The organism is Leptospira wolffii serovar Khorat str. Khorat-H2, assembly GCF_000306115.2.
Lineage (GTDB): Bacteria > Spirochaetota > Leptospiria > Leptospirales > Leptospiraceae > Leptospira_B > Leptospira_B wolffii.
The window spans coordinates 346,029-403,699 of sequence record NZ_AKWX02000007.1; the positions used below are offsets into that span (position 1 = coordinate 346,029).

The 57,671-nt window shown below is 45.5% G+C and carries 51 protein-coding genes and 1 pseudogene (2 of these 52 cut by a window edge); 35 read left to right on the forward strand and 17 right to left on the reverse strand.

Translation table 11 applies throughout. The features are described 5' to 3' along the window. Together LEP1GSC061_RS05885 and LEP1GSC061_RS05890 are read right to left on the reverse strand one after the other, a co-directional pair. A protein-coding gene (locus tag LEP1GSC061_RS05885; RefSeq protein ID WP_016544306.1) for an adenylate/guanylate cyclase domain-containing protein crosses the window boundary here: on the reverse strand, positions 1 to 939 show its 5' portion. It extends 366 nt beyond the left edge of the window; the window shows 939 of its 1,305 coding nt (coding positions 1-939); it begins with the start codon at positions 937 to 939; its stop codon lies beyond the left edge, outside the window. 95 nt (positions 940 to 1,034) lie between these two features. Next, a complete protein-coding gene (locus LEP1GSC061_RS05890) occupies positions 1,035 to 2,447 on the reverse strand; it encodes a hypothetical protein (protein ID WP_084680467.1) in 1,413 nt (470 codons plus the stop codon). Positions 2,448 to 2,525: 78 nt separating this feature from the next. Here LEP1GSC061_RS05890 and LEP1GSC061_RS05895 point away from each other — a divergent pair, with 78 nt between their 5' ends. From LEP1GSC061_RS05895 to LEP1GSC061_RS05910, 4 genes are all read left to right on the forward strand, one after another. Then, positions 2,526 to 3,011 (forward strand): DUF4395 domain-containing protein, encoded by a 486-nt coding sequence (locus LEP1GSC061_RS05895; RefSeq protein WP_016544603.1) that lies wholly within the window; start codon positions 2,526 to 2,528, stop codon positions 3,009 to 3,011. Positions 3,012 to 3,151: 140 nt separating this feature from the next. Then, positions 3,152 to 3,493, forward strand: a complete 342-nt coding sequence (locus LEP1GSC061_RS05900; protein ID WP_040508094.1) for an arsenosugar biosynthesis-associated peroxidase-like protein — start codon at positions 3,152 to 3,154, stop codon at positions 3,491 to 3,493. Between the two features lie 25 nt (positions 3,494 to 3,518). Then, positions 3,519 to 4,565 carry an arsenosugar biosynthesis radical SAM (seleno)protein ArsS gene (arsS, locus tag LEP1GSC061_RS05905; RefSeq protein WP_016544707.1) on the forward strand — a complete coding sequence of 349 codons (1,047 nt, stop codon included), beginning with the start codon at positions 3,519 to 3,521 and terminating at the stop codon, positions 4,563 to 4,565. 139 nt (positions 4,566 to 4,704) lie between these two features. Beyond that, on the forward strand, positions 4,705 to 5,241 hold the full coding sequence (locus LEP1GSC061_RS05910; RefSeq protein WP_016544804.1) for an LIC20153 family lipoprotein: 537 nt from the start codon (positions 4,705 to 4,707) through the stop codon (positions 5,239 to 5,241). A 43-nt stretch (positions 5,242 to 5,284) separates the two neighbouring features. On the opposite strand, the gene LEP1GSC061_RS05915 is transcribed toward LEP1GSC061_RS05910, so the two are convergent. Then, the gene (locus LEP1GSC061_RS05915; protein ID WP_016545075.1) at positions 5,285 to 5,878 is read right to left on the reverse strand and encodes a TetR/AcrR family transcriptional regulator; all 594 of its coding nucleotides are present in this window, start codon (positions 5,876 to 5,878) and stop codon (positions 5,285 to 5,287) included. Between the two features lie 107 nt (positions 5,879 to 5,985). Between LEP1GSC061_RS05915 and LEP1GSC061_RS05920 the strand changes: the two genes are divergently transcribed. From LEP1GSC061_RS05920 to LEP1GSC061_RS05945, 7 genes are all read left to right on the forward strand, one after another. Then, a complete protein-coding gene (locus LEP1GSC061_RS05920) occupies positions 5,986 to 6,699 on the forward strand; it encodes a nitroreductase (protein ID WP_016545080.1) in 714 nt (237 codons plus the stop codon). A gap of 216 nt (positions 6,700 to 6,915) precedes the next feature. Then, positions 6,916 to 6,975: a potassium-transporting ATPase subunit F gene (locus LEP1GSC061_RS22095; protein ID WP_415751827.1), complete on the forward strand. Its 60-nt coding sequence runs from the start codon at positions 6,916 to 6,918 to the stop codon at positions 6,973 to 6,975. A gap of 9 nt (positions 6,976 to 6,984) precedes the next feature. After that, entirely contained in the window at positions 6,985 to 8,664 is a 1,680-nt protein-coding gene (gene kdpA / locus LEP1GSC061_RS05925) for a potassium-transporting ATPase subunit KdpA (RefSeq protein ID WP_016544780.1), read from the forward strand. A 12-nt stretch (positions 8,665 to 8,676) separates the two neighbouring features. After that, positions 8,677 to 10,770: a potassium-transporting ATPase subunit KdpB gene (kdpB, locus tag LEP1GSC061_RS05930; RefSeq protein WP_016544918.1), complete on the forward strand. Its 2,094-nt coding sequence runs from the start codon at positions 8,677 to 8,679 to the stop codon at positions 10,768 to 10,770. Continuing rightward, positions 10,767 to 11,318, forward strand: coding sequence for a potassium-transporting ATPase subunit KdpC (kdpC, locus tag LEP1GSC061_RS05935; protein WP_016544628.1), 552 nt, complete (start codon positions 10,767 to 10,769; stop codon positions 11,316 to 11,318). Before kdpB ends, kdpC begins: the two co-directional genes overlap by 4 nt. A 53-nt stretch (positions 11,319 to 11,371) precedes the next feature. After that, the gene (locus tag LEP1GSC061_RS05940) at positions 11,372 to 14,011 is read left to right on the forward strand and encodes a sensor histidine kinase (RefSeq protein ID WP_232218370.1); all 2,640 of its coding nucleotides are present in this window, start codon (positions 11,372 to 11,374) and stop codon (positions 14,009 to 14,011) included. Then, entirely contained in the window at positions 14,004 to 14,690 is a 687-nt protein-coding gene (locus tag LEP1GSC061_RS05945) for a response regulator (RefSeq protein WP_016544423.1), read from the forward strand. The genes LEP1GSC061_RS05940 and LEP1GSC061_RS05945 overlap by 8 nt, the downstream gene beginning before the upstream one ends. Positions 14,691 to 14,699: 9 nt before the next feature. Here the strand turns inward: LEP1GSC061_RS05945 and LEP1GSC061_RS05950 are convergent, their stop codons facing one another. The 3 genes from LEP1GSC061_RS05950 to LEP1GSC061_RS05960 all read right to left on the reverse strand — a co-directional run bounded on the left by LEP1GSC061_RS05950 (position 14,700) and on the right by LEP1GSC061_RS05960 (position 18,299). Next, entirely contained in the window at positions 14,700 to 16,874 is a 2,175-nt protein-coding gene (locus tag LEP1GSC061_RS05950) for a cation:proton antiporter domain-containing protein (RefSeq protein ID WP_016544550.1), read from the reverse strand. Positions 16,875 to 16,936: 62 nt separating this feature from the next. After that, a complete protein-coding gene (locus LEP1GSC061_RS05955) occupies positions 16,937 to 17,770 on the reverse strand; it encodes a penicillin-binding transpeptidase domain-containing protein (protein ID WP_232218371.1) in 834 nt (277 codons plus the stop codon). A 16-nt stretch (positions 17,771 to 17,786) separates the two neighbouring features. Beyond that, the gene (locus tag LEP1GSC061_RS05960; protein ID WP_016544685.1) at positions 17,787 to 18,299 is read right to left on the reverse strand and encodes a hypothetical protein; all 513 of its coding nucleotides are present in this window, start codon (positions 18,297 to 18,299) and stop codon (positions 17,787 to 17,789) included. Positions 18,300 to 18,499: 200 nt separating this feature from the next. Between LEP1GSC061_RS05960 and LEP1GSC061_RS05965 the strand changes: the two genes are divergently transcribed. Then, entirely contained in the window at positions 18,500 to 19,651 is a 1,152-nt protein-coding gene (locus LEP1GSC061_RS05965; RefSeq protein WP_016544830.1) for a DNA methyltransferase, read from the forward strand. Between the two features lie 51 nt (positions 19,652 to 19,702). Here the strand turns inward: LEP1GSC061_RS05965 and LEP1GSC061_RS05970 are convergent, their stop codons facing one another. After that, positions 19,703 to 20,296, reverse strand: a complete 594-nt coding sequence (locus tag LEP1GSC061_RS05970) for a TetR/AcrR family transcriptional regulator (RefSeq protein ID WP_016544921.1) — start codon at positions 20,294 to 20,296, stop codon at positions 19,703 to 19,705. A 128-nt stretch (positions 20,297 to 20,424) separates the two neighbouring features. Here LEP1GSC061_RS05970 and LEP1GSC061_RS05975 point away from each other — a divergent pair, with 128 nt between their 5' ends. The 11 genes from LEP1GSC061_RS05975 to LEP1GSC061_RS06025 all read left to right on the forward strand — a co-directional run bounded on the left by LEP1GSC061_RS05975 (position 20,425) and on the right by LEP1GSC061_RS06025 (position 28,489). Next, complete coding sequence (locus LEP1GSC061_RS05975) at positions 20,425 to 21,213, forward strand: crotonase/enoyl-CoA hydratase family protein (RefSeq protein WP_016544935.1); 789 nt, start codon at positions 20,425 to 20,427, stop codon at positions 21,211 to 21,213. 9 nt (positions 21,214 to 21,222) lie between these two features. After that, a complete protein-coding gene (locus LEP1GSC061_RS05980; RefSeq protein WP_016544409.1) occupies positions 21,223 to 21,600 on the forward strand; it encodes a cupin domain-containing protein in 378 nt (125 codons plus the stop codon). After that, positions 21,597 to 22,109, forward strand: a complete 513-nt coding sequence (locus LEP1GSC061_RS05985; RefSeq protein ID WP_016544614.1) for a DUF4442 domain-containing protein — start codon at positions 21,597 to 21,599, stop codon at positions 22,107 to 22,109. Before LEP1GSC061_RS05980 ends, LEP1GSC061_RS05985 begins: the two co-directional genes overlap by 4 nt. After that, positions 22,096 to 23,097 carry an alcohol dehydrogenase catalytic domain-containing protein gene (locus tag LEP1GSC061_RS05990; RefSeq protein ID WP_016544241.1) on the forward strand — a complete coding sequence of 334 codons (1,002 nt, stop codon included), beginning with the start codon at positions 22,096 to 22,098 and terminating at the stop codon, positions 23,095 to 23,097. Before LEP1GSC061_RS05985 ends, LEP1GSC061_RS05990 begins: the two co-directional genes overlap by 14 nt. A gap of 142 nt (positions 23,098 to 23,239) precedes the next feature. Next, positions 23,240 to 24,037: a flagellar basal-body rod protein FlgG gene (gene flgG, locus LEP1GSC061_RS05995; RefSeq protein ID WP_016544677.1), complete on the forward strand. Its 798-nt coding sequence runs from the start codon at positions 23,240 to 23,242 to the stop codon at positions 24,035 to 24,037. A gap of 5 nt (positions 24,038 to 24,042) precedes the next feature. Then, on the forward strand, positions 24,043 to 24,951 hold the full coding sequence (gene flgA / locus LEP1GSC061_RS06000) for a flagellar basal body P-ring formation chaperone FlgA (RefSeq protein ID WP_016544499.1): 909 nt from the start codon (positions 24,043 to 24,045) through the stop codon (positions 24,949 to 24,951). 1 nt (position 24,952) lies between these two features. Further along, positions 24,953 to 25,618 carry a flagellar basal body L-ring protein FlgH gene (locus tag LEP1GSC061_RS06005; RefSeq protein ID WP_016545085.1) on the forward strand — a complete coding sequence of 222 codons (666 nt, stop codon included), beginning with the start codon at positions 24,953 to 24,955 and terminating at the stop codon, positions 25,616 to 25,618. Beyond that, entirely contained in the window at positions 25,615 to 26,682 is a 1,068-nt protein-coding gene (locus LEP1GSC061_RS06010; protein WP_016545087.1) for a flagellar basal body P-ring protein FlgI, read from the forward strand. Before LEP1GSC061_RS06005 ends, LEP1GSC061_RS06010 begins: the two co-directional genes overlap by 4 nt. Further along, positions 26,682 to 27,152, forward strand: a complete 471-nt coding sequence (locus tag LEP1GSC061_RS06015) for a rod-binding protein (RefSeq protein WP_016544978.1) — start codon at positions 26,682 to 26,684, stop codon at positions 27,150 to 27,152. Before LEP1GSC061_RS06010 ends, LEP1GSC061_RS06015 begins: the two co-directional genes overlap by 1 nt. Positions 27,153 to 27,282: 130 nt before the next feature. Next, the gene (locus LEP1GSC061_RS06020) at positions 27,283 to 27,552 is read left to right on the forward strand and encodes a hypothetical protein (protein WP_040508097.1); all 270 of its coding nucleotides are present in this window, start codon (positions 27,283 to 27,285) and stop codon (positions 27,550 to 27,552) included. A 1-nt stretch (position 27,553) separates the two neighbouring features. Further along, on the forward strand, positions 27,554 to 28,489 hold the full coding sequence (locus LEP1GSC061_RS06025; RefSeq protein WP_016544597.1) for a sensor histidine kinase: 936 nt from the start codon (positions 27,554 to 27,556) through the stop codon (positions 28,487 to 28,489). Between the two features lie 7 nt (positions 28,490 to 28,496). Here the strand turns inward: LEP1GSC061_RS06025 and LEP1GSC061_RS06030 are convergent, their stop codons facing one another. From LEP1GSC061_RS06030 to LEP1GSC061_RS06055, 6 genes are all read right to left on the reverse strand, one after another. Next, a complete protein-coding gene (locus LEP1GSC061_RS06030) occupies positions 28,497 to 30,749 on the reverse strand; it encodes a YhjD/YihY/BrkB family envelope integrity protein (RefSeq protein WP_016545032.1) in 2,253 nt (750 codons plus the stop codon). After that, complete coding sequence (locus LEP1GSC061_RS06035; protein WP_016544412.1) at positions 30,746 to 31,633, reverse strand: class I SAM-dependent methyltransferase; 888 nt, start codon at positions 31,631 to 31,633, stop codon at positions 30,746 to 30,748. The genes LEP1GSC061_RS06030 and LEP1GSC061_RS06035 overlap by 4 nt, the downstream gene beginning before the upstream one ends. Then, positions 31,609 to 32,241 carry a class I SAM-dependent methyltransferase gene (locus LEP1GSC061_RS06040; RefSeq protein WP_016544547.1) on the reverse strand — a complete coding sequence of 211 codons (633 nt, stop codon included), beginning with the start codon at positions 32,239 to 32,241 and terminating at the stop codon, positions 31,609 to 31,611. The genes LEP1GSC061_RS06035 and LEP1GSC061_RS06040 overlap by 25 nt, the downstream gene beginning before the upstream one ends. Next, positions 32,231 to 33,487 carry an ATP-grasp domain-containing protein gene (locus tag LEP1GSC061_RS06045; protein ID WP_016544668.1) on the reverse strand — a complete coding sequence of 419 codons (1,257 nt, stop codon included), beginning with the start codon at positions 33,485 to 33,487 and terminating at the stop codon, positions 32,231 to 32,233. Before LEP1GSC061_RS06045 ends, LEP1GSC061_RS06040 begins: the two co-directional genes overlap by 11 nt. Before the next feature lie 165 nt (positions 33,488 to 33,652). Beyond that, a complete protein-coding gene (locus tag LEP1GSC061_RS06050; protein ID WP_016544749.1) occupies positions 33,653 to 35,107 on the reverse strand; it encodes a catalase in 1,455 nt (484 codons plus the stop codon). Next, complete coding sequence (locus LEP1GSC061_RS06055) at positions 35,104 to 35,634, reverse strand: ankyrin repeat domain-containing protein (protein WP_016544586.1); 531 nt, start codon at positions 35,632 to 35,634, stop codon at positions 35,104 to 35,106. Before LEP1GSC061_RS06055 ends, LEP1GSC061_RS06050 begins: the two co-directional genes overlap by 4 nt. Positions 35,635 to 35,790: 156 nt before the next feature. Here LEP1GSC061_RS06055 and perRA point away from each other — a divergent pair, with 156 nt between their 5' ends. Both perRA and LEP1GSC061_RS06065 read left to right on the forward strand, forming a co-directional pair. Further along, positions 35,791 to 36,225 carry a peroxide-responsive transcriptional repressor PerRA gene (perRA, locus tag LEP1GSC061_RS06060; RefSeq protein ID WP_016544480.1) on the forward strand — a complete coding sequence of 145 codons (435 nt, stop codon included), beginning with the start codon at positions 35,791 to 35,793 and terminating at the stop codon, positions 36,223 to 36,225. A gap of 217 nt (positions 36,226 to 36,442) precedes the next feature. Next, positions 36,443 to 37,306 (forward strand): flagellar hook-basal body protein, encoded by an 864-nt coding sequence (locus tag LEP1GSC061_RS06065; RefSeq protein WP_040508098.1) that lies wholly within the window; start codon positions 36,443 to 36,445, stop codon positions 37,304 to 37,306. Here LEP1GSC061_RS06065 and LEP1GSC061_RS06070 read toward each other — a convergent pair. After that, on the reverse strand, positions 37,274 to 38,398 hold the full coding sequence (locus LEP1GSC061_RS06070; RefSeq protein ID WP_016544555.1) for a transposase: 1,125 nt from the start codon (positions 38,396 to 38,398) through the stop codon (positions 37,274 to 37,276). The genes LEP1GSC061_RS06065 and LEP1GSC061_RS06070 overlap by 33 nt on opposite strands. 39 nt (positions 38,399 to 38,437) lie before the next feature. Next, on the reverse strand, positions 38,438 to 39,547 hold the full coding sequence (locus LEP1GSC061_RS06075; RefSeq protein ID WP_198014250.1) for a transposase: 1,110 nt from the start codon (positions 39,545 to 39,547) through the stop codon (positions 38,438 to 38,440). 121 nt (positions 39,548 to 39,668) lie between these two features. Between LEP1GSC061_RS06075 and LEP1GSC061_RS06085 the strand changes: the two genes are divergently transcribed. The 6 genes from LEP1GSC061_RS06085 to LEP1GSC061_RS06110 all read left to right on the forward strand — a co-directional run bounded on the left by LEP1GSC061_RS06085 (position 39,669) and on the right by LEP1GSC061_RS06110 (position 49,288). After that, a protein-coding gene (locus LEP1GSC061_RS06085) for an IS3 family transposase (protein ID WP_156844504.1) occupies positions 39,669 to 40,816 on the forward strand; the annotation gives its coding sequence in 2 pieces (ribosomal slippage) (positions 39,669 to 39,933 and positions 39,933 to 40,816; 1,149 coding nt in all). Between the two features lie 392 nt (positions 40,817 to 41,208). Next, entirely contained in the window at positions 41,209 to 43,605 is a 2,397-nt protein-coding gene (locus LEP1GSC061_RS06090; protein WP_016544303.1) for a type I restriction-modification system subunit M, read from the forward strand. Further along, complete coding sequence (locus LEP1GSC061_RS20795; protein WP_016545095.1) at positions 43,596 to 44,849, forward strand: restriction endonuclease subunit S; 1,254 nt, start codon at positions 43,596 to 43,598, stop codon at positions 44,847 to 44,849. Before LEP1GSC061_RS06090 ends, LEP1GSC061_RS20795 begins: the two co-directional genes overlap by 10 nt. 10 nt (positions 44,850 to 44,859) lie before the next feature. Next, positions 44,860 to 47,910: a type I restriction endonuclease subunit R gene (locus tag LEP1GSC061_RS06100; RefSeq protein WP_016544562.1), complete on the forward strand. Its 3,051-nt coding sequence runs from the start codon at positions 44,860 to 44,862 to the stop codon at positions 47,908 to 47,910. Next, complete coding sequence (locus LEP1GSC061_RS06105; protein WP_016544620.1) at positions 47,910 to 48,626, forward strand: M48 family metallopeptidase; 717 nt, start codon at positions 47,910 to 47,912, stop codon at positions 48,624 to 48,626. The genes LEP1GSC061_RS06100 and LEP1GSC061_RS06105 overlap by 1 nt, the downstream gene beginning before the upstream one ends. A 146-nt stretch (positions 48,627 to 48,772) precedes the next feature. Then, entirely contained in the window at positions 48,773 to 49,288 is a 516-nt protein-coding gene (locus LEP1GSC061_RS06110) for a hypothetical protein (RefSeq protein WP_156844505.1), read from the forward strand. Between the two features lie 455 nt (positions 49,289 to 49,743). Here LEP1GSC061_RS06110 and LEP1GSC061_RS22100 read toward each other — a convergent pair. Then, positions 49,744 to 50,052, reverse strand: a pseudogene (locus LEP1GSC061_RS22100) (helix-turn-helix domain-containing protein); the annotation flags it as partial. A 599-nt stretch (positions 50,053 to 50,651) separates the two neighbouring features. Between LEP1GSC061_RS22100 and LEP1GSC061_RS06125 the strand changes: the two are divergent. Together LEP1GSC061_RS06125 and LEP1GSC061_RS06130 are read left to right on the forward strand one after the other, a co-directional pair. Further along, complete coding sequence (locus LEP1GSC061_RS06125; protein ID WP_016544401.1) at positions 50,652 to 51,557, forward strand: NmrA family NAD(P)-binding protein; 906 nt, start codon at positions 50,652 to 50,654, stop codon at positions 51,555 to 51,557. A 12-nt stretch (positions 51,558 to 51,569) separates the two neighbouring features. Beyond that, positions 51,570 to 52,487, forward strand: a complete 918-nt coding sequence (locus tag LEP1GSC061_RS06130; protein WP_040508103.1) for a helix-turn-helix domain-containing protein — start codon at positions 51,570 to 51,572, stop codon at positions 52,485 to 52,487. A 194-nt stretch (positions 52,488 to 52,681) separates the two neighbouring features. Here the strand turns inward: LEP1GSC061_RS06130 and LEP1GSC061_RS06135 are convergent, their stop codons facing one another. Beyond that, positions 52,682 to 55,390: a glycoside hydrolase family 5 protein gene (locus tag LEP1GSC061_RS06135; protein WP_016544954.1), complete on the reverse strand. Its 2,709-nt coding sequence runs from the start codon at positions 55,388 to 55,390 to the stop codon at positions 52,682 to 52,684. A 538-nt stretch (positions 55,391 to 55,928) separates the two neighbouring features. Here LEP1GSC061_RS06135 and LEP1GSC061_RS06145 point away from each other — a divergent pair. Together LEP1GSC061_RS06145 and LEP1GSC061_RS06150 are read left to right on the forward strand one after the other, a co-directional pair. Next, a complete protein-coding gene (locus LEP1GSC061_RS06145; RefSeq protein WP_016544754.1) occupies positions 55,929 to 57,191 on the forward strand; it encodes an MFS transporter in 1,263 nt (420 codons plus the stop codon). Positions 57,192 to 57,272: 81 nt separating this feature from the next. Continuing rightward, positions 57,273 to 57,671, forward strand: partial view of an MBL fold metallo-hydrolase gene (locus LEP1GSC061_RS06150; RefSeq protein WP_040508104.1) — the 5' end (the start) only. It continues 705 nt past the right edge of the window; only the first 399 of its 1,104 coding nucleotides appear in the window; its start codon is at positions 57,273 to 57,275; its stop codon lies beyond the right edge, outside the window.

The window sequence follows — 57,671 nt, forward strand, 5'->3', positions numbered from 1 at the left end:
TCCGAAGACGGCCATGAATCCGTCACCTAAAAACTTATTTATGATTCCGTTATTTTGGTTCACGATCTCTATCATGTCTTCGAAGAGGGTGTTCAGGTATTCTATGACTTCCGTAGGGCTCTTGGACTCGGAGAATTTTGTGAAATTCCGGATGTCCAGGAACATGACGCATACGTTTTTACTTTCGGAGACTGTCTCTGACTTCTGACTCATCAGTTTGTCCACCACCGAAGGGGAAACATATTGGCCGAACATACCCACCACTTCGTTTCTCTCCTCCAGATTTCGGATGGAATTTTTGAGAACCGTCTTCATGCGCATGGACACGAGTCCTGCGACGATTCCGGAGCTGAAGAATAGTGCCGCTCGTATCCACATTTGCAATTTGGCAAAGAAGAACGTGTAGGCCTCGTCGGATCCTTGCGGGATTTCCGGCATGAATTTAAATCCGATCAGAATGAATTCTGTTCCGGCTACGACTCCTGTGAAAACCGAAAGTCCGAATTCCATTCTTAAAACCGATAATATTATGAAAATGAGAAATAGATTGCTTACCGGGGAATTGATGGGGATGACAGGATGAGGATGAAGTTGTACTAAGATCAGTAAAACGATTCCCGGCAAAGAGGTCTCTATGAGCGTGTTTCCGTATCTCGGCAATAAAGGGAGTTTTGCTCCTTTTTTTTGCAGTCGGATGAGAAGTAGTAGAAATAAAGCCTCGTAGAACGCTCCTGCAAATACGGTGGCGATGAGAATTTCGAAAGGAAAATCCATGCCGGTACTCAGGTCGAATTCCTTTTCGGCCAAGAAAAAAAGTCCCGTCCAAAGAACGCCCGCGAAGGCGAAAATCCCCAGAAGAATCTTACTGCGGATCGTTTCGCTTTGTAGGATCTCCTTCTCCAGAGTATTGGCCAGGGTATCAAAGCTTCGAAGTTTCATGTTTTTTGCGCCTTCTTATGAACGGGATGCTTCGGAAATTTCTTCGAAATCTTTGGTTTTAAGGGTCGCCTGGCAAGAGAAAAATTTCCCGATTCTTAACTAGGTTCTATCACTGAGTTTGCAATATCCTCTTTTTTTATACGGGAGTTTCCGGACTTTTTTGCGAAGGTTTCGTAGAGGAAGATTACTAACACGATTAAGTGTTCCGTCCAAAGAGCCCAATTCTTATCGGAGTAGGGAAGTTCCAGATAAGTAGAATAGGATAGGATCCAAACGGAGGATGCGGCTAAAGGCCAAATATGTTTGGAATAAACCGAAGCGGCGAGGATAGGAAGAAAATACCAAGGATGTACCGTACTAGACAACGCGTAGTAGATCCCGGAGACCCCCACCCATAGACCTGCGAGAGAAATCAAATCGTTCGATTCTTTCCGGATAGATTTTAGGTAGGAGTAGAATACGATGAATACGGAAGCCAAAAAGGAAAGCAATAATGCGGCAGAATAAGGATACCAGGTATACTTCATAGGAATCTTTGTCAGATAGTAGATTCCTCCATGATATTCGAAGAGATGGAAATAGACTCCTAAACCCTCCTTCCATTGTTTTTGTAGGATTTCCGTATCGGGATATAGGGACAGAATCCATACGGATAATGAAATGAATATTACGCTACCGGATAGGATGATAAGGATCCGGGTCCGGATCGATCTTTTTCCGATCCATCTAAAAAATAGATAAGGCAATAGCAGCAGAGGAACCAATTTTAAGAAAATCGCGGATAGGAATGAAATCCAAGCGGTTAGAATTCTCCCCTTTTGCCAAAGAAGAGCGGAGTAAAAAAGAAAGAAAACCAAAATCGGTTCCGGATGTCCGTTACCCGTTCCTTCCCATAATACGAGAGGATGTAGCCAATATTTTAAAAAAGAGTAATTTTTATTTTTTTTACGTAAGGATAGGTAAGCGAACCCTAACTCGAATAGAAATACGGTGAGTTTCCAGAAACCGATTCCGATTTTTACGGAAGAGAAAAGCTCCATAAGTGCGGACGGAATTAAGAAAAGGATTTGGAGGATCGGAGGATATACGGAGTAATAGGCACCCGAGTTCATCTTCTCGAGTAATTCTTCTCTCCAGGGGGCTTGGGATTCGAATGCAATTTCTCCCGGCAAAACGGAATAAGGAGAGCTTCCTCTTAAAACCATGCTTCCGTCCCAAAGGAATCGATATACGTCTTCGGAGAGAAATACGGGTGAGAATAGCAAAAGGACTCGGACTAGAATTCCCGCGCCTAATCCAAAACGGAATTCCGAGTCCGAATTCTGGGTCTTTAGAAATAGAAAATAGGAGCTTAGGCTTGCAAAAAAACAAAAGGCCAGAATTCCGAAATCGGCCCTACGGAATAGAAAAGGGAAGAGAATCAGCGGAATCGCCCAGAGCAACAAGAGGGTAGAAGGTACTACAAGTCCTCTGTGTTTAAGATTTTGCCCATTTGTTAAATTATACATATTGTTCAATATAGCGAAAATTTTCTTGCGAAATATGAGACTCTGTCTAAGTTAGAGAAAAGCAATTTTTGAGGAATCATGATTCGTATAGGAAATTTCCCCGACACAGTCAACGAATACGCGGCCAGAAGCGTTGCCGGCCTCGTAGTTCTCTTAAGCCTAAGCGCCTTACTCACCCAATCCGTTTGGTTAACAGCCGCACTTTTATACGGGTTTTTGGCAAGAGTGCTGTATGGTCCGAAATTCTCTCTGTTTGCCAGGCTGGCAATACATGTGATCGTCCCCGGATTGAAATTAGGATCGAGAACGGTTCCGGGGCCCCCTAAGAGATTCGCTCAGCTAGTGGGTCTCGTTTTTAGTTCCTCCGCGTTAGTCCTTCTTCTTTTCGGACAAATATTCTATTTCCAAATCGTTTTGGGCGTATTAGTATTCTTTGCGACCTTAGAGAGCGCCCTGGGCTTTTGTGCGGGATGCTTCGTTTTCGGTTATTTGATGAAATGGGGAATCATCCCGGAAGAAGTCTGCGAAAAATGTAACAATCTGACATTCGCACCGAAAAGTTGAAAGCGGGGCAATGCAAAGCAGGATAATTCGATCGCTACAAGCAATTAATTATTCTAATATTCCAAACTTTTGGTAAAATGGAGAGGGTTCTCCCTTTTGATGCGAAAACGAATCATAAAAACAATCATAGGGAGAAACCGATGTCTCAAAACAACACTTACTATCATCCGGAAGATCTGAAGAAATTCGGAAATATCGGAGAATTCGGACCGGATCTGGCCAAGAAATTTTTCGATTATTACGGATCCGTCTTTGCGGACGGAGCTCTGAGCGCAAAAGAAAAGTCTCTAATCGCTTTAGCCGTCGCACATGTGGTGCAATGTCCTTATTGCATAGACGCATATACCACGGATACTTTGGAAAAAGGCGCCACCGAAGAGCAACTCTGGGAAGCCATTCATGTAGGAGCTGCGATTCGCGGAGGAGCTAGCCTCGTTCATAGCGTCCAAGCCTTGAACAAGGTAAAAGAATTAGGGATCTAAGGATCCAATTTCGGAGTCGAAAAATATGAAGTCCCTTCTTGCACGCGGAAGTGAACTCGCTTCTTCCCCGGAGCAGTTTAGAATTCTTGCGGAATCTTCCGAAAGAAAATCTCTTCCTAGCTTCGGAGAAAAGCTCTCCGAGATCGGTTTGCTTCCTCTGAAACCTACCGGCATAGATATCCTACAAGTAAATGTGGGTAAACTCTGCAATCAAACATGCAAACATTGTCATGTGGATGCCGGGCCGGACCGTAGAGAATCCATGAGCAAGGAAATTATGCAGGAATGTCTAACCGCTCTTGCGACTCCGGGAGTGAATACCTTGGACATCACCGGGGGAGCCCCGGAGATGAACCCTAATTTTAGATGGTTCGTAGAAGAAGCTTCCAAACTCGGCAAAAAGATCATGGTCCGCTGCAATCTGACCATAGTGATGGCGGGAGAAAAATACAGGGACCTTCCCGAGTTTTTCGCGGAGCATAAGGTGGAAGTGGTATCCAGTCTTCCTTATTTCCAGAAGAGAAGGACGGATGCGCAAAGAGGGGACGGGGTATTCGATAAATCCGTTGAAGCATTAAAGAAATTGAATGCGATCGGTTATGGAATTCCCGGCTCCGGATTGGTGCTGAATTTGGTATACAATCCGGGGGGAGCCTTTCTTCCGGGAGGGCAATCCACCTTGGAGGGGGACTTCAAGAGGGAACTTCTGCAGAATTTCGGAGTGCAATTCAACTCTCTTTTTACGATCACGAATATGCCGATCAGTCGCTTTTTGGAGTTCCTACTGGAAAGCGGCAATTTGGACTCTTATCTGGAAAAGCTTGTGACTTCCTTTAATCCTGCGGCAGCTCTGGGAGTGATGTGCCGTAATACCCTAAGCGTGGGTTGGGACGGCAGTCTCTATGATTGCGATTTCAATCAGATGCTGGATATGCAGGTTGCCGGAAACGTAACTAGGATTTCCGATTTCAATAAGGCAAAACTCGAAGAGAGATCCATCCGCTTGGACCAGCATTGCTACGGTTGTACAGCTGGGGCAGGTTCCTCTTGCGGCGGGGCCATAGCGGAATAAAGGCCCATTCTATTCTTCTAAACCGTAAAAACCGGGTATTTTCTTGCCAGAATGTCCCATGGATTCCTTAATGAGATTGAAACTCAGACCTAGTCTTAAAAATAGGCCCTACAGGACCTTGGTTCTTAGGAGAAATCTCATGAAACAAAAAACGCCTTGGTTCTTATCTGTGCTATTGATCTCTGCCCTGTTACTTCCGGGCTGTGAGAAAAAAGAGGATGATAAGACCACGACCACATTAGCCTTATTCGGCATTCTTTTGGGAGGAGGGGGCGACTGCTCCGTAGCTTTTCCTGGAAAGTCCCCCGTATCCATAAACCGTACTAAGACGACTAAGGGAAGCACATCTAACGTTGTATGGGGGAGAATTCCGTTCGTAAATCACCCGATCGCCATCGTGGAAGTCTTGAACGCGACTGCGGGAAATACGGTGACTTTTACGGGAGTGGATTCCATAGATAATCCGAACGAAAGCGGGGATCAAGCTACTATCTACGAGAATACGGATTGTCCTTTGGCGACAAGTGATCTTACGAATTCCAGCCAGTTCAGTACGACCACGAGAGGAAGCGCGGGGCCTTTCGTTTATACGAATGTGACCGGAGGTTCCTATTACTTCCTGCTCTATCTTATAGGAGGAAATCCTCCGGCAGCGACGGTGCAATATTCGCCGTAAAACTAGGTTTCAAATCTCCCTTTCCTTGAAAGAAAGGGGGACGCTAGTTCTTTCCTTTTCCTTGTAGAATAGAGTCCGCCATTCCGGGTAAATCGTCCAAAGCGGAGACTTTTCCGGTGAGCTTCCAGATCTGCAAAACTCCTTCGTAACAGGCGAACACTCTTCTTGCCATAGTTTGGGGATCCGTATCTTTTTTTAGTTTTCCCTTTTGTTGGAGTTCCTTCAGGTAGCTCGTTAAAAAATCAATGGTCTTTAACGCCAATTTCCGTACTTCTTCCGAAATCGGAGCGGAGGTGGAGGCAATTTGTGCGGCAGTATTGGCCATAGGACATCCTGCGAACCCGCTATTCCTTGTCTGCCTCCTTAAGATTTGGGTCCATGCTAGAACGAAATCCTTGGGAGAATCGGAGCGCTTTTTCAATAGTTCCAAAAGCTTTAGCTGTTCTTTTCCGTAAAATTCTATATAAGCCTTTCCTAAATCGTCTTTGGATGGAAAATAATCGTAAAAACTGGCCTTGGCGGTTTTGGATTCCTGGATAATCTGATTGATTCCGGTATTTCCGTATCCTTGGGTCTGGAAGAGACGAACCGCAGTCTCTAAAATCCTGTCCTTTGGACCTTTTTCCGGGCTTGACATTTTGTTCCTTTTAGGATCGAATAGCAGACAGACTTGTCTGTTCGTATCCTATGCGTTTAGGAAATACGAAACGGAATTAAAAGCAAGCCCTATTTACGGAGGTGGGTATGTCGTCCTTATCCTCGGAGACTGAATTCGTCGATATTTCGGGAGTCGCTAAGACTGTGGAGGAGGCCGTGAGAACCAGGCATAGCGTTCGGGATTATCTTTCCAAACCGATCGAGCCGGGTGTTTTGCAGGAACTCTTTTCTAATGCGCTTCGTTCCCCTAGTTGGAAGAATAGCCAACCTTGGAAGGTGCATGTTCTTTCGGGAGAAAAAAAGGATCGTATGGCGAGGCTACTCGTGGAAAGGGCCAAGCAATCCGAGGCTCCGGTGCCGGATACGATTTGGCCGAGCGGTTTTCCTTCCGAAGCCAAAAAGAGAATGTTCGATCTAGGGATGAAAATCTACGGAGTTGCGGGGATAGAAAGGAAGGATAAGGAAGCGAGGGACGCCTTTATGCTCCGCAATTTCGAATTTTTCGGAGCTCCCACGGCGGTCTTTATCACTACGGAATTCGATCTGAATTTCTATATCGCCTTGGATATAGGCTGTTTTTTGAACACCGTCATGCTTCTCGCCAGAGGATACGGATTGGGTTCCGTACCTCAGGCCGCCTTGTCCGCCTTTCCTGATATCGTTCGAGGAGAATTGGGGCTGCCCGAATCGGAAAAAGTGGTCTGCGGTTTGAGTCTGGGTTATCCGAAACGGGACTCCGATCTGAATTCCTTTCATACTCCCAGGGAAAAGGCCTCCGATCTGATTAAATTCTACGAATAAATCCTGTTACCCTGAGAGAAGGATTAGGTTTTTATAAATCTCTTTCTCTTCCAGGGGACGGTTCGAATCTTAACGCCTTTTTAACGCTTTAGACCCGGTTCTTAATTCTCCTAACGATTGACGAATCCCGGAAAACGGGTTAGGTTTTTCCTATTCGATCGGATCTCGAAAGAGATCCGTCGAGGAGGAAACTTGCCTTTTTCATTCTTAGCCTGCTTGGTTTTCGCGATTTGCGGTTATCTTACCTTTGCCATTCTTCGGCCGGAGAAATTTTAGGAATTCTGCATGAACGGAAACGACGCCATTTTTTACTTCCTATTCTTCGCGGCTTTATTTCTCGTTTCCCCTTGGTTGGGTATCTATTTGGCGAGAGTCATGGAAGGGGATATCCCTCGATTTATTCGGCCTATGCGCAGGTTGGAAAATCTGGTCCATAGAATTGCCGGAACGGACGAAAGAAAGGATTCCGATCTTAAGGAATATATAATAGATGTTCTAATCTTCAATCTTCTCTGTCTCGCGATCGTGACCCTCGGCCTACGATTCCAGGGACTCCTTCCCGGAAATCCAGAAGGAAAAGCGGATCTTCCCTGGGATCTGGCATGGAATACCGCAGTCAGCTTCGTAACCAATACGAATTGGCAGGCCTATTCGGGGGAGGTCTCCTTATCCTATACAAGTCAGATGCTTTTATTGGGCGTTCAAAATTTCGTAAGTGCGGGAGTAGGGATCGCGGTTCTCGTCGCGATGGTCCGAGGAATCGCGTCTAGGCCGGGAGAGAATCGCGGCTTAGGAAATTTTTATACCGATCTGACTCGGTCGATTCTTTATATTCTAATACCGCTTTCCGTGATAGCGGCCTTGGTACTTGTGTCCCAAGGAGTGGTCATGGATTTTTCTCCCTATGTAAATTCCGTCGGACTGGATGGAGTTCCTACTAAGATTCCTTTGGGACCTGCCGCTTCGCAAGTAGCGATCAAACAATTAGGAACGAACGGAGGAGGGTTCTTCGGGACCAATTCCGCTCATCCTTTCGAAAATCCGACCTCGTTTTCCAACTGGGTGGAATGTCTGCTGATTCTTCTTTTACCCGCCTCTATGCCTTTCGCCTACGGTAGATGGGTGAGGTCCTGGAAGTCCGGTCTTTCCATCTTTTTGGGAATGACGATACTATTCTTCATAGGCCTGTCATTGGCTTTATATTTTGAAGGCAATTTCTCCGGGCATTGGGAAGGGAAGGAACTTCGATTCGGAACTGCGCAAAGTATCTTATGGGGAATGGCGACGACGGCGGCGTCTAACGGATCGGTGAACGCCATGCATGATAGTTTGTCTCCTCTTGCTGGAGGAGCCGCGCTTTGGAATATACTCTTGGGCGAGGTGGTTTTCGGAGGAGTTGGAGTGGGACTCATCGGAATGTTATTCTATGTGCTTCTCACCGTATTTATTGCAGGACTCATGGTGGGAAGGACCCCCGAATATTTCGGTAAAAAAATAGAGGCAAGGGAGGTTAAGTTTGCCCTTTTGGGAATCCTCGCTCCCGGTCTGAGTATCTTGGTTTTTACCGCGATCGCGCTCGGCTACCAGGAGGCTCTCGCTTCCCGCTCGAATCTGGGCCCTCACGGACTTACGGAAATTTTATACGCGTTCGCTTCCGGTGCGGGAAACAACGGGTCCGCGTTCGGAGGCCTGAACGTGAATACCGTATTTTATAATATTTCGATTTCCGCATGTATGTTAGTCGGAAGATTTGCCGTGATTCTCCCCGCGTTGGGGCTCGGAGCTTCTCTTTCGGGCAAGAAGGTCGCTCCCAAGGGAGAAGGTACATTCTCCACGGAAAGCCCCATGTTCGTGTTTCTACTTCTTTCCATTTTGGTGTTGGTCGGAGCCTTGACTTTTCTCCCCTTTCTATTATTGGGGCCCGGAACGGAGCATATCCTCTTGGAACAAGGAATTCGATTTTAAGGAACTCATTTTATGAAGAAAAATAAGAACGCTTCTTTTTTCCAGGATCCTAAGTTCGTAGGTAAGGCGATTTTGGATTCTATTCGCAAGTTGGATCCACGTTCGCAATGGAAGAATCCTGTAATGTTCATCGTCTACCTGGGCGGGATAGTGAGTATATTCGATTTATTTTATGAATCTAAATTCGACGCTTTTTCTTTACAGATTTGTTTTTGGCTTTGGGTGACCGTTCTTTTCGCGAATTTTGCGGAAGCATTAGCGGAGGGCAGAGGCAAGGCCAGGGCGGAGTCCTTACGTAAGACTAGAAGGGAAGCCCAGGCGAATAAGATGGTCGGAAATTCCATCGTAATAATTCCTTCCGCCGATCTAAGAGCCGGAGACAAAGTAGTTTGCCAGGCGGGAGAATTGATACCAGGGGACGGAGAGGTGATAGAAGGGATAGCGTCCGTGGACGAATCCGCAATTACGGGAGAATCCGCGCCGGTGATCCGGGAGTCGGGAGGGGACCGTTCCGCTGTGACCGGAGGAACGAAGGTCTTGAGCGACCGAATCGTAATTCAGATTACCACGGATCCTGGAAAAACCTTCTTAGATAAAATGATCTCTCTAGTGGAAGGAGCCTCGAGACAAAAAACGCCGAATGAGATCGCTTTGTCCATTTTACTGTCGGCACTTTCTTTGGTTTTTATCGTTGCCGTCGCTTCTTTGGTCCCCGCAGTTCTATATAGCCGTAACGAGGGAGGCGGGAGCCTCGGGCTGGCCGGGTCCTTCTCCGCGTTAGTCGGTCTTTTGGTTTGTCTGATCCCTACAACGATCGGAGGTTTATTGTCCGCGATCGGGATCAGCGGTATGGATAGATTGATGAGAAGGAACGTGATCGCAAAGTCGGGGAGAGCCATCGAGGCGGCGGGAGATATAGACGTTCTTCTTTTGGATAAGACCGGGACCATCACCCTCGGAAACAGGATGGCGACCCGTTTTATTCCCGTATCCGGAGTGACGGAGCAAAAGCTTGCGGATGCGGCTCAGCTTGCCTCTCTCTCCGACGAAACTCCGGAAGGAAGATCGATCGTAGTATTGGCCAAGGAAAGATTCGGTCTGAGAGGTAGGAGCTTATCGGATCTGGGCGGAAAATTCGTACCTTTCACCGCAAAGACTAAAATGAGCGGGGTGGACTTCGAGACCAATAAAGAAGGAGTAGTGCGACTCCCGATCCGAAAAGGAGCCATGGAATCGATTCGGAATTATATCCAAGGTCTAGGTGGGGAATTTCCGGATGAGGTATTGGGAGTCGTAGAAGAAATCGGAAGGGAAGGGGGGACTCCGTTAGTCGTAACTGAAGGACGTGAAATTCTGGGAGTGGTTCATCTAAAGGATATAGTAAAAGGCGGAATCCGTGAGAGATTTGCGAGACTGAGGCAGATGGGAATCCGAACGGTAATGATCACGGGCGATAATCCTTTAACCGCCGCTGCCATCGCTGCCGAAGCGGGAGTGGATGATTTCATCGCGGAGGCCACTCCGGAAACCAAATTGAAACGTATCCGGGAGGAACAGTCGGGAGGAAAGCTCGTCGCGATGATAGGAGACGGAACGAACGATGCTCCCGCACTGGCTCAGGCAGACGTGGGAGTAGCCATGAATACCGGGACGCAAACCGCGAGAGAAGCGGGAAATATGATCGATTTGGATAGTAATCCGACTAAGCTCATCGAGATCGTGGAGATAGGAAAACAACTTCTAATGACCCGAGGGTCTCTCACCACATTCAGTATCGCGAACGACGTCTCCAAATATTTCGTGATTCTTCCCGCTATGTTCGCGGGATTGTATCCTATCTTCGGAAAAGGGGCATTATCGATTTTGAATATACTCGGATTCGGAAGTCCCGAATCCGCCATCTTGAGTGCGGTGATTTTTAACGCGCTCATTTTGGTTCTTCTCGTTCCATTGGCTTTGAAAGGCGTGGAATACAGGCCTATGGGGGCGGATTCAGTTTTGGCGAGAAACGTCTTCATCTACGGTTTCGGAGGACTTATTCTTCCCTTTTTCGGAATCAAGCTGATAGACATTCTATTGAATTTGGCAAAAGGAGTTTTGGTATGATTCGGGGATTACGACATTTGATTCTATGGACTTTTCTTTGCGGGATTTTATATCCGATTTTGGTATTCGGAACCGCGAGGATCGCTTTTGCGAAAGAGAGCTCCGGTTCTCTCCTGCGAAAAGGAGATTCGGTTTTAGGATCCGAGTTGCTCGCCCAGAAATTCGATTCTTCTAAATATTTTCGCTCTCGTCCTTCCGCCTCCGAATACAGGAGTGATTCCGGCTCCGGATCGAATCTGGGACCCTCCAATAAAAGTCTGGAAAAAACCGTCCAGGAAAGAAGGTCGGAGTGGCTCTCAAGAGGCGGAGGGGAAAATGTTCCTACGGAACTTCTCCACTCTTCCGGGAGCGGATTGGATCCTCATCTAAGTCCGGAAGCCGTCCGTTATCAGATACCTATCGTGGCAAAAGCGAGAGAGATAGGGATAGATGAATTGGAAAGAACGGTCCAAGAATCGATAGAAGGGCCGCAGTGGGGAATTTTCGGTCCTAGAAAAATAAACGTTCTCAAGTTGAATCTTAAGCTGGATTTTCGCGGGAGTATTTGAAGAATAGGAAGGGCCGGGTCGTTTAAGCTGTGGGAAGTTCGGAAGAGGATCGTTTGGATCCCGATAAGCTGCTCTCTAGGATCGAAAACGGGAGAAAAAGCAAAGGAAGACTGAAGATCTTTTTCGGGATGGCCGCAGGCGTAGGCAAGACCTTCGAAATGCTCCGAGACGCCCAAAAGGCAAAGACGGACGGAAGAGACGTCGTTATAGGTTATTTAGAAACTCATAATAGAAAAGAAACCGAAGCGCAAGCGGAAGGGATTCCCGCGATTCCTCGTAGGAAGATCCGATACAAGGATCTGGAATTCGAGGAGATGGATTTGGACGCGGTTCTGGAGAGAAGGCCCGATCTGGTTCTTGTGGACGAACTCGCTCATACCAATATTCCCGGTTCCCGCCATCCTAAGCGTTACCAGGACGTACTGGAGATTTTAGAGAACGGGATTCATGTTTATTCCACCTTGAACGTACAGCATTTGGAAAGTCGTGCCGGGATCGTGGAGGAAATCTCCAAGGCGCCGGTACTAGAGAGGGTTCCTGATTCGATATTGGAACTCGCCGACGAAGTGGAACTGGTGGATCTGGTTCCCGACGATCTAGTAAAGAGATTGAAGGAGGGAAAAATCTATCCGGAAGACAAGGTTCCCCAAGCCTTGCACTCTTTCTTTAAGATTTCGAATCTAACCGCTCTTCGCGAGCTTTCCTTAAGTTATACCTCCAAATTAGTGGACCGAGAACTGGACCGTTTGGAACCTACCAAGGATTCCAAACTTGCCGAAAAGATTTTAGTCGCCGTAACCGCCTCTAAAAACGGGGCTGATCTTATACGTTATGCGAAGCGGATCGCCTTCGGATGGAAGACTCCCTGGGTAGTGGTCTATGTGGACGAGGGAAAACAATTATCCGAAGATGAGAGAAAAATCCTGGGAGAGAATCTTCAGTTGGCCCGGGAACTCGGAGGAGAAATCGTAAATATAGTGGAGAGGGATTCCGTCAGAGGAATCCTGAGGGCGGCGGATAGAACCAAGGCGACGCACGTGGTCGTTGGAAAAAGCCGAAGAACTCGATGGAGTTGGTTCCTTCGGGGCGGTTCTATCGTGGATAAGCTCAGTCGGGAATCCGGAGATTTTCAGATCATCCTTGCGCCGGGTATTATCCAAGAAGAGGCTAAGAAAGGAAGGAATCGATTTTGGAACGGACCGCGCTCCGGACCGACACAGTACTTTTTCTCTTTCCTCTCGCTTTTAGCTCTTACTTCCTTTAATCTTTTTCTGGATATTTTTACCGGATACTGGTCCATAGGATTAGTATATTTATTTTTTATCATGTTCTTGTCCTTGTTCGTGGGTAGGGGACCGGTATTGGTCACTTCCTCGTTGAGCGCAATTTTCTGGAATTTTTTGTTCATTCCTCCTAGGTTCACTTTTTATATCGAGAAGTTGGAAGATTGGATGATGTTCGGAACCTATTTCCTTCTCGCGGTCGTATTAGGAGCCTTGACCACTAAACTCAGAGATAGGGAAAGTGCGCTTAGAAAAGGGGAGGAAGCCTTATCCTCCTTATACGGACTTTCCGTCGCACTTTCGAACGCCGGAACATTGGACGAAATTGCTTCCATAGCGATCGACAAGATCGGTCCCGTCTTCGGATCCAAGGTGCTTTTGGTTCTCGTCGACGAAGAGGGATTCTTAGGAAGGAGTCCCCACGCTAAAAGCGAATTCCTTCCGGATCAGAGAGAAATGGCTCTGGCTGGATGGACATTCCAGAATCGTAAACCTTCCGGAAAGTTTACGGATACGGTTCCTCTATCCCAAGGGATTTATCTGCCCCTGATAGCTTCGGGAAGTTGTTTCGGAGTATTCGGCTTGGATCGGGATGGAAAGGAAGCATTCGATTTAGAGGAGGATGCCTTACTCCATTCTATGCTGAATCAAGTCTCCTTGTCTTTGGAAAGAGTGCAGCTCCTGGGGGTTCGGGAATCCGCTCGCATGGCGGAAGAATCGGAAAGATTCTATTCTGCATTATTTAATTCCGTGAGTCATGATTTCAGAACTCCTTTGACGGTGATCCGAGGCTCCCTGGATCTTCTGGAATTTTCTAAAGACGAAGAGAAGAAGGTGACGCTATTCTCCGAGATCAGAACCGCATATAGAAAATTGGATCGATTGGTATCCGATCTACTCGATATGTCCAGACTGGAATCTGGGAGATTGAAATTGGATCTGCAGTGGGAGGATCCGACCGATCTGATAGAGGATGCGATCCGAGAGACGGAAGAGGAGAAAGGAGATCATATTCTTTCTAGGCAAACGGATGAGAATATGCCCTTAGTAAGAATGGATCGAAGGCTTATGACCCAGGTACTTATTCATCTCATCCAAAATTCTTTCCAACATGCGGGCTCGAAAGCGGAAGTTAGAGTGAGGGCCACCGTTCCCAAAGATCATCTCCTACTGGTGGTGGAGGATAACGGTGTGGGAATTCCAAAAGGCCAGGAATCGAAGATCTTCGAGAAGTTCACAAAAGGGGACGCGACCGCTTCCGGGACGGGGCTCGGGCTTTCCATCTGCAAGGGACTCGTGGAATCCCAGGGCGGAAAGATCTGGGCGGAGAATCTGCCGGAAGGAGGAGTGCGTTTTTCCATTCGACTTCCGGTTTTGACCTTCCCTCCTCTGGAGCAGGAAATTGTCTAATCCAGTATTACTGATCATAGACGACGAGGTCCAAATCCGACGCCTTTTGCGCATGGCGTGCGAAGAAGAAGGTTATAAGGTCGAGGAGGCCATATCGGCCGAGGACGCATTAGAAAAAATTTATGTTGTTCGTCCGGACGCGGTTTTATTGGATTTGGGACTACCCGGAAAGGGCGGAGAGGAATTTCTCTCACAGCTCAGGGAATCAGGTTCCAAGATACCGATTCTCGTACTCAGCGTGAAGAATTCGGAAAAGGATAAGATCCGACTTTTGGACGCCGGCGCGGACGATTATCTTTCCAAGCCTTTCGGAGTGGGGGAGTTGCTGGCTAGGATTCGGGTGATGTTACGCCATTCTACTCCGGAAAAGACGGACGTAAGAGTAAGGCTTGGTCCTCTGGAAATGGATTTCTCCACTCGCAAAGTAATTAAGAACGGAGAGGAAATCCGTCTGACTCCTACGGAATATTCTTTTCTGAAATTGTTAGCATCTTATCCCGGAAAGATCGTGACTCAGGCACAGATCCTGAAGGAACTCTGGGGGCCGGATCAGTTCAGTGATCCAGGATATCTAAGAGTATACGTGAATCAGATACGTAAGAAAATAGAAACGAATCCCGCAAAGCCGGAGATTCTGATCACGGAACCGGGTGTGGGTTATTTTTTAAAAGAGGACTAAAGTTCGAATTCACAATCCTTTGGATTCGTCGAAGCGGATGAGAAAAAGTCCGGAACCTTCCGAGAGTTCCCAATTTCTGAGATCCGGTTCCTCTTCCCAGGTTTCCAGATCGCAAAGGATGAGATCCGCCTCCGAGAGTATATGGGGATCCTGGCCTCTTAGAATCGGTATTTTCTCTTTTTTTAATATATTTCTCTCTTTTGAGGAAAGATGCGGCACTCTTCCTCTCGGATCCCATACGGAAATTTTGGCGCCTAGATTTTTAGCCAGGGATTGCGAAAGAGATAATAGTTTTGCGTCCTTGTCGGAATACATTGCGAGGATTATCCGGTCCAATTCTCCCAATTTCTCCGAGACCAGAATTCCTGCGTTGCCGGTGGATTCGGATAATAACGTGCGGATCTTACCTCCCAAGACGTCGTCACTAAAAAGGGATCTCGCGCCGCCCGTCAGAAACATATTATAATTTCCTGACTGGATGGTTTTTAAGATGTCCCGGGTAACGTTATCCGAAGGTTTATATAAAGTTTTCAACTTCAGCCCCAGTTCCCTGGAAAGTTTGAACAAGGGCTCGAAGCTCGTCTTTTCGTATTTCTGTGCGGTCTTTCCGGAAATCCATGAGTCGGGTGTGAGGTGCAAAGCAGTCACGGATTTTTTCTTGGTTCCGTTATGAAAGAGTCCCGATGCCAAACGAAGAAGGTCTATCCCTCTGGAATGAAGTGCAAACGCCAAAAGTATACCTTCTTCCTTTTGGGAATCGTCCGATGCAAAGATCCGATCGATCAGATTGAGAGTGGGGCCGGTCATATAAGTGGTGACGAGCGCCATAAGCACCATCATGGAAAAAACTTGGGAGGAAAGGATTCCTATATCGTAGCCTATATTTAGGACGATCAATTCCATGAGGCCTCTCGTATTCATGAGGGCTCCTAAGGAAAGGGAATCCTTCCAAGACTTGCCGGAGATTTTGGCGGCGAATGCGCTTCCCGCGAATTTACCTATGATGGCGACGGAAAGAACAAAGGCGAATTCGGACCATAGATTTCCTTCGTTTAGGAGTCCGATTTGGGTTCTGATTCCGGTTAACGCGAAGAATAGAGGAAGAAAAATCGCAGTACTCAAATCCTCCACTTTCTCCGCGAGTAATGTCCTGAGTTTGGGTTTATCAGGCATCACCACTCCGGCCAGGAAGGCTCCGAATAAAGCGTGGATTCCTATGGATTCGGTAATCCATGCGGAAGCGACCGGAAAGAGTAGGAAGAATGCCACCGCGGTCTTAGTGAACGCCTCCCTGTTCGTGAAGATTCTTCCCGCCCTATGCATGGCTGGTTGGACCAATTTCCACATTATAAGAACATAAACTAATGCGAGAAGAATGGTGAGTAGTCCAGGAAGAAGTCCTCCGGCATGCACGAGCGCGATCACCACCGCTAAAAGACACCACGCGGTTAGATCGTCAGAAGCGGCGCAGGTAAGGGCGAGGCCTCCTAATTTCGTCTTGGTTAGACCTCGTTCCTGAACGATTCTCGCAAGAACCGGAAATGCGGTGATGCTCATTCCGATACCCATAAACAGGGAAAAGGCGAGAAAGCTGACTCCGGAAGGCGCTAAATTAGGATAGAGTGAAATTGCCAGAACTCCTCCTAATAGAAAAGGAGCTAGGATGCTCGCATGAGAGATCAGAATTGCGGAATCCGCTTGGTTTCTAAGAACCTTTAGATCCAATTCCATTCCCACTACGAACATGAAGAAGACTAGGCCGATCTGGCTCAATAATTGTAAAGAGGAGAGGGAGGCCTTGGGAAATAGGAATTGGTAGGTCTCCGGAAACAAAGTGCCGATTAGGGAGGGCCCGAGCAGAATGCCCGCAAGAATTTCTCCCACAACGAAGGGTTGGCGGATTGTGACCGCAAGTTTTCCGAAGATTCGAGTCGCGACGATCACAATTCCGATCTGTAGAAGCAGCAATGGAAGAGGCTCATGAAATCCGGCCAGTAATTTCTTACCCGCATTTTTCCAAGTTTCCCATCCGTCCCAAGAGGAATCGGAACCGGGAAGAATGGAATCGGAGATTCTAACACCCGGCTTTGCGTTTTCGAGAATTTGGCCTTGTTTGACTACGAGAAAAAAACAGGCGAAGAAGACTAGGATAAGAAGAAGGTAGAAGACAGCGTTTCGTTTCATTCTACTGTTCGAATTCCATAATGTAAAAGATAGACTAAGGAGAAAAGAAGAATCTTCGAAAATTAATCGGAGAAATATTTTTCCCAGAGTCCGTTTTCTCTCAGATAATTCGTTCCGAACTCCGCAGCCTCCAAAGGAGGGAGAGTCTCGGATGCGCTCTCAACCTTAGATAGAAATAGGAAGGTCTTTCTTTCCTTTTTCCAAAGAAACCAATACCAAGAAACGCTTCTTCCCGCTCCGTAACCGGTTCCCGAATCGGAATAGAATTCCTTTGCGTTTCCCCAGGGGCCGCGGATGAAATGGATCCCGCTGGGATTTCGAATTTCTCCCGGATTTCGAGATAAACCTTCCAGTACGGCGCTTCTATTCTTGGGTCGTATCTCCAGATCCTTTGAGAAGAATTTCCATAAGAAGGAGAAGAATTCCTCAGGCGTCCAAACATATCCCCCGTCCATCCAGAAGGCCCGATTCGGATCGGAGGGGAGGTCCGTAGGAAGTCCTACTTTGGAAAGCCAGGTTTTGAGCTTCAAAGCTCCCGTATCGTTCCAGATTTTCTGAAAATACCAAACTACGGAATGATCCAGAGAAGACTTAAGATTTTGGTCCTTCTGCCATCGGATATAAGGATACTTGGTTTTGTCCCAAGGATAGGATCCTTGGGGGTCTTTCCAGGTTCCTGTCTCCAACGCCGCCAAGGCCAAAACAGGCTGGAAAGCATACATTACCGGAGAAGTTTCCCTGCAAGAATTCGAGCCTGCCTTGAAGAGGATTCCCTCTTCCAGATCGGCGAGTAGGATGCAGACTTTTTTGTCGCTTCCGGATATTTCGGAGGTCCGCATACCCGGAGATTCGATTCCCGCTCCGGAAGAACAGGAGATCAGGAAGAGAATATGCAAAAAAATGAAAGTGTTCCTAAGCATACCATGCTGCGATCGTGAGATAGATCAGGAATAGGGAAATAGGAACGTAAAAATACAGATAATAGATCCCCGCCTTTCTCCAATCTATTTTGGTGTGCTCCCGTATAAATTCGGTGAGTGCGGATCTGTCCATGGAGAAAAGCCCGCTTGCGTCGTTCCATCCGAAGATATTTCTCGCGAGTCTTCCTACGATTTCTTCCTTATGATTCTGGATGGTTTCCCAAGAAGAGATCGCAGTCTTTTCGTCTGAGGAAAGCAGACCCAAGAAAATCTTCGGAACCAAAAAGAATCTACCTATGAGAAGACTGGAAGAGCGAGTGAGTAAGCCGTAGAAGAATAGTGCGGAGAGTTGAGGATTCTCCCTTTTAAGGGCGAACACGATATATAAGATAATTGCGTATGCTCCGTATCCTAGGATATAGCCGGCAAGTTCCCATCTTCGATTGGATTTTTTTTCCTTCAAAAATTCTCGGTACAAATCGGTCTCTTGGATCGTCGGATTCATTTTCCTAAGCTTCTCTCTTTTTAGGATCGGAGGATTTACTTCCCGATTCTTTAGCTAAGATTTTCTCCTCTCCTCTCCGGACAAGTCTTTCTGGCCTACTTCCCAGTTCCTCATTTTATGTCCCGCCGCGATTCGGAAATCCTCCAAGGGAAAAAGAGGCAACCAACCGAAAATAAAGAAAAAGCAAACAGGCGGGAAGGATGAGCGGCGCAGTTCGTAAAAAAGAAAGAAAGATACTCACCGGGGAATTTTGGACCTCCAAACAAAGACAGTCTCATCCGTTGCATTATGTGGTAAGTTATCGCGCTTCCTTTAAACCGGAACTTCCTTCCTTTTTCATAGGAAAATATCTGGAAAAGAGAAAGGGAGTAGTGTTCGATCCTTTCGGTGGAAGGGGTACCACAGCGGTCCAGGCCAACCTGGAAGGTTATGCCGCAATCCATAACGATATCAGTCCCATGTCTCTGTATCTGGCAAAGTCCAGACAAACGGTTCCTAGTTTGGAGAAATTGGAAAAATGCCTATCTTCTCTGGACGTCTCCCGGAAAGTCCCGGAGGAAAAGTCCGATGAGGACCTATTGCATTTCTTTCATAAGGATACTCTCAAGGAACTTAAGAACCTGAGAAGAATATTGGCGGAAGAGGATTCTCCGGAGCTTCGCTATATCGGTCTCACAGCATTGTCCAGATTGCACGGGCATAGCAACGGATTCTTTTCCGTGTATAGTTTTCCTCAGATTTCCATTCCTCCCCTAGCTCAGAAGAAGAATAACGAGAGAAAGGGAATCGTTCCGGATTACCGCGAGACCCGTCCCCGCATTTTACAGAAGATGAGAAGGGACTTGAAGGAGGTACTACCTCCATTTTACCACGAATTCTCTTCTCGAAACGTATACACCAATCATTCCTCTATGGATTTATTCGGTTTAGAGGACGACTCGGTGGACCTGGTGGTCACCAGTCCTCCCTTCCTGGACAAGGTCAATTATGAGGAAGACAATTGGCTCCGCTATTGGTTCTTGGATATCCAATTGGAGAAAGATCAGAAGCCCAGCATATTTGCGACCATCGCGGGATGGTGCGAATTCATCCAATCCACTTTGAACGAATTGTCCCGAGTCGTTCGTCCCGGAGGAGTGGTGGTCATGGAAGTCGGAGAGGTTCGCAAGGGAAAGACGGTCTTCAATCTGGACGAATACGTGATTCGATGCGCGGAGAATAGCGGTCTGGTTTGGGAAAACACCTATATCAACGACCAGAAATTCACTAAGCTCGCTAATTGTTGGAATGTTTCCAATAATGAAAAAGGCACGAATTCCAATCGTTGCGTGGTTTTCCGGAATTTGAAATAGGCCGAGAGACCGAAATCGTTCCACCGAAAGCTAAGAAGAAATTACGGAAATCTAATAGTATTCCTCCAGTAATCTTTCGAGATCTTTTTCCATTCGGGACAGATATTTAGGTTCTCTCATGGTGATATAGAGTTGGACCAAGCCTTCGTAGCATGTCAAAAATCGGATCGCAAGATCCTGGGAGTCTCCGGATTTCCAGGATCTTCCTCGGAAGGTCGCCTTAGAAAAATAGTCCGCTAATTCGTTTTTCCAACGATTCATGATCTCGTTCAGACTTTTTCCGAAATGATCCGTTTGGTCCAAGGTTTGGCTCGCGAAATTCGAAAAAGGACATCCTATAAAATTCCTTGCTCTGGAACTTCTGAGTAACATACCGCACCAAGCCTGCGTAAAATCGGAGGCATCGGGGTGCTTTCCCAACATGCTACGCATGTATCCGATATAGGATTTGTCCTGAGCCCGAAGATACTCCATTCCGAGCTCTTCCTTTCCGGAAAAGTGAGTGTAAAAACTCTTTCTGAATACTCCCGCTTCTTCCAGCAACTGGTTGATTCCCGTATTCGAATAGCCCTGGATATAAAATAAACGCAAGGCTTCCTGCACGATCCGTTCCTTGGTTTCCTCGGGAGATGTCCATTTCTTCACGGGTAATAGACTGTAAAGATTAGTTCAAATGTCAAAGTATTAACTTTTCACGGGAAATAAAGTGGACAGATCATTCTACTTTTAAAACTTAAGGTGGAACGATCGTTCTACTTGTGTCGGAGGCGAAGATGAGCGGATTTATAGAAAGGGAATATAGGGGAGGGGTTTTAGTCATTCGGATCAATCGCCCCGAGAGGAACGTATTCAACTGGGAGATGTTGGAGGACCTCTCCGCCGCGTATACGGAGTTGGAAGATTCGGAAGAGGCGAGAGTCGGGCTTTTGGTGGCATCCGGAAAGCATTTCACTCTGGGGTTGGAATTGGATTCCATCGCCGAGAAAGTGAAGGAAAGGGGAGAATGGCCTCTTCCGAAAAACGGAGTGGATCCTTTCGGCATCAATATGAGGGCGAGACCCAGGAAGAAACCGATCGTTGCCGCGGCCCAAGGGTTTTGTTTTACTTTAGGAATCGAGCTTTTGCTCGCGGCGGATATTCGTCTCGCTTCCAACAAGACCATGTTCTCTCAGTTCGAAGTGCGCAGAGGTATTATGCCCTTGGGCGGGGCCTCGATTCGAATGGTGGAAATCGCGGGTTGGGGAAACGCGATGCGCTATCTTCTCACGGGAGAAGAGTTCGGTTCCGATCAGGCGCTTCGGATGGGACTCGTCCAGGAAGTCGTTGAAAAGGATAAATTGTTCGATCGCGCCCATTCCATCGCCCGACTGATCGCGGAACAATGCGCGCCTTTGGCCATCCAGGAAACTTTGGCTTCGGCCAGACTTTCCATCCAAGACAATCGGAGGGCGGCATTCGACTCTCTTATGGAAAACGGTCTGAAATTATTCCATACGGAAGATTCTCAGGAAGGCGTAAGATCCTTCCTCGAAAAGCGTGCTGCGGTCTTTCAAGGGAAGTAGTGGTTCGAAATGAAGGATAAAAATGAGAAAGAATACCCTATCGTCTACGCCGACGCGAATGATCAGACCGGTTGGAGGGATTATCCCATTGATCGAGTCATCTCCGGAGAGCCGAAGTCCAAGGTTAAAATCCTACGATTAGAAGGAGCGCGAACGAAAGTGATGAGATTGGCTTTGGTCTCTTCGGAGCCGTCCAAGTTCTATTATAAATTCGTTTATGATGAATCCTTTCAGTTATGCTCCGGACATATCGTTCTTTCCTTCGATTCGGGCGAAGTTGTGGAAATGTTCCCGGGAGACGTTTTGTCCGTGCCTGCAGGGAGAGAATCCGTATTCGAAATCAAAAAATCCAGCATGAAGTTCGTGGTAGTGACAGGTTATCCATGAACGGAATTCGATACGATATCAATCCTCTCTGGAAATTTCTTTTGGATAGATTCGGGCTCGGGGATGCCTTTAATTTTTTTAGTCCGTTTGCGGGAGCAGGTATAAAAGTAAAAGTGAAGGACCGGCATACAATCGAAAGCTCCATGGACCTTTCTCTTACGAACACCAATTACGTGGAAGGGGCTCATTTTGGCGGCTCTTTGTATTCCATGTGCGATCCGTTCTACATGTTTCTGTTAATGGATCATCTCGGACCGGATTATATAGTATGGGACAAGAGTGCTCAAATAGAATTCCTGAGACCCGGAAGGGGAACCGTCCGGGCCGTTTTCCATATTCCTTCTGAGGAGTTAGATCGCATCAGGAAGACGGTCGCCGATACCCGCAAGATGAATTGGACGGCTTCTTGCGAAATATTGGACGAGGACGGAAAGCAAGTTGCGAGAATACAAAAGATACTATACGTGAGATCGAAAATCAGGACGAAGCACACAGATGAAGCAGCTTAATTTCATAAGAAGAGGAAAACTCAGTTGGTTCGATGTACCCGAACCCGAATTGAAGAGCGGGATCGAGGCGATCGTGAAGCCGATGTATGTAAGCAGATGCGATTTGGATTTCGGGATCATCTACGGAGCGACTCCGCTTCCAGGACCGATCGCTTTGGGACATGAGATGGTGGGGGAAGTGATGGAACTGGGGGAGGACGTGAAAAATTTCCGGGTAGGAGACATCGTCATGGTTCCTTGGCATGTCAATTGCGGTTCCTGCTCTCATTGCAATAAGGGTCTACTAGCCTTTTGCTCCTCCACGGAAGATCGTCCCGGCTACGGATTCGGATACGAATGGGGAGGCGCTCTCCAGGAGCTGGTAAGAGTTCCATACGCGGACAGTATGCTGAAAAGGATTCCGAAAGGAGTCTTGCCGGAGCAAGCCGTTTCGGCGGCGGACAATCTTGCGGACGGTTATAGATGCGTAGCTCCTTATCTGAAGGAAAATCCCTTCCGGTCCGTTCTGGTTTTGGGCGGAGTGGGAAGTTGCGGCCTCTATGCGGTCGAGACCGCCGTCGCGTTGGGAGCCAAACCTGTGTTCACCGATACGGATCTCTCGCGCTTGGAACTCGCAAAACGATTGGGGGCGGAAGCGATAGAAGCTCCTCATTCGGAAAGTCCTGGTTCCTTCGATCTGGTTGTGGATAGTACGAATACTCGAGCCGGATTGGTCACCGCTTTGGAAAGCCTGGAGCCGGGAGGTACATGTGCCTGCGTTAGCGTTCATTTTAAGAACGATATAACGGTTCCTTATTGGAAGATGTACAATACCGGAATCACTTTGAAGGTAGGAAGAGCGAATGTAGGAGCATATACGGAGGAAATTTTCGGTCTGATTTCGGAAGGGAAATTGCATCCCGAAAAAATCACCACTCATACGATCGATTGGGCGGACGCGGCAGAAGCTTACGGGCAGAGAGCTACCAAGCTTCTTGTGAAATTCTAGCCCGGAATTCTCATAGCGGTCCTACCTCTCGCTCGACGGGGGCTTCTTCTTAAAAACCGGTATTTTGTCTCCAAAAAGGCCTAAAACCCCTCCGGAAATTTTAGAAACTACCGATAGGTAAATAGATCGAGGTACAACTCCAATGATGCGTTCTCTCTGGACCGCGGCGACAGGAATGATCGCCCAGCAATTTCATATCGATACTATTTCCAACAACTTGGCCAACGTAAACACCACCGGCTTTAAAAAGAACCGTGCCGATTTCGAGGATTTGGTGTACCAACATATGGTTCTGGCGGGAACTCCCGCCACCTCGGTGAGCGAGATTCCTACGGGAGTCAATGTGGGTCATGGTGTGAGAGCCGCCGCCTCCCAGAAACTTTTCGAGATCGGTTCCTTCCAGGCCACCGGAAATAAACTGGATCTGGCTATCACGAGCGAAATGGGATTCTTCAAGATCCAAATGCCGGACGGTAGTTTCGCTTTTACAAGAGACGGTTCCTACAAAATCGACTCCAACCAACAAGTGGTTACCTCTAACGGTTATCTTTTGGAACCTCCTATCATTCTTCCGGAGGGCGCAATTCTGAATACTCTTATGATCTCCGAACAAGGAGAAGTGACCGTGAAGATCGGAGCGGATATCCGTCCTACAGTCATCGGCCAAGTGGAGTTATACAGATTTGTAAACCCCGCCGGTTTGCAAGCCATCGGTAAAAACTTATTCCAAGAGACGGTCGCTTCCGGTCCGGAAATTCCAGGAACTCCCGGCATGGAAGGATTCGGAAACGTCCTCCAAGGCTTCCTTGAAATGTCTAACGTTAAAATCGTGGAAGAGATGGTGAATATGATCGTGGCTCAAAGAGCTTACGAATCCAATTCCAAGGCCATCCAGACTTCCGATAACATGCTTTCCACAGCGATCGGGTTGAAACGTTAATTAGAATGATACTTCGCTTCCTAACCGTAGCTTCAATATGCGCCGCCTCCTTCGGAGTGCAGCTCGGCGATCTACGCGCTATGGAAGCCGCCTATCTAAGAGGTAAGCTTCTTACCCAAAAGAAGGAAGTACTACTTTCCGAAATCGCGAAACTTCCGGACGGGATAGAGGACAGAGTTATTCTTCGCAATCTGAACGAACCCGTTCTCTTAAGACCCGAAGATCTGAAGGACATTCTTCCCGAGATTTCCGTTTCGGGTAAGGAGACCTTGATTCTTCCCATGAACGGGGAACTGGATCCGGAGGATTTGCAGGAAAGTTTCTCCCAAGAAATCGCCAAGCTTCCCCAGGACAAGGAAGGGGATTTTAGAGTGAAGTATTTGGGAGGAGACAGATCCGTTCCGAATACCGGCGTGGAATTGAAATGGGCAGGACTCCCCCAAGTGTTGCACGCGGGACAGATCGTAGCTTCATTAGATTTTTATTATCAATCTAGAAAGGTCCATACCCAAAGGATCAAATTCAAGGTGGAAAGAAGGACCCAAGCCTTCTTCGCGAAGAAAGAGATCCGAAAGGGGCAGAAACTCCAATACGGAGACATGGAAGAAAGAACCGTATACATGGAAGAATCCTTCACTGACGGTATCGGTAACGAAAGCGTAGGATCCACGGCGCTTAAGGACGTGCAACCGGGAGAACTTCTGAGAAAGAAACAATTCCGTTTTCTATTCGATGTGCAAAGGGGAGGGGACGTGCAAGTCGTCTATACCAAAGGAAATCTCGTGGTAAAAGCCAAGACAAAGGCGCTAAGTTCCGGTAATATCGGAGACTCCATAGAGGTGGCCTCCCACTCCAAGGACGGAAAATTAATCGCAAGAGTTGTGGAGAAGGGGACCGTCCTCTTAGAGAATTAATATGTTACGCAAGGCCTTATTCGTATTCTTTACGACTCTTTCCTTAAGCATGCTAGGGCTTATCGCTCAGGAGCAGTCCCAATGGCAGGATAAGAATCCTTATTCTCGCATGCAGAATCTGAAAGTAGGAACTTCCGTATTCGTTCGTGTTCGAGAAGGATTCACTGCGGAGTTTGAGATAGAGTCCACGGCCGACGAGAATATCACGATCAAAGCCGTTCCGGATAAGAAGATCATTCCGGACAATCCCGCGTACAATACGGATCGCACCATCGTTAGAAAAAATAAAGGCAAGATCAAGTCTCTCGGAAAATTAAAAGGCAACCTTACGGCTACAGTTACCGCAATCGACCCCGCTACCGGACTCTTAACTTTGCAGGGACAGAGAAGCTCCACATTCAACGGAGAGCCTTCTTCCGTGGTCTTAACGGGGAGGGTGTCCCCGGAATCCCTTTCCAGAGATAATTCGGTGGATGCGGACAGAATTGCGGATTTGCAATTGCAATTCACGGGCAGAATCCAACCTAAGAATCTACAGCCTCCGATCGCGTTAAAGACGGTTAATAATCCGGACGGAACAGTGACCGTAAAGGCGGAGTTATCCGAGGAAGAAAAACAGCGTTATATTCTGGAACAATTGAACCGGCTGCTGGGAGAATCTAGATGAGAAGAATATTTTTTATTTTTCTAATATTCTCCTTTTCTGTTTCTGCAGCCGAAGTCCGTCTCAAGGATTTAGCTAAGATAGAAGGAATCCGGGACAACCAAATCACCGGATACGGAATCGTTGTCGGCTTGCCAGGGACAGGAGATACAAAGACTCCCATGACAAGCGAGAGCATGAAGAATTATCTCAAAAACCTGGGAGTGGACGCAAATCTAAAGCCGGAGCAAACCAAGAATATCGCTTCCGTATTGATTACCGCTAATATACCTTCCTATGCCAGAAAAGGGGATCGGCTGGATGTGACCGTCTCTTCCATCGGAGACGCAAAGTCTTTGGAAGGAGGAGTGCTTTTGCAATCTCCTTTGAAGACTGCGAACGATAGAATTTACGCGGTGGCAAGCGGAGTGATTTCCTTCGGAGGAAAGGCGGATAACGGAGGCGGTTTGGGAAGAGCCTCCAAGAAAACCGTGGGTGTCGTTCACGGTGGAGCCATCGTGGAATCCGAGCTTAAAGAGGATTTTTTTTCCAGTCAAAGAGTGGTGATTCGTCTGAACCATCAGGATTTTTCTCTAATGAATAATGTGGTGAATCGGATCCGAGAAACGATTCCCGAGAAATTCGGATTGAAGAACGATTCTATCCAGGCTCTCACACCCTCCGAAATCGTATTAGAAGTGGGTGCCGGATTTTCCGCTAAGTCTCCCGGTCTCTTGGATCTACTTTCCGATCTGGAAAATCTCACCGTGGAGTCCAGTTCCAAGGCGAAAGTGGTCATCAATGAAAGGTCCGGTGTAATCGTGATGGGCGGCAATATCACGATCGACGAAGTAGCTGTAGCTCGTTCCGGACTAAGCCTATCTGTTGCGGATAAGAATAGAAGGCCCACTCGTCTGACTCGGGATAATCCTCCACCAAAGGAGACCTTCGTAATAGAAGAAGCCACTCAAGTCGGAGACGTGGTTGAAGCTTTGAATAAGGTCGGAGCTACCACAAGAGATATCATCGCGATCCTGGAAGCTTTGAAGGCAGCAGGCGCATTGCATGCCGAATTGGAGATACAGTAATGATAGATAAGATCCAGGATTATCAGAATCGATTGAACCTAACCGAAAGACCGGAGGTTCAAAGACTACTGAGAGAAGAGAAGTCTTCCCAAAAAGGACAGACTTTTCCCGAAGTTCTTAGAGAAGAATTCAACGAAAACCTATCCGGTAAAGTCTCCTCTTCCGAAGTTAGAATGCCTCATAATATCAAGGAAGAAATTTCCGCGGATCCTTATCGGAAAAAACTCTATGACGCTTCGGTTGAGTTCGAATCCATCTTCGTGAAAATGATGCTAAAGGAAATGAAGTCCACGGTTCATAAGACGGGATTGATCGAAGGCGGGTATGCGGAGGAGATCTTCGAAGATATGCTCTACGACGAATATTCCAAGAACCTTTCCGCAAATTCCTCTTTGGGGCTTGCCGAGCAGATCTACCAGTCTCTTTCTTCTAATTTGAACCCCATCTCCAAATTGAACGCTAAAGCCTAATATTACAAAAGGGATGAATATTCTTTGTCCCCGGAAAGCCTGCCCATCGGCTCCTTCGCGTTAGCCATTATCATAATAAAACCGAATTGACACCGGTTAATAATTCTATATAAACTTACGTTCGTTCTGCATGGTTCAAATTAGCGAAGCCCTAAACTTGGTTTTCGATTCGATCGGTCTTGTTGTGATTTTAGGACTCTATCGAGCGGGAATTCTTCCTAAATACCTGTATCTCTTTTTAGGATTTGTTTTCGTTTGGTTGAGTAGCGTTTTTACCGTTTTGGAAGGTTTTTTTCTTCCGGATTTCTTGAATTTTCTGGAGCACTTATCCTTTCTCTTCTCGGGATTCTTCTTTTTGATAGGATTCTATATCCACTTCGGAAAGAAGTCGGCGGTATAGGGTGAGTTCGATCGTTCTTCTCAATTCGTTTGCTCTATTATTCTATCTCTCCGCTTTTTTTCTGATTCTCTACTATATTCGGACGGCTAGGATCTATTTCGGCCCGGGGGTATTGGCCGCAGCGGCCTTAAGCACGGCCTTCTTCGTGAGCGCATCCAATATTCTGGAACATTCCGGAACTAGCGACCTGCTCGACGATTACGAGGGCTTCGCAAGGGATCTATTCGTTCTGTTTATTCTGATTTTCTTATATGTAGACTCGATGCATCGGGAGCAAGCCAGACGTGAAAAAGACCAGAAGCAGATCCAAAGCGACTTGAGGGAAAAGGCCCTTCTCTTGACGGAAATTCATCACAGAGTAAATAATAATCTACAGATCGTTTCGGGACTCTTGGCGCTTCAGGGAGAAACGGAAGGAGAACGTCCTTTGTCCGAGGCTCTTAGGATCACCCGGAATCGCATCCAATCCATCGCCAAAGTTCATCAGATCATATACGATTCCAATAATCTGATCCGAATCGGTGCCAGGGCGATTTTGGATTCGGTCATACGCAATCTTCAAAATACTTACGGAGAGGAAAAGGGAGAAGTCCGAGTCGCTCAGAATATGGATCCCGATATTACATTGGATTTGGATAGAGCCATGCCTCTCGGTCTTATCTTGAACGAGCTTTTGACCAATTCCTTTTTGCACGCCTTTCCGAAAGGGGAGCCGGGCAATATTCTCGTCGAGTTGAAGCAAGATGAAAAAAATATAATATTATCCGTTTTTGATTCCGGTAAAGGGTCGGAGGAATCGATTCGGAAGGGGAGAAGAAGCGGGATAGGAATGAGCCTCGTAGAGACTTTGGTCCAACAGATACGAGGCAGTATAGGTTTCGATTATTCTAAAGGCACTTTTGTAAAGATTTCTCTTCCTAAGGAAGCTAATTCTTAAAAAGGGATCAATCGATTAAATCCCTAAAACTCACGGAATCCAGATCCTTTTGCAGGGAATTCTCGGCCTTCTCCATCTTTTCCTTTACCTTGTCCGGATAAACTTTGAAAGAAGGATCCTCTTTAAGAAGAGGCTCTGGAATCCTGCGATAGAAATCCCCTATACTTAGATCCTCACCCGAGACCACGGGAAGCCAGGTGTCTCCTTCGCTCGTTTCCACGATAAGACCCGCCGACGCGAGAGTCTTGGTCAGTCGAGGAATCTCTTCCGCTTGCAGTCCGGAATATTTAGCTAGATCCGAATTTTTCGGGGGAACTTTATTCTCTTTTTGGAATGCATATACGGCTTTCAAAATGCCGATCAGCTTCCTGAATTCGTATCCGAACGCAGTATGCCTTTCCTCGACAAGTTGGAAAGGGGCCAGGTATCTTTCCGGGAATTGCACGCAAGCAGTCATCTCCGCCCCGAATAATACGATGAGAGAAAGAGAATAGATCCCGATTAGGAAAATGGGAATGGAAGCCAAGGCCTTATAGACGAGCATCGTGGTCTCCGAGAAAGAAGTCACATAGACCTTGAATCCGTATAGGAATGCTAAGAATATGATACTGGTAAATGCGGATCCCCAGGCCGACGCCCGGATGGGGACCTTGGTATTCGGAATCAGAGTGAATAAGGCTAAAAAGAATGTCCAGATTCCAATCAAAGGAAAAAAGAAGCTAAGAATATTATAAGGAGAGAATACCGAATCTCCGCCTTGCAATGTCTTGGTTTCGTATTTGACGTCTTTGTATTCCGAAAGGCTGATCTTTTCGTATTCTCCTATATTCAGAATTCTGAATCTTCCGTTTTCGCTCCGATCGAATAATACCGAAGCGAATACTTTTCCTCTTACCGGAACGTAGAATGTATTCCAATGTTCTCCCTGATCGATGGAGACTAGGATATTTCCTAACGCGTCCAGAAGGAATACGTCCACGGATTCTTCGTTTTCGACTGCCCAAACCTTGGTAAATGTATATCGCTTATGGCTGAGATTTTTCCAGGAATTGCCGCCGTCCTCCGTTTTGAAAACGGACCCTCTTTCTCCGGCAACGATCAATTCTCCGGGACGGATTCTATGGATATCCTTTAGGCCTTGTCCGGTGATCTTAGTCGCGGACCAATTATAGCCTCCGTCCTGACTGGACCATACGTTGCCGTCTTCATCCACGAGATAGCCTAGATAAGGTTCCGGGAAATAGACTCGATTGGCTCGTATTTTTAATACGTTCGGAAAAATCGGTTTATAGCTTCTGCCTTGGGAGAAGAAATGCAGAACTTCACCGTTGGAGAAAATGAGATAGAAATTGCCATCGTTAATATATTCAAAATCTCTAAATTGCGAATTATCGAAATAAATTGCGCTCCAAACCGACCCGTCCACGGGCTTGGATAGGAATAAACCTCGAGAGGAGAGAGCGTAGACTTTGCCGTCCCGAATCTGCACGCGGACGAAATTTTCCCGGGAGATTTCCGGCTTTTCGCAGGAATCCGCGCGAACCCCGAAAGAATCCAAGCATCGGATATTCTTGAGATCTATATCCTTCTCATCCAGAAAATAGTCTTTTTTCAATCCCGGGTCCAATCGGAATAGGTTTCCGTTCTCTCCCGCGATCCATATTCTGTTTTCCGGATCTTTGTCCATGCTCAGATAATGGGAAGGGCGGAAAAGGTCCGTCACCTTTTGGGCCAGATTGTCTCCGATCACCAGAAGCAACGGACCTATGGAAAGTACGAAGAAATAAAAGACGAATTCCTGGAGCATGGATCGCTTCTCTTCCAATCTCCAAATGGAATTGAAAGAATTCTCCAAGGCGCGAAGCACCGTGGTCGCCGAGAATACGAGCAATACGAAGCCTATCGCTCCGATTTGCCTTGCGGCATCTATAATATCTCCTAATGTATCCAGATAAGGAGTGATATCCAAATTGATATTGCTTGTGAGAAAGAACGCGTTGATCTTATCGAAGATCTCTTCTTTTCTATTTTCCAGACCCGAGGTTATCGTAAGAAGGGAAAGAGCTACGATTAACATGGGAATCAGGGATACGATCGTAGTATAAGAGATCCCCGAGGCCTTGATAAAACACTCGTCTTTGATGAACCGGTAGGCGGACGCGGCCAATACCCGGATGGTAAAATTTAATTTTCTAAGAAAACCCGCGTCCGGCATATAATCGAAGACGCGACTGTATTTGGTATTCGGATGAGAATTCATTTTTTTAGCGAGTATAGCACCATCGAGGATGTGAGAGGACGTCCCTTACGACTCAGCTTGCTCTTGAAATGATAGATCGCGATGCGAAACCATTTCAGATAATCTTTCCAACCTTTGAATGTTCCTCGGGATTTTAAGAATTTAGCATACAAGGGGAAGTCCACTCCGAGGTAGGTAATTTGTTTCTCAAATCCCCGATTGGCAAGAATTTTACGTAATAATCCGCTAGAATAATAATAAACATGTCCGGGCAGATAATAATGGTAGGAACTCCCCGCTTCCACGGCTTGCCAGCCTTCGAAATTGGCCGTTTGTAATAAGAGGAGTCCTCCGGGGCGTAAAATCCTCGCTAATTTATCGAAGACTCGTTTGGGATCCTCCAAGTGCTCGATCACTTCGACGAGAGTGATCACATCGAAGAAGTTTTCCGGAAGATCCGCATCCAGAAACTGTCCCTGCCAGACTTTAAATCCTCTGGCTTCGGCTTTCCCCGCGGCAAACGGAGATATTTCCACACCATAAGGAACGAAGCCTTTCTCTCGAGCGCATTCTAAAAATCCTCCGAAGGAACATCCTATATCCAGGAAATTACCGGCGGATTTGAATTTCATAATATTCCTAAGTCTCGCGAACCACACGTACCGATCGAACTTCTCCGTGTCTCTTTCGTCTCGGTAGGAAAAATCCTGTTTTCCGGTGTAGTATTCTTCCGTGTAGAGGGACTCGGGTTCGGGTCTGGGAAATTGGGCCTGCAGTCCGCAGGTTTTGCAAATCCGTATGGGAAGTTGGAATCCTCCGAAGGAGGAGGTATATAAGGGTTCCCAGGCGCAGTCCCCGTCGAGGGGACATTCCGAGTAGATTATTTCCCGGCGAGAAAGATCCAATGGCAAATTCTCTCTTCCAGTTTTCCTAATGGAGTTCTTTCCGTATAGCCGATCTCGAAGGAAGTGAAATCGGATAATAGATTTCTAATATCTTTTTCGGAGTAGAACCAGGTTGCTCCGCCCTTTAGATCGGCGGTTCCGATCTTTCCGGACTCCGCTTTTAAATGTGTGTCTCCCTCCGCACGAATGGAGGCAGCAAGGAATCCTCCTTTTTTGAGAATGCGAAACTTATCCTTCAGAATGGATTTTGCAAGTTCGGGAGGATTATAATGCAGAACGCCCCAGCTTACGATAAGATCGAATTCTTGGTCGGCAAACGGATAAGGAGGAGATTGTAATAGATACGTTTTGGCCCAAGGATAGGACTCTTTGATCGCGGCAACGGAATTCTCGCTATAATCTCCCGCGCTCACTTCATAGCCGAAGTCTTTGAGAAGAATACAATGCCTTCCGGAACCGGACCCGAAGTCTAATGCCTTGGGATTCTCCGAACGTTTCTCTATTTTGGAAAGCATGCGAACCAGATTTTCGTCCGGGTATTGCAGCTTGGACTTGGTCCGGGTATAATGAGTTTCCCAGGCCTCTTTGGAAGGATGGCTATCTGACATCGTACTCCGCCCGAAAACGGCTCTGTAGGCTTGCATTCCATTCTTCTTCGGAGGAGGAAGATTTGGATTTGAGAGCGATCACTCTGGATCGGACCTCGTTTCCTTGCGACGTATCCAACTTGGAACCCAAAGATTTCAGATTTTCGCTCCATAAAACGGTTTCCCCCGAGAGGGGACGAAATTCTTCCCAATCTTTCAGAATGGAAACTCCTCTTGGGGGGACGTCGAAACGGACTTGCGATTTTAGTTTTTTAGAAATCTTTAAACTAGACGGCGGAAGATCGATGGACTCTCCGATCAATAGTCGGACGAGATTGTGGAAATAATCGTAACCGCTATAATTCGGTACGAGTATGTCCGCCAAATATTCTCCTCCTACTTCAGGAGCCGCTTCGATCAATACGATCTCTCCGTTCGTATCCAATCTAAATTCCGCTACGAAGGGACAATTTTGCAGACCACTTGCTTTTACGATGGCCCGACAGATCATCTTGATCTCTCCTTCTAATTCTTGGAGAGGGAAGGGGAGGCGATGGGCGGCTTCCAAGAAAGGAGGAAAGGGGCTGGTCTCCTTTAAAGATAAATGCACCAGATGAAAGTCGTCTGAGTCCACGAGTCCCAATACCGTACATTCCAAACCCGGAATATACTCTTCCAACACCCAGGTTTCGGCGGGGGGAATTTTGTTCGGAGTCTTCGTTTTGGACGCGGAAGTCTTTTTTGCGGAATGACCCGGGATTTGTTTTAGGTCGGAATCGGATTCTATGAGTCGTATTCCGGATTTTCCACTGCCTTGGCTGGGCTTGGCGATCCAAGGATAAGGAATCGACTTGTCTTTGGCCTTCCATTCCGTAGGAGGAATTTCCCTTGGTACTCGGATACCTTTCGGTTCCAAGGTCTCTTTTAGAATTTTCTTATCCGAGAATTTCAGGACCGATTCGGTGCTCGCGTATTTGAGCTTTAACTTTTCGGCCAGATAGGCGGTGCTATAAGTCGCCTTGCCGAAGGATCTAGTACCGATCCCTACGATCGGATTGGGTAGCGGATTTTCCGCAACGGCTCGTAGAATGCGTCTGTATTCGTAGATGGACTCTATGATACGAAGAGTTGCCAGGGAGAAGCCTGGGGCCTTGTCGTCTCTATCCACAGCGGCGACTTCCAATCCTAAAGACTTGGCAGCCAGGATCAGAGGCAATTGGTTCTTGCCGGCTCCCAAGGAGAGAAAATACCCTCTTTTCTTTTTCATCTACCGGATAGATAGCCTCTCCAAGGAGGGGATGTCAAAGGTTTTTTGGATATGAGACAAAATACCTGGATTCGAAGGAATAAGATAAAAAAGGGGGAGAACGTTGGAGTTCCTACAGGAACTGCCGCTCTCCCCGGAAGTAAAGGTAATGGTGAAATCCGAATATTAGTTCTTTGTAACCTCGCTCACGGATATTCCCAGCTTCTCTGCGATCTTGGTCCCGTATTCGGGAGCGCATTTATAGAAGTGTCCGATATTCGCGATAGCCAAAGCTTTCGGAATCGTTTTCATGGTGGAGGCTATGGTGGAAGTCAATCTTTCCCTTTCCTCAGGACTCATGAGTCTATACAGATCTCCCGCTTGCGTAAAGTCGTCGTTATCCGTATGGGAATCGTAACGGTTCGCATCTCCGGAAATTCTAAGAGGAGGTTCCGCATAAGATTCTTCCTGATTAGGGCCTTCGAAACCGTTGGGTTCGTAATTATCGTAAGCACCGTCGTTTTGGAATTTCGCGCTTCCATCCCTATGGTAGACGTATACTTGGTTTTTGGGACGATTCACGGGAAGATGTTGGTATTGGACTCCCAAGCGATATCTTTGAGCGTCCGGATAAGCGAATAACCTACCTTGCAACATCTTGTCTGGAGAAGCGCCGATACCCGGAGGCATATTGGAAGGAGAGAAGGCTGCCTGCTCCACTTCTTCGAAATAGTTCCTAGGATTCTCGTTCAATTCTAGGATCCCCGCTTCTACAAGAGGATAGTCCTTATGAGACCATACTTTAGTCAGATCGAACGGATTGAACTTCGTCTTCTCCGCATCCTTTTCCGGCATGATCTGCACGCAAAATCTCCATTTGGGAAATTCTTTTCTTTCTATGGCTTCGAAAAGATCCCGAGTCGCGTAATCCGGATCGGTTCCGGCTAACTCGGCCGCTTTCTGCGCGGTCAAATTCTTGATTCCTTGCATGGACTTGAAATGGAATTTCACCCAGAAGCGCTCTCCTTTTATATTCCAAAGTCCGAATGTATGACTCCCGTATCCGTTCATGAATCTGTAACCGTCGGGGATGCCGCGATCTCCGAATAATATCGTCATTTGATGGAGAGCTTCCGGGGCCTCGGCCCAATAGTCCCACATACGGAAAGGATTCTTATAGCCTGTGACAGGGTCCCTTTTTTGAGAATGGATGAAGTCCGGAAACTTGAGGGGGTCTCTCTCGAAAAAAACCGGAGTGTTGTTGCCCACCAAGTCCCAGATTCCTTCTTCCGTATAGAATTTAATCGCAAATCCTCTCGGATCCCTTTCGGTGTCTGCGGATCCTTTCTCTCCAGCCACCGTAGAGAATCGTAGGAATAAAGGAGTCTTTTTTCCTGCTTTAGAAAAAACGGATGCTCTAGAGTATTCGCTCAAGTCTTTCGTAATGGTAAGAGTTCCGTAGGCTCCCGCTCCCTTGGCGTGAACCACTCTTTCCGGAATTCTTTCCCGGTTGAAATGAGCGAGCTTCTCGATCAGATGAGAGTCCTGAATTAGAATAGGGCCTCTCGGGCCGGCCGTGACCGAATGTTGGTTTTGCGGGACCGGATGACCTCCGGTCGTGGTTAAGATTGTTTTCTTCATCGCCTTCCTCCTTTGAATATGCTCTGAGTGAAATATTGCATCCAGGACCTCAAGATGGAAATCAGGGTCGATTTGCGCCTCGGTTCTTTCGAGGAAAGAAGACTTGCCGCTTCCTCCCGTCCGAACATTTCCGCGAATTGCAGGGCGCGCTGGCCTTTCGGATTTCTGTAGTTCGGGTCGGCCCCGTATTCCAAAAGGAGTTTTATAATATTAGAATATCCTTTAAATGCTACGCCCATCAGAATCGAATTGCCCGCCTCGTCTATCGAGTTGGGATCGGCACCCCGGGAGAGGAGGAATTTTGCCGTGTCCTCGTTTCCGTTGTAGGCGGAAAGCATGAGTAAGCTGTGACCCTTCTCGTTTTTTTGATCTATGTTCAAAAGAGAGTCTAACTTCTCTTTTAGGCCTTCCATATCTCCTTGCCTGGCTAGGTCGAAGCAGCTTTTTTCTCCCGTCATGGTTCTACTGTATTTTTCCCAGGAAGAGCTGGGCTGGGAAGAATCGGGTTGAGAACTCTGCTTTTCCATAAATCTGCTCCAATTTCGGTTATAAATCCGGATATTAATATTTTAAATTTAGTTTTAATTTAGACTTAATCTAAAATTGAAAGAATTTAGCTCAAGTCTTTTTTTAGAATTAGTCTAAATTGTGGACAAAAAAAGGAGGAAACTTAGGTTCAGACTATGAAGGACTCGTACGAGAGAACCAAGAGGATCCTGGAAGAGGCCGGCATCAATGTGACCGTACAAAGGTTACAGATGGCTAATCTGTTATTGTCTCGGCCGCAGCATTTGACTGCGGATCAGGTCTTTCAATTGGTGAACGAGCATCTACCTAACGCATCTCGAGCCACGGTTTTCAATAATCTAAAACTGTTTTCCGAAAAAGGAATCGTGCATCTCTTGGAATTGAAGTCGGGGATCACTCTTTACGATTCCAATATGGGTAACCACCACCACGCCATAGACGAGACGACGGGGGAAATCTTCGATATAGACCTGGACGAGAAATTGGAGCAAAAGATCCTTATGGAACTCCGGAAGGATTTCGAGGAAAAAACGGGCTCTAAACTTGAGAATTGCAATCTACTCATAACCCTGAAAGGAAAGAAAAAGTAATACATCTCTTTCGAAGACGGAGTCTCCGCCAGGGATGAGGCGGATACGCCGAATCCGAAGCAAGCCCGGCCCGCCCAGGGCGGGAGGCGGCCAAAAATCTCCAAAAAAGATTTTTGAAACGTGTAGGAGTTCCTTCTGATTTTTCCAGTTTATGTCCTCAAAATCGTAAGGAGAATTTACAAAACCGCCGATCCTTAAAGGGAGTAGAGGTGCGTAAATGATTAGAGGAATGTATACAGGATCCAACGGGATGATCGTGCAGCAAACCCGGATGGATGTGATCGCCAATAATCTCGCTAACGTGGATAAGACCGCTTATAAGAGAGATACGACCCTATTCAAGACGTTCCCGGAAATGCTGATCCATAGGTTCAATGAGGACGGAGTCGGTAAGGTTCCAATGGGTTCCTTCGATACGGCGCCGGTGGTCGGTAAACTAGGGTTAGGTGCCGAGGTGAACGAGATCTACACTAGATTCGAACAGGGAGCCGTGAAGAAAACGGACAATCCTTTCGATCTCATGCTCCAAGATAGACCCGGTTCGGAGCATCCCGCATTCTTTAGCGTATTGACTAATAGAGGGGAGAGACTTTCTCGCTCCGGCGCATTCGTTCTGGACACCAACGGTTTTCTCGTAACCCCTCAAGGATTTCCTTTGATGGGTGAAAACGGTCCGATTAAAGTCGCCAGAGGAAATTTTCTCATCAAGGAAAACGGAGAGATCTGGATCAATGGAGAGATCGGAAACGATCCTCGCAATTCCGTAGGCGCGGATAAGAATCGATTTGAGACTCCCGTTCTTTTGGATAGAATTAAGGTTCGAACCGTAGAGAATCCTCGCCATCTGGATAAGGAAGGAGACTCCTTCTATAACGATACTCCGGAGTCCGGAGAGCCTAGACCGTTTAACTTGGACGAAGAGCCGAATATTCTCCAAGGTTATTTAGAAGCTTCTAATGTTAGCGTAGTTACCGAAATGGTGGAGATGATCGAAGTCAATCGTTCCTACGAGGCCAACCAAAAGACGGTCCAAACCCAGGACACTATGCTAGGCAAGCTCCTGAACGACGTGCTGCGTTAAAAATAACCTAGCTCCAATCCTCACAGAGCCTTCCTCTTCCTTCTGAACTAAAGCGTCGAGTCCGATGACTTTCGCGTTCTTGAGGAAGGCAAATTCATTCAGATACAGAGTCGAGTATTCTGGTGTTGTATAGCAATATGCACCGAAGGAAGTTTTGAGTAATCTCTGGTTTCCTTCTGCTACTTGAGAATGAACTCCGTGCTTGCTCCATCTATTTCTTGCCCAACGATACCTTCCTTCTTTTGATTTTGCATTATGATTTACTGATCTATGATTTCTATATATTCCCCAGAGCCAACGGTATCCTTGGTCCGTGAATAGCGGAGTTCGAATTGGCAAATGTTCTTTGATGATTGGTCCGAGTGTATTTGCTTTTTGATTTGGAACTGAGTGAAAGAACACAGGTCCACCTTTGATTGCAATTGTATGAACTAAGGTTCCGATCTGTCTTCCACCAAGTTTATCCGAGAGATATATGGACGCAGTAGCTCCACTGTGGCGGAAACGTTTTCTTCCTTTGTTTGCTCTTGCAGATGCAGAATACAAAACGGCAGTATCTGCACATATATAGGAACGCTTTGCCATTTTCTTTGTTATATTCGTATTCTCGTTTGGAGGCAAGTTGAAGTCTTTAAATTCATCCTCCAAGAGTTTGAATGTTATTTGTTTATATTTATCTAATTGTTCTGATGCAAAGACTTGGAATCTTCTTTTGAGTAACAGAGCTGCTTTATATGAAATACCTAATCTCTTGGAGATCTCTGTTGAGGTGAGAACTTTTGGATGTTGGATGAGAGATTCGTAAAATACATATCCGAACATCCAGAGTGGAAGTTTGCATTGATGAAGGGGAGTGTATGCTAGTCTTGAAGTTTGGTAATGGCAAACTCTACAACGAATTAGATCCGGTCGAGTTGAGATTTCTTTGTCCAGTATTTGATTCTCACAGTGAGGACATTTCTTTTTGTAGAAGTCCTGCAAGATCTTCTTTGTGATCTGCTCGAAGAACTCTATTCTGATTCCTGCATGTTTGAATTTGCTAGAGGTATTTACTGCTGACTTGTTTTTCTTACCGTCTTCCGACTTTTCCATCTGCGCGCGCGATTTGTGAGCAATGGTTACAGGGGATCGTTAAAAATCCTTTCCTTTCTTCCGCGCTCTCGGATTGACAGCAAAAGCATCCCTACCTCCACACATCGACTCATCATTAACGAGCACATCCAAGCCGAATACATTCGCATTCTTAATGAAGCTAAACTCATTCAGATAGAGTTGAGAGTATTCTGGCTTTATGTATCCGTAAGAAGCAAAGGCAGTTTTAAGGACCCTTTGATTCCCTTCTGCTACTTGGTTGTGAACTCCATTCTTACTCCAGCGATTACGAGCAAATCTATATCTATTATCTTTTGAACGAGCAGAGTGGTTCACTGATCTGTGGTTCTTGTAAATTCCCCAAAGCCAAGGGTATCCTTGATCTGTAAAAAGTGGGGTGCAAGTAGGTAAGTGATCTTTGATGATTGGTCCTAAGGTATCTGCCTTCTGATTAGATACTGATGTGAAGAATACTGGTCCTTGCTTTATTGCTATAGTCTGGACTAATGTTCCAACTTGTCTTCCTCCCAATTTTTCTGAAAGGTATATAGAAGATGTAGCACCACTATGTCTGTATCGTTTCCTACCTTGGCTTGCTCTCTCACCTGCAGAATACAATACAGCAGTGTCTACGCATACGTAAGGCTTGTTTCTCATCTTAGAGGTGATGTCTTTGTTCTCATTAGGAGGTAATAGGAAGTCCTTGAAGTTATCTTCTAAAGCATTGAATGTAAGTTGCTTATACTTTGGTAACTGATCAGAAGCGAATAGTTGAAACCTTCTCTTGAGTAAGCTGGCCGCATTATATCCTATTCTTAATTTCTTACTTAGTTCTGTTGCTGTTACTACCTTAGGGTATTGGATTATAGATTCATAAAGGACGTATCCGAACATCCATATTGGTAGTTTAAAGTGATGTAGGGGAGTGTAACTTAGTCTTGATGTAAGGTATCTACACTGAGGGCATCTAATTAAGTCGGGCCGAGTTGAGATTTCTTTATCTAAGATTCTGCCATTACACTCAGGAGTTGGGCACTTCTTTGGGCAGAAGTCAGTTAGTATCTTCTTGGTTATCTGGGTGAAGTAGGGTGTGTTGAGAGCAGGATTGTAGTGTTTAGGTAAGGTTGACTTAAATGGGAAAGTTGTTATATTCTTATTTTTTGATACAGGGGGAGCGGTTCGGATTTGAGGGAAAGGAGGTCCTCGGTTTGGATAGCCTAGTCACATAAAATCGGACACCTTTTTTGCTCAAAATGAGGTAAAGGTGAATATGAGTAGGACAGGAAAATACTCTCCAGAGTTTAAAGAACAAGCAGTAAAACGGACATTGTCCGGTTCTTTTACGATAAAAGAAGTAGCAGAGTCGTTAGGAATCAGCTACTTTGTATTGCGTCAATGGAAGGCTGAATACGTGAAGAAGTCAGAAGAACAAAATCCCCCGACAGACAAGCAACTGAAAGAGAACGAAGAATTGAAGAAACTTCGTAAAGAAGTTCACCGCCTCAGGGAGGAGAATGCGATCTTAAAAAAGTATTCAGCCATGCTTTCGAAGGAACAAAATCTCGATTAGAGTTCATGGAGAACAACAGGAGATTGTTCTCTGTTAAAAGCATGGCCAGCTTATTCAATGTATCTCGATCTGGATTTTATGAATTTGTAAAACGAAGAAAGACCGCAATCGAGAAGTATGATCCTAAGTTTTTGAAATTCATCTATGATACTTGGAAAGATAACGATCAGAATTACGGATTTCTTAGATTATTTCGGGAAGTGAAGAAAGTATATCCTAACTATGGAGCCCGTTCAGTTCGAAAAGTAATGAAACTTTGCGGAATAAAGGGAAAGCAAGAGAAAAGATTTAGACCGTTCACGACAGATTCCAGGCACTCTAAAGGTATTGCCCCTGATTTAGTTGTTAGAAACTTTAAGAGAGCTTCGATGAATGAGGTCTGGGTATCGGACGTAACCTATCTTCGTTCTTCTCTGGGTTGGCTTTATCTTTGTGTTGTTTTAGATCTATATTCTCGAAGAGTGGTCGGCTGGTCTTTAGGTCTTCGTAACGACTCGGATTTAGTTAAGTCCGCTCTCTTGAGGGGGATTGAACTTAGAAATCCACCGAAAGGCCTCATCTTTCATTCGGATCGAGGATCAAACTATTGTTCTAAAGAAACCCGACAACTTCTAATGTCGAACAGAATTAGAAGGAGCAATAGTCGAAAAGGAAATTGCTGGGACAATGCAGTCTCAGAATCTTTCTTTAGCACTCTTAAGAGAGAGATGAAGTATAACTATTTCTATAGATTAGAAGAAGCCCAAGCAACAGTTTTTGATTATATAGAAGTTTATTATAATAGACGAAGATTACATTCTTTTTTAGGATACGTGAGTCCCGTTGAATTTGAAGAAAAAGCGGCTTAAAAGGTGTCCACTAAAACGTAACTAGGCTAGGATTACGAGTATTACATATTCCGAATTCGTTCCAAAGTTGAGTAGGAGTGAAGGATTGTTTAGGATGGTCGATTTTTGAGTGTTTTAAAGCAGTTTGCATGGTTTGCGTTTTTGTTATTTTTAAGGAACTAAAACGATAGACATGATTAAAAGAAAAGTAAAAAATGAAAATTTATGCGAGTATTTTTTGTTGTCATTCTTGCGGGATGTTAACAGAAATCTTTAAAAGGTGGAGAAGGTGGCTTGTTAGTCTGACTACAGCTTAAGCCGAGATGGTTGTCCAATTTGAGAGCGGTTCGGTGAAATTCCTAAACTTCTGAATTGACCTATGGAAAAACAGATTAAAAATAGCAACCTGACCGATGGCTCTAAAAAAATCTGAACTTTACTCTTCCATCTGGCAAAGCTGCGATGAATTACGCGGCGGTATGGATGCCAGCCAATACAAAGACTATGTGCTCGTTCTTTTGTTTATAAAATATATCAGCGACAAGTATAGCGGTGGTATGTACGAACCTATAAAAATACCCAAGGGTGCGAGTTTCAGAGATATGATCGCACTAAAAGGTAAGGCAGATATAGGAGATCAAATTAATAAGAAAATTATTGCTCCACTTGCAAAAGCTAACAAGCTTTCCGACATGCCTGATTTTAATTCTGATAAATTAGGTAGCGGCAAAGAAAAAGTAGAAAGACTTGGTAACCTGATTTCGATATTCGAAAACCCTGCATTAGATTTTTCCAAGAACCGCGCGGAAGGTGACGATCTTTTAGGTGATGCGTACGAATATCTCATGCGTCACTTTGCTACCGAAAGCGGAAAGAGTAAGGGACAATTTTATACTCCGGCTGAAGTGAGTCGCGTAATCGCTCAAGTCATCGGAATTCGTTCTGCAAAAACAGGACCTTCTACTAGTGTGTATGATCCAACTTGTGGTTCTGGTTCTCTGCTTTTGAAGGTAGCTGACGAAGCTGAAACTGATGTGACTCTCTATGGGCAAGAAAAAGATAGTGCGACGACCGGACTTGCTCGAATGAATATGATCTTGCATAATAATCCAGGTGCACTGATCGAAAATGGAAATACCCTTTCTGATCCAAAGTTCAAAGAAAGAGATAAACTTAAAACCTTCGATTACGTAATTGCAAATCCACCGTTTAGCGATAAGAGATGGAGCACAGGAATTGATACTGAAAAGGATCCATACGATCGATTTGAGCCGTTTGGTGTGCCGCCAGGTAAGCAAGGTGATTATGCATATTTGCTACATATTGTCCGTTCGTTAAAAAAAAATGGTAAGGGAGCTTGTATTCTTCCTCATGGAGTTCTTTTCCGGGGAAATGCAGAAGCGGAGATTCGAAAAAATTTAGTAAGGAAAGGATATATTAAAGGGATTATCGGTCTCCCTGCAAACTTGTTTTATGGTACTGGAATTCCTGCGTGTATCATAGTAATTGATAAAGAAGATTCTCAAGCAAGAAAGGGAATCTTCATGATGGATGCAAGTTCCGGCTTTATCAAGGATGGAAATAAAAATCGTCTGCGGTCGCGTGATATTCATAAGATTGTGGATGTGTTTATTAAACAAGATGATGTCGCTAAGTATGCTAGAATGGTCCCGCTTGATGAGATTGAAAAGAATGAATTCAATCTGAATTTGCCTCGTTACGTTGATTCCCAGGAAGAAGATGATCTGCAAGACATCAATGGGCATTTGCGAGGTGGTATACCTGTTCGCGACATTGATGCACTTTCTGCTTATTGGAAGATTTGTCCTGGACTCAGGAATACTCTTTTTAAAGAAAATCGTCCGGGATATGTGGATCTTACTGTTTCTAAATCAGAAATCGAAAATGTGATCTTCAACCATACAGAATTTAAATTGTTAGTTGATAAAATGAATGCCCATTTTGGTGCTTGGAAAGAGAAAAAACTTTCTGCTTTGAAAAAATTAAAACCTGGGTTTCTGCCAACGGAATTTATTTCCGAACTTTCAGAAGGGCTACTTTTGCATTACGAGGGTCAGCCGTTGATCGATCGATACTCCGTGTATCAACATCTCATGGATTATTGGGGCGATATTATGCAGGATGATTGTTACTTGATTTCTAAAGGTGGATGGAAAGCAGAAACGTATCGTGTGCTTGTTAAAGATAAGAATGGCAGAGATAAAGATAAAGGTTGGGTATGCGATCTTATTCCGAAAGAGCTGATCGTGAGTCGATTCTTTAGTAGGGAAAAGGTGGCACTCTCTGAATTGCAAAATGAGTTGGAAGAAATTATTGCACAAATGCAGGAATTGGAAGAAGAAAACGGCATCGATGAAGGTGTATTCTCGGGACTGGAAAAAATCAACAAAGCATTAGTGAATGCGCGTCTGAAAGAAATTGCCAATGATTCGGATGCAAAAGAAGAAATTCAAGTGTTGAAAAATTGGCTTAGACTTTCAGATCAAGAAATAGAATTGCGAAGGCAGGAAAAAGTAAAGGAAGCAGAACTCGATGACCTAGCTTATAAGAAATATCCCAAATTAACTGAATCTGAAATCAAGATGCTGGTTGTGGATTACAAATGGCTCACGCAACTCGATATGGCGGTTCATGGGGAAATGGATAGAATTAGCAAGATGCTTAAGCAACGTGTTAAAGAACTTACAGAACGTTATGTAACGCCTCTGTCTGAATTTACGAAAAAAGTAGAGGATCTGGAAGTAAAAGTTGCAGCGCATTTAAAGAAGATGGGATTCCAATGGAACTGAAGTCGGGTTTCAAACAAACCGAAGTCGGTGTGATTCCCGAGGACTGGGAAGTTAGAACTATGGATACTTTTGGTCGTATTATTAGAGGTGCTAGTCCGCGTCCTCAGGGAGATAGGCGATACTTTGGCGGGAATATTCCACGATTGATGGTGGAAGACATCACTCGTGATCATCACTGGGTTACAGCAGAAACAGACTTCCTAACTAACGAAGGTGCTAAAATGAGCCGATATTGCAAGCGCGGTACTCTTGTAGTTGTATGTTCAGGGACCCCAACCGCAGTTGGTTTACCGGCGCGGTTGGCTATAGATGCGTGTATCCATGACGGAATTTTGGCTTTTCAGAATATTGAATACAATGTGGAGCTCGATTTTCTATTTCATGCTCTCGCGGCGAATCAAAGTAAACTTCATTCCGCAGCAACGCATGGAGGCACTTTTGTAAATCTCACGACTACAGGATTTGGTCAATTTCGGATTGCAAAGCCTACGTCCCTACCTGAGCAAAAAGCAATTGCGGAAGCATTAGGCGATGTCGATTCACTTATTGAATCTCTAGAACAGCTCGTCGAAAAGAAAAAAAACATTAAGCAAGGAGCCATGCAGGAATTGCTTACAGGGAAGAGGAGATTACCGGGGTTTAGCGGAGAATGGGTCGAAAGAAAGTTAGGGGACCTCGCTATTTTTGCTAAAGTGGGGATTAATCCTGCAATAACGCCCGATGCAATATTTGTCCACTTTAGTTTGCCAGCCTTTGATTCGGGTGCCGAACCGATTGTAGAATTTGGATCACAGATAGGAAGTAGTAAGCTCCGCGTACCTCAGGGGGCAATTTTAATTTCAAAGCTTAATCCTAGGATTTCTCGTATTTGGGCACCAGCACATGTTCCTGATAATGCCATATGTTCTACAGAATTCTTACCCTTGGTACCCTACTCACATTACCATCGCGATTATTTAACATTTATTTTCAAGTCTGAGCCGTTTCAAGCTCAACTAGTATTAAATGCAGTAGGTACAACAGGAAGTCACACACGAATACAACCTAATCAAGCGCTGCAATGTACCTTTTGGATCACTGTTGACATGAAAGAACAAATTGCCATCGCCGCCATCCTCTCCGAAATGGATTCCGAAATCTCCGCACTTGAAGAAAAACTTTTCAAAACACGCGTGATCAAGCAGGGGATGATGCAAGAATTGCTAACGGGTAGGATTCGTCTAGTTCAGCCAGCTGTAATCTAGAGAGGAATATATGAGCCAGATCTCCGTATCCGAACGAGTTACCCAAAACCGTATCATTCAACTTTTTCAAAAACAACTCGGCTATAAGTATCTCGGTAATTGGGAAGCAAGAGAAGGGAACAGTAATATTGAAGAAGAGTATCTGTCTGCTTGGCTTAAAAAACGAGGAATTCCGGAACAAAAAATAAATTCGGCCATATACGGGTTTAGAACAGAAGCAAATCATTCCAATCGTGATCTCTATCACAATAATATGGCTGTCTTTAGCTTGCTTGTTCACGGAGTTACCATCAAATTAGATGCTGCTGAAAATGCAGAAACTATCCATCTCATTGATTGGGATGATCCAGATCAGAATGAATTTGCGATTGCGGAAGAAGTAACTTTACTTGGTGTTGCTGAAAGAAGGCCGGATCTTGTTCTTTATATTAATGGAATCGCAGTTGCAGTTATAGAACTGAAGCGCGGAAGTGTGAACCTTAGCAACGGGATTGGACAACTAATATCGAATCAAAGTAAGGAATTTAATGCATGGTTCTTTAGTACGGTTCAATTTGTTTTTGCCGGTAATGATTCAGAAGGAATGCGATATGGAACGATAGGAACTGAAGCTAAGAATTTTCTAATCTGGAAAGAAGACGAATTGGACAATGATCTTCTTAAGCTTGATAAATATTTAATAAAGATTTGTAAGAGAAATAGATTCCTCGATTTGATGCAAAACTTTGTATTATTCGACGGAGGCAAAAAGAAAGTTCCTCGTGTTCACCAGTATTTCGCAATCAAAGCCGCTCAGAAAAATGTAAAAGCTCGTGCCGGTGGTATCATTTGGCATACCCAGGGAAGCGGCAAAAGTACAGTAATGGTTTATCTTGCACGTTGGATTTTGACCAATAATCCAAAGGCGAGAGTGGCTGTAATAACCGATAGGGATGAACTCGACAAGCAAATTGAGGGGGTTTTTCGGCAGGTTGGAGAGTCGATCCATAAAGCGAAAAGTGGTAAGGACCTTATGTTGCAGCTTGGCAAACCGAGCCCTCGTCTCCTTTGTTCTTTAATTCACAAGTTCGGGAATAAAGAAACGGAAGATTTTGAACAGCTGATTAGGGATCTTGAATCTGAGCCCGCAAAGACTTACGGCGAAATTTTCGTTTTTGTAGATGAATGTCATAGGACGCAAAGTGGCAAACTCCACAGATTGATGAGGGCGATTATGCCTAATGCTGTATTTATCGGTTTCACCGGTACACCGTTGCTCAAGAAAGATGCTGCTACCACTCTCGAAGTTTTTGGAAAATACATTCACACATATAAATTTAATGAGGCGGTGGAAGATCAGGTTATATTGGATTTAGTCTATGAAGCTCGAGATGTGGATCAACATCTAACATCCAAGGAAAAAACAGATGAATGGTTTGAAGCTTCCTCAAAGGGGTTAAATAAATATCAGCAGGATGAATTGAAGCATAGCTGGGGAACAATGCAAAAACTGCTCAGTTCTAAATCCAGAATGGAACGAATTATTGGAGACATTATGTTAGACTTTAAAACGCGTCCAAGACTTTCCAGTGATCGAGGGAATGCAATTCTCGTAGCCTCGAGTATATACGAAGCGTGCAAATATTACTCTCTCTTGCAAGGAACTCCCTTTAAAAATCAATGTGCGGTGATTACATCTTATAATCCCAAAACTCGCGATATATCAGAAGACGATATGGGAGCGAATACAAAGACAGACAAAGAATTCATCTATGATACCTACGAAAAGATCTTAGACAATATTGTCTCTAAACCAGCCAAAACAAAAGCCGAAACCTATGAAGATATGGCACGCAATATGTTTGTAGATGAACCAGCAAAGATGAAACTTTTAGTCGTTGTTGACAAGCTATTGACCGGATTTGATGCTCCCGCTTGTACATTTTTATATATAGATAAGTCTATGCAGGATCATGGGCTTTTTCAAGCAATCTGTCGAACAAATCGCCTAGATGGGGATGACAAACAATTCGGATATGTAGTCGATTACAAAGACCTATTTAAAAAAGTAGAAAACGCAATTGCTGTCTATACATCTGAACTGGACAATTCTTTTGATGGCACAAGCTCTGCAATCTTACTAAAAGATAGAATTGCAAATGCGAAAGAAAAATTAGAAGAAGCAAGGGAAGCATATGCGCTGCTTTGCGAACCAGTAAGGCCTCCGCGAGCTTACCTTGATTTTCAGCATTATTTCTGTGGTAATACGGAAATTCCATCTGATTTAGAAGAACGAGAACTACAAAGATTTCAATTGTATAAAGCAACGGCGGTTCTGGTCCGGTGTTATTCGAACTTGAGTAATGATCTTGATCGGGCTGGATATACCCCTAAAGAAATTGAGAAAGTTAAAGTAGAAGTGAAAGATGCCGTTGAACTTAGAGATAAAATTCGAATGGCTTCCGGAGAATACTTGGATTTGAAGCCGTACGAAGCTGATATGCGTCATTTAATAGATACATATATTCAAGCGGACGAACCCCGAAATATTTCGCCATTCGGGGAAATTGGATTACTTGATCTAATAATTAAGAGTGGAATAGCAAAGGCAATTTTCGATCAACTTGGCAAATTCAAAGGGGACATGGAGTCCATTGCTGAAACAATTGAGAACAATGTTCGTCGAAAGATCATTAAGGAACATTTGAATGACCCTAATTTTTATGATAAGATGTCCGAGTTGTTGACTGAGATTATTGCCGATCGAAAGGCGAAGGCGATCGATTATGAGCAATATTTAAAGAGAATTGCTGAGTTGATTAAGAATTTAGATTCCGGAAAAACGGCGGACACACCAAAGACATTGAACACAAAGGGAAAATTGGCTTTGTATCATAACTTGAACCAAAATGAATCCCTTGCGCTCCAAATCGACGCAAAGATACTTTCGATCCGACCTGATGATTGGAGAGGTATTTTGCCTCGAGAACAAATCATAAAAAAAGGACTTTTCGAAATTCTCGGCAGTGAAGAAGAAGTTGAAAGGATTTTTCCGATCGTTAAGCAACATTCAGAATACTAATGGATTCCAGTATTAAATTAGGCGAAATAGTAATTCATGTGACCCGAAAGGATGTTAAAAATGTCCATCTGAGCGTTTATCCTCCGAACGGCTCCGTACGTATAGCGGCTCCAAGTCGAATGACTCTCGATACAATTCGCCTTTTTGCCCTAGCCAAACTCTCTTGGATTAAGAAGCAGCAGCGAAAATTTCTCGAGCAAGAGAGAGAAACAAAACGGGAATTTTTGGAAAGAGAGAGCCATTATATCTGGGGGAAGCGAAAACTACTTAAGATCGTTGAAAATGCAGAAAGTGATCTAATAGAAAATCATCCTCGACAAATTGTCATAAATACTCGCCCTACAACAAGTGATCACAAAAAAGAAATTCTTCTGGAAGCCTGGTATCGTGAAGAGCTGCGTCGAGAATCTCTGCCACTGGTCGCAAAATGGGAGCGATTAATTGGGGTAAGTGTAAAGGATATCTATATCCAAAGAATGAAGACGAAATGGGGAAGTTGCAATCATAGAAAACAGTCGATTCGTCTAAATACCGAGCTCGTAAAAAAGCCACGAGAATGTTTGGAATATATCTTAGTCCACGAGATGATTCATATCCTTGAGCCTAGCCATAATAAACACTTTCGAGTGCTAATGGATCAGCATATGCCGCAATGGAAACATTATCGAGTTCTACTGAATAGTTTGCCTGTTCGCCATGAGAACTGGTACTATTGACTCTACTTAGGATGAATAAATTAAGTTTGGGTTTATCTTTGAGATTTCAGAAAATACGTTTTATACTAAGCTATGGACTATACCTTCCTCAGATTACACTTATGACTTTTTTTAAGTTCAATTGAACATAATTAGTTGCTAAAGATATGATTTTTTATCACTTTTCTCTGAATGATTATAAACCAGGCCATGTACTGAAAAATGATTCTCATCACGATATGATGACTTTGCATCATGATTTTGAAACTGAAATGGAAAATTTCAGAAAAGAGAAATTTCCTACTCTACCATCTCGGTTATTGTCTACATATGTAGTTGATAGTATGAAACAAGTTAAGTTACTTAGGGATCGATATGCGAATTGGAAGGATTGTTTTCTTTATGAAATTGAATATAATCATGGCAATTACCATGCTTTTAATATGGACCTAATTAAGCTCATTCAGGTAGTAAAAGGTGATGGGAATTTTGATGATCATATCAAATATGATCTTATGAACTCGTATTTTCTTAAAAAATCCGTTTTTGATGTAGATCTTTCAAGTATCAATATTTGTGCAAAATTATATTCTATGGATCCAACGGATAATAAATACGGTGTCGAAAAATTAATATGGGAATGTTTGCTGCCGAATGATTTGGTTATCAAAAACAAAATTTAAATATTTATATTTTATAATGTTTAGGTCGTTTAGAATTTTAGATGATAAATATCTTAATAATAATCAGGTAATTATTACTCTAATTTCGAATCTTATCCAAGGCTTATATATTCTTAAAATTCGAAGAATTCTTGTACATTAGCTCCAAGTCGAAAGGCAACACGGATCAGAGTGTGAATAGTTGTACAATGTTAGTATTCACCTGACACTTCTTCTGAACGCTTGTTCTAATTTTCTGCTTGGTGGACCTCCGATTCTTCTGTCTTAATGCCCTCAATGAAGACTTGAAAAGGAGTTCTTCCGTTCATGTTTCTACCTTGGTGCGCCCTCTTGTAATTGTATTCTTCAAAGAAGAGATGCAGATCGATCTGCATCTCTTCGATCGACTCATAAAATTTAGTTCTACCGGCGATCCTGAATAACTTCGTATAGCATACATTATACGAAGTTATACGACCTTTAAGACTAAGTTGTTGAGCGACCTTTAGGCATCCATGAGTCGGATGATGTAAAGAATACTCTAAGACTTCATTTTCGATTTCTTCACTGACTCGGTTAGGGTGAGGCCCATTGGCTCCCGGGATTCTATCTAAGAGACCTTCAGCTCCATAGGTTTGGAAGTTCCTTCGTATTTCGTAGAACTGTTGACGGGAATATCCCATGATCTTGCAGGCTTTGCTTACATTTTCTAATTCATTTGCAAGCTCTAATAAATTTAGCTTTCGTCTAGTTGCCTTAACTGTTGCATTGGTGTTGGTGGTCATCGGTTTCTCCTGATGTAAATAATTTTGTCGTTAAAATCATTTTTCTTTCAGAAGAGGCTGGGGCCACCGGTTTTTCGGTGACTGTCAGGTGAATACTAGCTCAGCACATCAGGTGCAAGGAATACTCGAGAGTCTGATTTCTCTTCCGACCGGTTGCCTGCAATCTATCGGCGATTCAATCTGGCGACGAACGGATTGGGGAAACCAGTAAAGCTTCTCCGTTCAAATTCCCGGTCTTGCCACCGACTATATGGATATTCTAAAAAGGATCCGTGGGGGAATCCCTTTTTTCCCACGAATCTTCATTAGTAATCCCGTACGAATTTTCCCATATATAAGTAGTTCTACGTAGCGCTCCTTTTGTTCCGATATGATTTTCGAAAGAGCGGCGGTGTGGCACATTTATTCGCCGATGGAACGGTTTCGATAGATCCGATCTATCCCAGGGAAGGGTGTTCTTTTCTTTCCGAAAAACGACTACATTCTCCTGAGATTCAGCTACACGAATAATCCCTCCAAAAGGAACTTCTCCTGTTCGGAATCGATCCGAATAGGAAATACCGCTTATACAAACATCTCGATTCGAGGAGAATATATAGATGAAGATCATTATTACGGGTTCGCTCGGACATATCAGTAGACCGTTGACGGAAACCTTAGTTCATAAGGGACATTCCGTTACTGTCGTCAGCAGCAAACAAGAAAGGAAAAAGGAAATAGAAGCTCTGGGGGCCATTCCTGCGATCGGTAGAATGGAAGACGCGGAATTCTTAACGAATATCTTCCAAGGCGCGGATATCGTTTACGCTATGGAAGCGGTCGGTTACGAGAATTTCTTCGATCCGAATTTCGATCTTACGGAGGCAGCGATTCGGATTGCGACCAATTACAAAAAAGCGATCCAGAGTTCCGGCGTAAAGAAGCTGATTCATTTGAGTAGCATCGGTGCTCATACGGACTCAGGCAATGGGATTCTTGCCTTCCATTATGAGGCGGAGAAAATTCTGAGCGCCCTGCCCGAGGACGTAAATATCAAATTTATGCGCCCTGTAGGGTTTTACTATAATATGTTCGCGTTCCTGCAAACCATCAAGGCCCAAGGTAAAATCATCTCCAATTACGGGGGAGACGAGAGAGAGCCTTGGGTATCGACCTTGGACATAGCCGAGGCGATCGCGGAAGAGATCGAAAGCCCGTTTCATGGGAGAAGCATCCGCTATATCGCAAGCGACGAGGTCTCGCCGAACGAATTGGCTGAGATTTTGGGAGGGGCCATCGGAAAGCCGGATCTGAAATGGCTGGTCATCTCCGATCAGGAGTCCTTGGATGGTATGGTGCGAGCAGGAATGAATCCTAAAACGGCCAGAGGTTATATGGAAATGAACGCTGCCAGGAGAGGGGGCGCATTATATCGGGATTATTTCCGCAATCGTCCTATACTTGGAAAGACTAAGCTGAAAGACTTTGCCAAAGATTTCGCTTACGCATACAATCGCTTGGATTAGGTTTTTTCGAAAGTGACACAAACTCCGTATAGAATAAAGACCGTCAGCGAATTCCACCAGCTTCGGGGTTTGCCGAAGCCGGAACATCCTTTGATCAGCGTGGTGGATTACGAATTGATTCGGCATTCTCCCGAATTCAATGCAACAAGCTGGACTCTCGATTTCTATTCTATTTCGCTGAAAAGAAACTCCGCTGCAAAAATGAAATACGGACAACAGGAATACGATTTCGACGACGGTATCCTTTTCTTCATGGCTCCGGGGCAGGTATTTCGGGTCGAAATCAACGGCGAACCTAGGCCGGAACATTCGGGTTGGATCCTGCTCATCCATCCGGACTTTATATGGAATACCGGTTTGGCCAAGAATATTAGGAAATATGAATTTTTCGATTATTCCGTGAACGAGGCTCTATTTCTATCCGAAAAGGAAGAGACCGCTTTGAACCAAATCGTAGGGAATATTCGTCAGGAATACCATTCCAATATCGATTCCTTCAGCCAAAATATCATCATCTCTCATATCGAGACCCTCCTCAATTACGCCGAGAGATTCTATCATCGGCAATTCATTACGAGAAAGATCTCGAATCATAAGATCCTGGCCCTATTGGAGGAAGCATTGGCCGGTTATTTTCGAGAAGGTGATTTAAAGCAAAAAGGATTGCCTTCGGTGCAATACGTAGCGGATATTCTGGGCGTTTCTCCGAACTATCTGAGCGGACTCTTGAAAGTTTTGACCGGACAAAGCACTCAACAACATATCCACGACAAGTTGATCGAAAAAGCGAAAGAGAAATTGTCCACGACCGATTTGCCGGTAACCGCGATCGCTTACGAATTGGGCTTCGAGCATTCCCAGTCCTTCAGCAAATTATTCAAGAGTAAAACGAATCTTTCCCCTCAGGAGTTTCGGCGTTCGTTTCATTGAGTTCCGATTCGCGGTTTTTTCGGTCCGGTATTTGCAAGCTGCTCCGGAGGGATTTTATGGATTCTGAAAACACACAAGGAAGAAGCCATGCTTGGGTGCCTGTCTCCGCCGGAACGAAAAAGGCCGACTCAAAAAATGAGCCGGCCTAGATCAATCCTTGGAGAGAAGGAGGATTCGCCTTCCGTTGCAGAAGCTTATCGGTTCTGGATCGTAACGTTTTCCGTTTTCACATAGGAAGTATCATACCACCAGGCTCTCACTTCCATAGGACGATCCGCCTTGTCCGGCGCGATGCTGAAGTCCAAACCGAAGCTGGTATATTGACCTGGCCCTGAAAATTCGCTTCGGTAAATATCCCTTCTTGCGAGAACGTCCTGGCCGTCGAAGACATCCAAGGTAACGATTTTATCGTTTCCCGCATTCGTGACATCGACTAACATCCGAAAGACAGCTTTCTTATTTCCGGTTCCCCAACGACCTCTTTCATACGGCCCGAAAAGGATATGATCCGCCCAATGGTCGTTCGTGGTAACCACCCAGGCATCTCCCTCGGCAAAGCCGGTGCGATGGCCTAAATCTTTCGCCTTGTAGGCAAGAGGTAAGTCTCCGTTCACATTGCGATTTTGGACCGTAACATTTTCCACCTTCACATAGGAACTGTCATGCCACCATGCTCTGAGTTCCATAGGACGATCCGCCTTGTCTGCGGCGATATTGAAGTCCAAAATGAAATTGGTATACTGTCCGGGACCGATGAACTCGTGTCGATAGACGTCCCGTCTCGCTAAGACTTCTTGTCCGTCAGTGACATCTATGGTCAGAACCTTATCGTTATTCGCATTGGTGACGTCCACAAGTGCGCGAAAGATCGCTTGCTTGTTTCCCGTTCCCCAACGGCCTCTATCGTACGGACCGTAGAGCAGATGATCCGCAGAGTATTCCGCAGTCGTTGCGACCCAGGCATCCCCTTCCGCGAAGCCGATACGATGAGAGAGATTCTTGGCCTTGTATACGAGAGGCAATTCTCCGCTTAGGGGAGAAGAACAGCAAAGTAGCGCCGCGGCTCCTCCGTCTCTTTGGGCGACACCCGCCACATATTCGCTGTCCGCGCATTGGCCCTTATAGGAACCCGGAGCCCAGTCTCCTCCTTTTTGAGAGGAACGATTGTCTCCTCGATCAAACCATAGTGTGCGACAGGAATTGGCAAGAGAAACCTTGCTATGTGCGCAGAGGATTCCGCTCGTTCCCCAGGAATGTTTGGTCGCTCCGGCAACATAATAGTCCGTCGGGCATTCGTATTTGGTGAATCCCCCCGCCCAATCTCCGGTTCCGTGATAACGGGTCGGAGTCTCATAGACAGCCTGCACATTGATTGCACGGTCGCTATGCCAGAGTTTTCCGTACTTCGTATCGCTACAGAGTGCCTTCTGGTCCCGGCTTAGACCTAAGAAACGTTCTCCGTCGGGGCAGGTTCCCTTATTCGCCCCTCCGAGCCAATCGTTATCGATCGTGCTTGCGTTATCATCCACGCCGTTAAAGCCGATTCGAGTCAAACGATCCACGCTATTGACGGCACCGGTTTTTCCCGAAAACGCAAGAAGGCGATCCATATGTTCGTCTCGCCAGTTTCCTCTTTTCCTTTGGGACCAATCGGAGGTTACGAGTCCCCATTCGTCTTCTCCGTTCAGAGGCCAGAATGCGAAGTCGATATCCTTTTCGATCATATAATCCACGAGTCTTTTGAACCATTCTCTGTCCGCGGGATTGGTTTCGCCGGGAGAAGCTCCGAATTCGCTCACCCAAACCGGTGCGGTCGTGATGGTATCCGGATCGACTACGTATCCCCATTCGTCCGTAATCGTATTCCGGAAGGTGGTGGCGTCCATGTCCTTGTATTTGATATTACCGCCGGAAGTGCTATCGTCCCCGTTATGCTTCGGGCCGATAAAGCCGTAGTTATGAGCCGCGTAGATGAGCTTGTTCATATTTCGGATATGGACCTGCAGATCCCGAACCGGCTTCAAGTGAGGACGTTCTCCGGATCCGAGAATGGGAATCGCTCCCCACCAGTTGATCCCCTCCACTACGATGACTAGGTCCGGGTTTTCGCGTAGAATATCATTTCCGGCTTCTTGCGCGGCCTTGCGCCAGTCGTCGATATTATTCCAGCCCCAATTCGGGCTATTCGGAAGGTGAGTGTCGTTATAACGCATCGTTCTCACTTCGTTCCGAAGATCCGCTCCCGCAACGAGTTTATTGTATTTATAACGATTCGCTAAGAAGACCCAGTCCGCCTTCCACATTTCCGGTGTCTGGTTGTATGCGAAAGAGGACCCGGTATGATACCATTGCCCGTTATAATCGAAACCGCAGCACCATTCGGAAAAGGTGGTGTGGTTGTTTAGGATCACGACGATTCCGGCCGCTGTTAGGGCCTGGACGGTCGCATCATAGACTTCCAGAGGGGTCTTTCCGAAAAGTTGGGGATTGGCCGCGAGGTATTCGTTCGGGACGATATTCGCCTCATGGAGCATCTTATTTGAAAAAGGCAACCGGACCGAATTGAATCCCCATTCCTGGATGAGGGAAATGATATGCGAGATGGGTTGCTTGTCCAAACCGGAGACAACCTGGCGGGTATCGCTGGCGCCGTACCAGTTCACAGCCTTCAGCTTAAAGCGGTTATTATTCGCATCTACGATATAACGACCGCTCACGCTGAGAGGAGCGACAGGAGGGCTCGAAGCGAGAGCGAAGGACTTAACCGAGCTATAGGCCGATTTCGCCGATTGCGCAAGCGAGAGGGGGAACGGGGTCTGATCCGAGTCGGGAGCACAAGTCGCTAAAATAGCGAAAATCACCGTTACGGAACAGAAAGTTTTCCATTTCTTTCTGATAAACATTTTAAATTCTCTCCAAAGAATTCCCAAATCAATCACGAAGCTTTGTATGTGTTTGGACAATTAAACGGGAGATACTTATATATCGTTTACTTTTTCGCAAGATCTCGCAGAGATTCCTTCTTTTCTTTTTAAAGCGAACGTTATGTTAAAAAAGAGGAAGAGAATTTGTGGGTTCCTTAGAATTAGTTTATTATAATATTTTAATTTAAATTCCGGGGAATATCTCGAGTTTTTTAGAGCTTGTTCGGAATTTCAGTATGCGAAAAAGGATGGGCGCCTCCTTCGTCCCTTCGATCCTTCGACAAGCTCAGGGCTTAAGCCTTGGGATTCGGGACTCAGGACCGGGCTATTCGCTCCATCTGCGCCGCACCACGAGCGTTGCGGCTCAGGATTCCGCTACTATCCCTGGCGCGGTCTCTATCGGGAAAATGTTCGCGAGACAAGCCGATCGCATCGAAGCGGGGATACGCAGAAAAAATTAGCGGATTACCGGAATCATTCAATTCGGATCTCTTAAACCCTGGTATCTTCTAGGACCATGCTAAGAGAAAATTCAACCAATATCAAAAAAATCCTGATCGTCATCGGTGCGGCAATCGGCCTTGGAGGAGGGTTTAGCTCCCTATACTTTACGACATTATCTATCTTTCTGAAGCCGCTCGCAGAAGAATTCCAATGGGGGAGGGCTCAGACTTCCGCTGCAACAATATCTTCCATGGTCGGCGTGACCTTGGGAGCGGTGTTTGTGGGAAGGCTCATTGATAGAATCGGATCGGCTCGAGTGATCGCTATTTCCGTATTCATATTCTCTTCCCTGCTCTTTGCGCTTTCTCGGATGCAGGGAAGTTTTTTGGAAATGACCGCTCTCAGTTTTGGAATCGGTTTTTTCGGAGTAGGAACGAGTGCCCTCGGGTATCTCGCCGTGCTCGCTAGCTGGTTTGAAAAACGCTTAGGACTGGCATTGGGTGCGGGGATGGTCGGCTTGGCACTCGGGGCAGTAGCGTATCCGATTCTTTCCCAAAATTTGATTTCTAATCTCGGCTGGAGAGATGCGTACCGGACACTTTCCATCATTGCGGTAGGCCAAGGATTCTTGGCCTGGTCGTTCTTATTCCTACTCGTAAAGCAAAAATCCTCCGCCGCCAAATCCCTATCCGACGGGAAAGAGAAGGAAGGCCAATCCTTACTGGAGGTCTTGAAACTAGGAAGGTATTGGGCTTTGTTCGCGATTATTTTTATCGTTGCATGCTCCGGTTTGGGTGCGGCGATTCATATGTCTGCGGTAATTACGGACAGAGGAGTCCTACCCGAACTTTCCGCGCGAATCGTCGCCTTAGCGGGAGTCGGCTTGGTTTTAGGGAGGCTTGTTTCCGGTGCATTGATGGACCTTTTTCCGGCGACTAAAGTTGCATCGATCTCCTTTCTTTTAGGAGGTTTCGGAATCGGCTTAATCGGAATCTATCCCGACGCTTGGCTACCCGTACTCGGTGCAGGTGCATTTTTAGGTGGTTTCGCCATCGGAGCAGAAGGGGATTTCATTCCCTTTATCATTCGGAAATATTTTGGAATGAAATCTTTCGGAGCCGTTTACGGAACTCTATATGGAGCGAATTGTTTAGGAGGAGTCATCGGGCCGATCGCATTCGGATATTGTTTCGATTCACTCGGAAGTTACAAACTCGCGCTCGTGGTTGCGGCGCTCGCCTGTTCCACCGCGGGATTCTTGGTTTTATACCTTGGCCCCTATCGGTACGAAGAAGACGAAAGTAAAGTCGAAGAGTATTCCTCCGAATTGGCTTGAAAAATGCGCTTAGCTAAGTGGTGAATACGGAATGCAGATTTATCGGAACGTCTCTACCTGCGCCTCTTTCCGGGGACTCGAATGATAAGGATGGCTTTACCCGTTAGGAAATCGGTTCGTATTCTTGCGATGATTGTTTTCTTCTACTCCTCCTTTCTTTCCTGCGAATTTTCCGGTGTTCGGGAGGAGAGGATGAGGCTTTCTCCTAATTACAAGGATGGGGCATTTCGAAACCGAGACGGTTCAAAAACGATGGCAGAAGAGGGGAGCTTGGTCGGTATCGTTTATGATTATCTAATTAGTCGACAATTCGTAAAGGAACCGAAGGGGCCCATCCCGACCATTCAGACGAATCTAAAGGATCTTCCTATCGGGGAGGATCTTTTCGTTTGGTTCGGTCATTCTTCTCTCTTGATCCAACTGAATGGGATTCGATTTTTGGTGGATCCCGTTTTTAGCGGATATGCATCGCCTGTCTGG

What these genes read in the sequence shown, in the direction of transcription:
- LEP1GSC061_RS05890 (WP_084680467.1), bottom strand. Translation starts at nt 2,447, where the DNA reads ATGTATAATTTAACAAATGGGCAAAATCTTAAACACAGAGGACTTGTA.
- LEP1GSC061_RS05895 (WP_016544603.1), top strand. Translation starts at nt 2,526, where the DNA reads ATGATTCGTATAGGAAATTTCCCCGACACAGTCAACGAATACGCGGCC.
- LEP1GSC061_RS05900 (WP_040508094.1), top strand. Translation starts at nt 3,152, where the DNA reads ATGTCTCAAAACAACACTTACTATCATCCGGAAGATCTGAAGAAATTC.
- arsS (WP_016544707.1), top strand. Translation starts at nt 3,519, where the DNA reads ATGAAGTCCCTTCTTGCACGCGGAAGTGAACTCGCTTCTTCCCCGGAG.
- LEP1GSC061_RS05910 (WP_016544804.1), top strand. Translation starts at nt 4,705, where the DNA reads ATGAAACAAAAAACGCCTTGGTTCTTATCTGTGCTATTGATCTCTGCC.
- LEP1GSC061_RS05915 (WP_016545075.1), bottom strand. Translation starts at nt 5,878, where the DNA reads ATGTCAAGCCCGGAAAAAGGTCCAAAGGACAGGATTTTAGAGACTGCG.
- LEP1GSC061_RS05920 (WP_016545080.1), top strand. Translation starts at nt 5,986, where the DNA reads ATGTCGTCCTTATCCTCGGAGACTGAATTCGTCGATATTTCGGGAGTC.
- kdpA (WP_016544780.1), top strand. Translation starts at nt 6,985, where the DNA reads ATGAACGGAAACGACGCCATTTTTTACTTCCTATTCTTCGCGGCTTTA.
- kdpB (WP_016544918.1), top strand. Translation starts at nt 8,677, where the DNA reads ATGAAGAAAAATAAGAACGCTTCTTTTTTCCAGGATCCTAAGTTCGTA.
- kdpC (WP_016544628.1), top strand. Translation starts at nt 10,767, where the DNA reads ATGATTCGGGGATTACGACATTTGATTCTATGGACTTTTCTTTGCGGG.
- LEP1GSC061_RS05950 (WP_016544550.1), bottom strand. Translation starts at nt 16,874, where the DNA reads ATGAAACGAAACGCTGTCTTCTACCTTCTTCTTATCCTAGTCTTCTTC.
- LEP1GSC061_RS05960 (WP_016544685.1), bottom strand. Translation starts at nt 18,299, where the DNA reads ATGAATCCGACGATCCAAGAGACCGATTTGTACCGAGAATTTTTGAAG.
- LEP1GSC061_RS05965 (WP_016544830.1), top strand. Translation starts at nt 18,500, where the DNA reads ATGAGCGGCGCAGTTCGTAAAAAAGAAAGAAAGATACTCACCGGGGAA.
- LEP1GSC061_RS05975 (WP_016544935.1), top strand. Translation starts at nt 20,425, where the DNA reads ATGAGCGGATTTATAGAAAGGGAATATAGGGGAGGGGTTTTAGTCATT.
- LEP1GSC061_RS05980 (WP_016544409.1), top strand. Translation starts at nt 21,223, where the DNA reads ATGAAGGATAAAAATGAGAAAGAATACCCTATCGTCTACGCCGACGCG.
- LEP1GSC061_RS05985 (WP_016544614.1), top strand. Translation starts at nt 21,597, where the DNA reads ATGAACGGAATTCGATACGATATCAATCCTCTCTGGAAATTTCTTTTG.
- LEP1GSC061_RS05990 (WP_016544241.1), top strand. Translation starts at nt 22,096, where the DNA reads ATGAAGCAGCTTAATTTCATAAGAAGAGGAAAACTCAGTTGGTTCGAT.
- flgG (WP_016544677.1), top strand. Translation starts at nt 23,240, where the DNA reads ATGATGCGTTCTCTCTGGACCGCGGCGACAGGAATGATCGCCCAGCAA.
- flgA (WP_016544499.1), top strand. Translation starts at nt 24,043, where the DNA reads ATGATACTTCGCTTCCTAACCGTAGCTTCAATATGCGCCGCCTCCTTC.
- LEP1GSC061_RS06005 (WP_016545085.1), top strand. Translation starts at nt 24,953, where the DNA reads ATGTTACGCAAGGCCTTATTCGTATTCTTTACGACTCTTTCCTTAAGC.
- LEP1GSC061_RS06010 (WP_016545087.1), top strand. Translation starts at nt 25,615, where the DNA reads ATGAGAAGAATATTTTTTATTTTTCTAATATTCTCCTTTTCTGTTTCT.
- LEP1GSC061_RS06015 (WP_016544978.1), top strand. Translation starts at nt 26,682, where the DNA reads ATGATAGATAAGATCCAGGATTATCAGAATCGATTGAACCTAACCGAA.
- LEP1GSC061_RS06020 (WP_040508097.1), top strand. Translation starts at nt 27,283, where the DNA reads ATGGTTCAAATTAGCGAAGCCCTAAACTTGGTTTTCGATTCGATCGGT.
- LEP1GSC061_RS06030 (WP_016545032.1), bottom strand. Translation starts at nt 30,749, where the DNA reads ATGAATTCTCATCCGAATACCAAATACAGTCGCGTCTTCGATTATATG.
- LEP1GSC061_RS06040 (WP_016544547.1), bottom strand. Translation starts at nt 32,241, where the DNA reads ATGTCAGATAGCCATCCTTCCAAAGAGGCCTGGGAAACTCATTATACC.
- LEP1GSC061_RS06045 (WP_016544668.1), bottom strand. Translation starts at nt 33,487, where the DNA reads ATGAAAAAGAAAAGAGGGTATTTTCTCTCCTTGGGAGCCGGCAAGAAC.
- LEP1GSC061_RS06050 (WP_016544749.1), bottom strand. Translation starts at nt 35,107, where the DNA reads ATGAAGAAAACAATCTTAACCACGACCGGAGGTCATCCGGTCCCGCAA.
- LEP1GSC061_RS06055 (WP_016544586.1), bottom strand. Translation starts at nt 35,634, where the DNA reads ATGGAAAAGCAGAGTTCTCAACCCGATTCTTCCCAGCCCAGCTCTTCC.
- perRA (WP_016544480.1), top strand. Translation starts at nt 35,791, where the DNA reads ATGAAGGACTCGTACGAGAGAACCAAGAGGATCCTGGAAGAGGCCGGC.
- LEP1GSC061_RS06065 (WP_040508098.1), top strand. Translation starts at nt 36,443, where the DNA reads ATGATTAGAGGAATGTATACAGGATCCAACGGGATGATCGTGCAGCAA.
- LEP1GSC061_RS06070 (WP_016544555.1), bottom strand. Translation starts at nt 38,398, where the DNA reads ATGGAAAAGTCGGAAGACGGTAAGAAAAACAAGTCAGCAGTAAATACC.
- LEP1GSC061_RS06090 (WP_016544303.1), top strand. Translation starts at nt 41,209, where the DNA reads ATGGCTCTAAAAAAATCTGAACTTTACTCTTCCATCTGGCAAAGCTGC.
- LEP1GSC061_RS20795 (WP_016545095.1), top strand. Translation starts at nt 43,596, where the DNA reads ATGGAACTGAAGTCGGGTTTCAAACAAACCGAAGTCGGTGTGATTCCC.
- LEP1GSC061_RS06100 (WP_016544562.1), top strand. Translation starts at nt 44,860, where the DNA reads ATGAGCCAGATCTCCGTATCCGAACGAGTTACCCAAAACCGTATCATT.
- LEP1GSC061_RS06105 (WP_016544620.1), top strand. Translation starts at nt 47,910, where the DNA reads ATGGATTCCAGTATTAAATTAGGCGAAATAGTAATTCATGTGACCCGA.
- LEP1GSC061_RS06110 (WP_156844505.1), top strand. Translation starts at nt 48,773, where the DNA reads ATGATTTTTTATCACTTTTCTCTGAATGATTATAAACCAGGCCATGTA.
- LEP1GSC061_RS06125 (WP_016544401.1), top strand. Translation starts at nt 50,652, where the DNA reads ATGAAGATCATTATTACGGGTTCGCTCGGACATATCAGTAGACCGTTG.
- LEP1GSC061_RS06135 (WP_016544954.1), bottom strand. Translation starts at nt 55,390, where the DNA reads ATGTTTATCAGAAAGAAATGGAAAACTTTCTGTTCCGTAACGGTGATT.
- LEP1GSC061_RS06145 (WP_016544754.1), top strand. Translation starts at nt 55,929, where the DNA reads ATGCTAAGAGAAAATTCAACCAATATCAAAAAAATCCTGATCGTCATC.